This window comes from Nocardia sp. NPDC004568, assembly GCF_040609955.1.
GTDB lineage: Bacteria > Actinomycetota > Actinomycetes > Mycobacteriales > Mycobacteriaceae > Nocardia.
Window position 1 is genome coordinate 1 of sequence record NZ_JBEXLL010000009.1, and the last position, 57671, is coordinate 57671.

Annotated in this window: 42 protein-coding genes (1 of these 42 running past the window's edge); 11 read left to right on the forward strand and 31 right to left on the reverse strand. The window is 68.1% G+C overall.

Annotated features, from left to right (window positions below; all coding sequences use genetic code 11):
* Window positions 1-203: 203 nt before the first annotated feature.
* Window positions 204-443, reverse strand: coding sequence for a type II toxin-antitoxin system VapB family antitoxin (locus tag ABZV91_RS06880; protein WP_355236591.1), 240 nt, complete (start codon window positions 441-443; stop codon window positions 204-206).
* Window positions 444-520: 77 nt separating this feature from the next.
* Window positions 521-3814, reverse strand: coding sequence for an arabinosyltransferase domain-containing protein (locus tag ABZV91_RS06885; RefSeq protein WP_355236881.1), 3294 nt, complete (start codon window positions 3812-3814; stop codon window positions 521-523).
* 217 nt (window positions 3815-4031) lie between these two features.
* Here ABZV91_RS06885 and ABZV91_RS06890 point away from each other — a divergent pair, with 217 nt between their 5' ends.
* A complete protein-coding gene (locus tag ABZV91_RS06890) occupies window positions 4032-4532 on the forward strand; it encodes a peptidylprolyl isomerase (RefSeq protein WP_355236594.1) in 501 nt (166 codons plus the stop codon).
* A 59-nt stretch (window positions 4533-4591) separates the two neighbouring features.
* On the opposite strand, the gene ABZV91_RS06895 is transcribed toward ABZV91_RS06890, so the two are convergent.
* The 19 genes from ABZV91_RS06895 to ABZV91_RS06985 all read right to left on the reverse strand — a co-directional run bounded on the left by ABZV91_RS06895 (window position 4592) and on the right by ABZV91_RS06985 (window position 32353).
* Window positions 4592-6136: an acyl-CoA carboxylase subunit beta gene (locus ABZV91_RS06895; RefSeq protein ID WP_355236597.1), complete on the reverse strand. Its 1545-nt coding sequence runs from the start codon at window positions 6134-6136 to the stop codon at window positions 4592-4594.
* Complete coding sequence (gene pks13, locus ABZV91_RS06900) at window positions 6136-11358, reverse strand: polyketide synthase Pks13 (protein ID WP_355236600.1); 5223 nt, start codon at window positions 11356-11358, stop codon at window positions 6136-6138. The genes ABZV91_RS06895 and pks13 overlap by 1 nt, the downstream gene beginning before the upstream one ends.
* Window positions 11359-11472: 114 nt before the next feature.
* Window positions 11473-13383 (reverse strand): long-chain-fatty-acid--AMP ligase FadD32, encoded by a 1911-nt coding sequence (gene fadD32 / locus ABZV91_RS06905; protein WP_355236603.1) that lies wholly within the window; start codon window positions 13381-13383, stop codon window positions 11473-11475.
* Between the two features lie 187 nt (window positions 13384-13570).
* Window positions 13571-14590, reverse strand: coding sequence for an LLM class F420-dependent oxidoreductase (locus tag ABZV91_RS06910; RefSeq protein WP_355236606.1), 1020 nt, complete (start codon window positions 14588-14590; stop codon window positions 13571-13573).
* A 169-nt stretch (window positions 14591-14759) separates the two neighbouring features.
* Entirely contained in the window at window positions 14760-15752 is a 993-nt protein-coding gene (locus ABZV91_RS06915; protein ID WP_355236608.1) for a cutinase family protein, read from the reverse strand.
* A gap of 6 nt (window positions 15753-15758) precedes the next feature.
* Window positions 15759-16304: a DUF732 domain-containing protein gene (locus ABZV91_RS06920; RefSeq protein ID WP_355236611.1), complete on the reverse strand. Its 546-nt coding sequence runs from the start codon at window positions 16302-16304 to the stop codon at window positions 15759-15761.
* A gap of 508 nt (window positions 16305-16812) precedes the next feature.
* Window positions 16813-18663: an alpha/beta hydrolase-fold protein gene (locus ABZV91_RS06925; protein ID WP_355236614.1), complete on the reverse strand. Its 1851-nt coding sequence runs from the start codon at window positions 18661-18663 to the stop codon at window positions 16813-16815.
* A 182-nt stretch (window positions 18664-18845) separates the two neighbouring features.
* Entirely contained in the window at window positions 18846-19865 is a 1020-nt protein-coding gene (locus tag ABZV91_RS06930; RefSeq protein ID WP_355236617.1) for an alpha/beta hydrolase family protein, read from the reverse strand.
* Window positions 19866-20304: 439 nt separating this feature from the next.
* Window positions 20305-21294: an alpha/beta hydrolase family protein gene (locus ABZV91_RS06935; protein ID WP_355236620.1), complete on the reverse strand. Its 990-nt coding sequence runs from the start codon at window positions 21292-21294 to the stop codon at window positions 20305-20307.
* Between the two features lie 342 nt (window positions 21295-21636).
* Window positions 21637-22725, reverse strand: a complete 1089-nt coding sequence (locus ABZV91_RS06940) for an alpha/beta hydrolase family protein (protein ID WP_355236623.1) — start codon at window positions 22723-22725, stop codon at window positions 21637-21639.
* 169 nt (window positions 22726-22894) lie between these two features.
* On the reverse strand, window positions 22895-24844 hold the full coding sequence (gene zomB / locus ABZV91_RS06945) for a flagellar motor control protein ZomB (RefSeq protein ID WP_355236626.1): 1950 nt from the start codon (window positions 24842-24844) through the stop codon (window positions 22895-22897).
* The gene (locus tag ABZV91_RS06950; protein ID WP_355236884.1) at window positions 24822-25748 is read right to left on the reverse strand and encodes a decaprenyl-phosphate phosphoribosyltransferase; all 927 of its coding nucleotides are present in this window, start codon (window positions 25746-25748) and stop codon (window positions 24822-24824) included. Before ABZV91_RS06950 ends, zomB begins: the two co-directional genes overlap by 23 nt.
* Window positions 25741-26331, reverse strand: coding sequence for a phosphatase PAP2 family protein (locus tag ABZV91_RS06955; RefSeq protein WP_355236887.1), 591 nt, complete (start codon window positions 26329-26331; stop codon window positions 25741-25743). Before ABZV91_RS06955 ends, ABZV91_RS06950 begins: the two co-directional genes overlap by 8 nt.
* Before the next feature lie 5 nt (window positions 26332-26336).
* Window positions 26337-28271: a glycosyltransferase gene (locus ABZV91_RS06960; RefSeq protein WP_355236629.1), complete on the reverse strand. Its 1935-nt coding sequence runs from the start codon at window positions 28269-28271 to the stop codon at window positions 26337-26339.
* Window positions 28268-29497: a UDP-galactopyranose mutase gene (gene glf, locus ABZV91_RS06965; protein WP_355236631.1), complete on the reverse strand. Its 1230-nt coding sequence runs from the start codon at window positions 29495-29497 to the stop codon at window positions 28268-28270. Before glf ends, ABZV91_RS06960 begins: the two co-directional genes overlap by 4 nt.
* A gap of 167 nt (window positions 29498-29664) precedes the next feature.
* Window positions 29665-30345 (reverse strand): hypothetical protein, encoded by a 681-nt coding sequence (locus ABZV91_RS06970; protein WP_355236634.1) that lies wholly within the window; start codon window positions 30343-30345, stop codon window positions 29665-29667.
* Window positions 30342-30788, reverse strand: a complete 447-nt coding sequence (locus tag ABZV91_RS06975) for a TipAS antibiotic-recognition domain-containing protein (RefSeq protein ID WP_355236890.1) — start codon at window positions 30786-30788, stop codon at window positions 30342-30344. The genes ABZV91_RS06970 and ABZV91_RS06975 overlap by 4 nt, the downstream gene beginning before the upstream one ends.
* Window positions 30715-30882, reverse strand: a complete 168-nt coding sequence (locus ABZV91_RS06980; RefSeq protein ID WP_355236892.1) for a MerR family transcriptional regulator — start codon at window positions 30880-30882, stop codon at window positions 30715-30717. Before ABZV91_RS06980 ends, ABZV91_RS06975 begins: the two co-directional genes overlap by 74 nt.
* A 52-nt stretch (window positions 30883-30934) precedes the next feature.
* Entirely contained in the window at window positions 30935-32353 is a 1419-nt protein-coding gene (locus tag ABZV91_RS06985; protein WP_355236637.1) for a SpoIID/LytB domain-containing protein, read from the reverse strand.
* A gap of 409 nt (window positions 32354-32762) precedes the next feature.
* On the opposite strand from ABZV91_RS06985, the gene ABZV91_RS06990 reads away from it, so the two are divergent.
* Window positions 32763-34949, forward strand: coding sequence for an N-acetylmuramoyl-L-alanine amidase (locus ABZV91_RS06990; RefSeq protein ID WP_355236640.1), 2187 nt, complete (start codon window positions 32763-32765; stop codon window positions 34947-34949).
* Between the two features lie 82 nt (window positions 34950-35031).
* On the opposite strand, the gene ABZV91_RS06995 is transcribed toward ABZV91_RS06990, so the two are convergent.
* A complete protein-coding gene (locus ABZV91_RS06995) occupies window positions 35032-35880 on the reverse strand; it encodes an HAD family hydrolase (RefSeq protein WP_355236643.1) in 849 nt (282 codons plus the stop codon).
* Between the two features lie 205 nt (window positions 35881-36085).
* Here ABZV91_RS06995 and ABZV91_RS07000 point away from each other — a divergent pair, with 205 nt between their 5' ends.
* The 5 genes from ABZV91_RS07000 to ABZV91_RS07020 all read left to right on the forward strand — a co-directional run bounded on the left by ABZV91_RS07000 (window position 36086) and on the right by ABZV91_RS07020 (window position 42486).
* Window positions 36086-37063, forward strand: coding sequence for an ABC transporter permease (locus tag ABZV91_RS07000; protein WP_355236646.1), 978 nt, complete (start codon window positions 36086-36088; stop codon window positions 37061-37063).
* A gap of 138 nt (window positions 37064-37201) precedes the next feature.
* The gene (locus ABZV91_RS07005; RefSeq protein ID WP_355236895.1) at window positions 37202-38167 is read left to right on the forward strand and encodes an ABC transporter permease; all 966 of its coding nucleotides are present in this window, start codon (window positions 37202-37204) and stop codon (window positions 38165-38167) included.
* Window positions 38164-40071 (forward strand): ABC transporter ATP-binding protein, encoded by a 1908-nt coding sequence (locus tag ABZV91_RS07010; protein ID WP_355236649.1) that lies wholly within the window; start codon window positions 38164-38166, stop codon window positions 40069-40071. The genes ABZV91_RS07005 and ABZV91_RS07010 overlap by 4 nt, the downstream gene beginning before the upstream one ends.
* A 43-nt stretch (window positions 40072-40114) precedes the next feature.
* Window positions 40115-41791: an ABC transporter family substrate-binding protein gene (locus tag ABZV91_RS07015; protein WP_355236652.1), complete on the forward strand. Its 1677-nt coding sequence runs from the start codon at window positions 40115-40117 to the stop codon at window positions 41789-41791.
* Window positions 41788-42486, forward strand: a complete 699-nt coding sequence (locus ABZV91_RS07020) for a hypothetical protein (RefSeq protein ID WP_355236655.1) — start codon at window positions 41788-41790, stop codon at window positions 42484-42486. The genes ABZV91_RS07015 and ABZV91_RS07020 overlap by 4 nt, the downstream gene beginning before the upstream one ends.
* Before the next feature lie 156 nt (window positions 42487-42642).
* On the opposite strand, the gene hemC is transcribed toward ABZV91_RS07020, so the two are convergent.
* From hemC to ABZV91_RS07045, 5 genes are all read right to left on the reverse strand, one after another.
* Window positions 42643-43569, reverse strand: a complete 927-nt coding sequence (gene hemC / locus ABZV91_RS07025; protein WP_355236658.1) for a hydroxymethylbilane synthase — start codon at window positions 43567-43569, stop codon at window positions 42643-42645.
* A gap of 89 nt (window positions 43570-43658) precedes the next feature.
* Window positions 43659-43913 (reverse strand): Txe/YoeB family addiction module toxin, encoded by a 255-nt coding sequence (locus ABZV91_RS07030; RefSeq protein ID WP_355236661.1) that lies wholly within the window; start codon window positions 43911-43913, stop codon window positions 43659-43661.
* Window positions 43910-44176, reverse strand: a complete 267-nt coding sequence (locus ABZV91_RS07035) for a type II toxin-antitoxin system prevent-host-death family antitoxin (RefSeq protein WP_355236663.1) — start codon at window positions 44174-44176, stop codon at window positions 43910-43912. The genes ABZV91_RS07030 and ABZV91_RS07035 overlap by 4 nt, the downstream gene beginning before the upstream one ends.
* A 537-nt stretch (window positions 44177-44713) precedes the next feature.
* Window positions 44714-46291 carry a Rieske 2Fe-2S domain-containing protein gene (locus ABZV91_RS07040; protein ID WP_355236666.1) on the reverse strand — a complete coding sequence of 526 codons (1578 nt, stop codon included), beginning with the start codon at window positions 46289-46291 and terminating at the stop codon, window positions 44714-44716.
* Window positions 46292-46335: 44 nt separating this feature from the next.
* The gene (locus ABZV91_RS07045) at window positions 46336-47388 is read right to left on the reverse strand and encodes a hypothetical protein (protein WP_355236669.1); all 1053 of its coding nucleotides are present in this window, start codon (window positions 47386-47388) and stop codon (window positions 46336-46338) included.
* 24 nt (window positions 47389-47412) lie between these two features.
* Here ABZV91_RS07045 and ABZV91_RS07050 point away from each other — a divergent pair, with 24 nt between their 5' ends.
* The 4 genes from ABZV91_RS07050 to ABZV91_RS07065 all read left to right on the forward strand — a co-directional run bounded on the left by ABZV91_RS07050 (window position 47413) and on the right by ABZV91_RS07065 (window position 52809).
* Entirely contained in the window at window positions 47413-48186 is a 774-nt protein-coding gene (locus ABZV91_RS07050) for a lysophospholipid acyltransferase family protein (protein ID WP_355236672.1), read from the forward strand.
* Between the two features lie 68 nt (window positions 48187-48254).
* Entirely contained in the window at window positions 48255-48995 is a 741-nt protein-coding gene (locus ABZV91_RS07055) for a lysophospholipid acyltransferase family protein (RefSeq protein WP_355236675.1), read from the forward strand.
* Between the two features lie 570 nt (window positions 48996-49565).
* Complete coding sequence (locus ABZV91_RS07060; RefSeq protein WP_355236678.1) at window positions 49566-50504, forward strand: hypothetical protein; 939 nt, start codon at window positions 49566-49568, stop codon at window positions 50502-50504.
* A 22-nt stretch (window positions 50505-50526) separates the two neighbouring features.
* Entirely contained in the window at window positions 50527-52809 is a 2283-nt protein-coding gene (locus ABZV91_RS07065; RefSeq protein ID WP_355236681.1) for a heavy metal translocating P-type ATPase, read from the forward strand.
* A 57-nt stretch (window positions 52810-52866) separates the two neighbouring features.
* On the opposite strand, the gene ABZV91_RS07070 is transcribed toward ABZV91_RS07065, so the two are convergent.
* The 4 genes from ABZV91_RS07070 to serS all read right to left on the reverse strand — a co-directional run.
* On the reverse strand, window positions 52867-53838 hold the full coding sequence (locus tag ABZV91_RS07070) for a DMT family transporter (protein WP_355236684.1): 972 nt from the start codon (window positions 53836-53838) through the stop codon (window positions 52867-52869).
* 54 nt (window positions 53839-53892) lie between these two features.
* Window positions 53893-55233, reverse strand: a complete 1341-nt coding sequence (locus tag ABZV91_RS07075; RefSeq protein ID WP_355236898.1) for an MFS transporter — start codon at window positions 55231-55233, stop codon at window positions 53893-53895.
* A gap of 161 nt (window positions 55234-55394) precedes the next feature.
* Window positions 55395-57176 (reverse strand): bifunctional diguanylate cyclase/phosphodiesterase, encoded by a 1782-nt coding sequence (locus ABZV91_RS07080; protein ID WP_355236687.1) that lies wholly within the window; start codon window positions 57174-57176, stop codon window positions 55395-55397.
* A gap of 159 nt (window positions 57177-57335) precedes the next feature.
* Window positions 57336-57671: the 3' end of a serine--tRNA ligase gene (serS, locus tag ABZV91_RS07085; protein WP_355236690.1), read on the reverse strand. The gene runs 927 nt beyond the window's last position; the window shows 336 of its 1263 coding nt (coding positions 928-1263); its start codon lies off the right edge, out of view; it ends in the stop codon at window positions 57336-57338.

Below are 57671 nucleotides of genomic sequence, written 5' to 3' on the forward strand. Positions count from 1 at the left end.
GTCAGGAGGGCGTCGAGATCATTGGTCACACACTGGTCATAGACGCCCTCCGCCCATGTCCGGGCATCGACGGGACTTCGGACTTACTCGTCTAGTGCAGGGGCTCCGGAGACGACCGTTCACACGGATCGGACGATCCAGCCGTCGGCTGACAACGGCTGCGCGGCCGCCTTCCGGCGCTCGAAAGACGCCGTAGCCACCGATCATCGCTTGTAGGCGCGCTTCGCCGCGGCGTGTGCGGCCTCGGCTCCCTCGATATCCCAGTCCTTTGCCAATTCGAAGTAGTACCTGAGCGCGGTGGCGCGGTTCAGTCGTTGCTCATCCCGAGCCAGGCGCTGGTTGTACTGACGCAAAGCTTCGGCGACCGCCTCGGTTGCGGTCGAATGCCCACCGAGCGTCCTCGCCGATTCCAAATCCCCTTCATCGATCTCGACGAACACCATCACAACCTCCTGACCGGAAACACGGCGACCGACACCGGAATTGTGCATTCCGATGCCGGTCGCCGTGGTGATTCAGATCAGAAAACCCGCAGCTTGCCCGGGTCCCACAACCCGTTGCGGGTCTCGGTACCCGTCGCCAGCTGCGCCGGTACCGCGTCGTAGTACTGGTCGTAGCGTTCCAGCGTGCCCCAGTCCCGGCCCCAGTCGTTCTTCAGGTAGGTCGGGATGGTGGTCGACTTCGCCAGCATCTGGGAGAACCCGAGCGGCCCACCGAACTCCTGGGCCTGCCAGGTGTTGGTGGAGCTCACCGCGAGCGGGCGGTCCGGCAGGATGCGGAACTTCGGTACCTCGGCGACCCCGTTCACATGCCGGAACGGGCGCTGGCACGGGAACTGCAGGCCGACCGCCCAGTCGAGCAGGATCGGCTGCTGCGAGCCGAGGTAGTCGTTGGCGGATTCCAGTTTCGGCACCCGCGGCGGGGTGAACGCCAGCCACTGGTCGCCGATCAGGATCGGATCGTTGGCGACGACCCGGACCGCGTCGGCCTCGGGAGCGATCTCGTCCAGCGGCACCCGCAGGTTGCGCCAGGACGGGAAGGGGCCGATATCGCGGGGCAGGTAGGTGCCGAGCTGGGTGACCGAACCGTCCGGCTGCCGTTTGCCGTAGTCGACGGTCAGCGACTGGCCGTACTGCATGGCGCCGGTGTCGTCGTAGGACAGGATGCGCCCGGCCGCGGTGATCACCACCAGCGGGTGGTCGGGCGAACGCTCCGGCAGCTCGTACCAGCTCGACGAGACGAACGCGGGCTGCTGCACACCCTCCTGGTAGCTGCCCAGGATCGGGGTGGTGGCCGGATCCAGACCGAAGGGCAGGGCCACGGTACTGCCGTTCACACCCTGCGCGCCCTGGCCGCCGCCGGTGCCGGCGTTCTGGCCCTCGGCGAACGCGGCGCCCACCGATTGATTGGAGGTGTTACCGGTACCCGGTTTCACCTCGACCGCGTCGGCGGACAGATCGTCGGGCACGCCGTTGGGGTCGAAACCGACCGGATCGACACCGGCCAGCGGGTCGTTCGGGTTCGTGGGCGGATGCGCGGGATCGATGATCGGGTTCAGCCGCCCGGCGTTCGCGTTCGATTCGACCAGGACATCGTTGGCCAGCCCGCAGCTCTGCCCGGTCAGCGCGTCGATATTGCCGCGGGCCAGCGAATACCCCGGGTACTGCGAGTAGGCGCCCTTGGCCAGCGAGAGCACCTCGAACAGCACCATGGCCGCAGCCACCAGCGTGAGCGGGATCGCCGCGAACTTGCGGACCCGGCGGCCCCGGGCGGTGCGGGTCGAGTTCGGCGGTTTGGCGTAACCCTCACGCAGGGCGTGCCAGCCGACGAGCAGCAGCGCCCCCGCGAACAGCACCAGCATCAGGGTGTTGGAGGAGAGACCGGCCAGCACCACCCGCTTGTCGAACCAGGGCACCCCGTAACTGGACACGTACCAGTAGCCGTTGATACCGGAGAACGCCAGGGCCAGCGTGAACAGCAACCCGGCCAGGAAGATCGCCCGGTTCTTGCGCGCCCGCAGCGCCGAGGCCGATACCGCGACGGCGGTCACCGCGGCCAGCGAACCCGCGATACCGGCGTAGGCACCGAAGTGGTGGGTCCACTTGGTCGGGTTGAACATCATGAAGAAGATCGTGCCGAACACCACCCCCATCAACCGCCAGGTCGGGGCAGCGGCGATACCCGGCACCCGGCGCCGGCGCAGCAGCACCAGCATGGTGGTGAACAGGCACAGCAGCATGACGAGGAAGGCGAAGCGGCGCGACAGCGACCCGTCGACGGTCTCGACGAAGAGGTAGTAGTACCGCAGGTAGTCCTCGTACCAGGCCAGGTTCGGCCCGGCCAGCTGACGGACCCGGTTCGCCTCCTGGATACCGGCGAAGGTCTGGTCGCCGTAGACCACGGTGAGTACCAGGAACCCGGCCGCGGCCAGCGGCGCCAGCAGCGCGACCGTGCCGTGCTCCCGGTGCCGGCGCACGATGACGCGGGTGATGGGCCGGATACCGGCCAGCAGCGCGGCCACGCACATCAGGCCGGTCGGCGCGGCGGCGAGCGTGAACGCCGCGACCACCACCGCCACCGCGGCCGGCAACAACCGCGAGGTCGCGATGGCACGCTCGATGGAAACCCAGGTGAGAAGGGCGCCCAGAGCGACGATGGGCTCCGACCGCAGGCCGTTGTCGTAGGGCAGCCAGAACGCCAGGAAGACCAGGCCACCGGTCCACAGCGGGACACTGCCGAACCAGGCGCGTCCCCGCGCGCCGCGCAGGCCGTTGCCCAGCCGCGGCACCACCTCGCGGCTGATCACCATCCAGCACAGGATCCCGCACGCCAGCGCGGGCAGGCGCACCCACGGGCTGGCCGTGGAGACCTCGGCGAACAGCTGGATCACGTAGTAGTACCAGCCGAACGGCGCCTCGGGTACGCCGTACCAGCGGAAGTAGTTGGCCATATAGCCCGCGTCCGGCGCCACCCGGACCATGCTCAGGATGTAGCCGTCGTCGGAGGTGTTGGCGCCCAGGAAGTGCCAGATCAGCAGCGTGCCGACGACCCCGCCGTCGGCGAGGGTGGGCTTCAGCCAGTGCGCCGGCAGGAAACGCCGGTGGCCGCGCCCGTCACTGGTGTCCAGTCGCGCCAGCGCCACCAGCGACAGCACCGTGCACAGCACCGCGGCCACGATCGCGGCGAGTTTGATCCAGGTGGGGCTGGAGCTGAACCGGGTGTCGATCGTGGACTCCAGGCTCAGCCCGGCCGGGATACCACCGGTCATATCGGTGAACACACCGACCATCTGCGGACGCAGATCACCGACCAGCCGGCCCGCGTTGGGCTCGCCGGCCTCGGTGGTGAGCCCTACGAAGGCCGCGCTGGTGGCCTCGATATCGGAACGGATGGTGATGGCCGAGCAGTTCGCCATCTCCGCCCGGTCGGCACTCGCCACGACGGCGTTGCGGTCCACCACATCCACCGAGGTTTCCGAAACGCGGACGAACAGCGCCTCGAGTGCCGCGCGGTCACCCTGCGGGGGCGCGGTGGCCAGCAGCATGCCGCCTTGCGGGGGCAGCTGGTTCACCGCCGCGCACGGAATCGTCGCGGTGAGGTCGATCGGCACCTGCGACATGAGCGGCGCCTGCACATTGGCCAGACTGTCCTGCTGCGGCCAGCTCAACGTCGCCGTGGTCTGCGTGACAGGCAGGAAAGGCGTGGCGATCGCGAACAGCGCCCCCAGCACACCGGTGATGATCGCGACGAGGCGCGCGACCCGGAAATCCTTCGACGCGACCTCCGGCTCCGGCTCCGGTGGCGTCTTCGTCAGTACTGCGGTGGCGACTTCTGGCACGCTGGCATGCTACTTGGGCGCGGCGATCGCGGCCCGATGGTGCCCCGGCGCGTACCCGATCGGGAGGAAAACACACCCGGGATCCGGCGCATATAAAGCACTCGAATGGGGTAAAGACCGGCGGCTGGCACAATCGGCCCGGAAGCACCCCCTTGAGCGCGGGGTCCAGCGGCGGTAATGGAAAGGTAGGGGCATGACCAAGGTGAATCTCGAGACGAACTACGGAACCATCGGCCTCCAGCTCGACGAGGCGAAGGCGCCGGACACCGTCCGCAATTTCGTCGAATACGTCAAGTCGGGACATTACGACGGCACGATCTTCCATCGCGTTATCCCGGGTTTCATGATCCAGGGCGGTGGTTTCGACGGCCAGATGCAGCAGAAGCCGACGCAGGCGCCTATCCAGAACGAGGCGGCCAACGGCCTGAAGAACAACAAGTACACGGTCGCCATGGCGCGTACCAATGATCCGCACTCGGCGACCGCGCAGTTCTTCATCAATGTCGCCGACAACGACTTCCTCAACCACACCCAGCCCGCGGGCCAGGGCTGGGGCTATGCCGTTTTCGGCGAGGTCACCGAGGGCGCCGACGTGGTCGACAAGATTGCCGGCGTCTCCACCTCGTCGCAGGGTATGCACCAGGATGTACCGGTGGACAACGTGGTCATCGAATCCGCGGCCGTCACCGGCTGACCACGATCCGTACGCGACGGTTCGGGTTGTTCCGGCGGAACAACCCGAACCGGAACCATTTACAGCGGCAGCAGGTGATGCTTGCGCGGGTTGCGGATCACGGTCTTGTCCCGCAACAGATGGAGCGCCCGGCGTAGTTCCAGCCGGGTCTGCGCCGGTTCGATCACCGCGTCGATGAATCCGCGTTCGGCCGCCACCCACGGCGTCGCCATGGTGGCGTTGTAGAAGTCGATCATCTGCTGGCGCACGGCCGCTTTCTGCTCCTCGGGCGCGGCCGCGATCTGGGCCGCCCCGATGAGGCTCACCGCGCTCTCCGCCCCCATGACCGCGATCCGGGCGGTGGGCCAGGCCAGGTTGATATCGGCGCCCAGTTGCTTGGATCCCATCACCGCGTAGCCGCCGCCGTATGACTTGCGGACCACCACGGTCACCTTGGGCACCGTCGCCTCCACGAAGGCGAACAGGAACCGGCCGCCGCGCTTGATCACGCCGACCTTCTCCTGTTCCACCCCGGGCAGGAAGCCCGGGGTGTCGACCACGAATACCAGCGGGATCTCGTAGGCGTCGCAGAGCCGGACGAAATGCGAGGCCTTGTCCGAGGCCCGGGCGTCGAGGGCGCCCGCGTAGACCATCGGCTGATTTGCCACCACACCGACGCTGCGCCCGTCCACCCGGGCGAATCCGGTGATGATGTTGCGACCGGCTTCGGCGCCGTACTCGTGGAAGTGGCCGTCGTCGAAGATACGCAGCAGCACCTCGTGCATGTCGTATCCGGAATTATCCGAATCCGGCACGATCGCGTTGAGTTCCCGGTCCGAATCGGTGATCTCCGGCTCGAGGCCGGGGTTCACGATCGGCGGCTTCTCCTGGCAGCTGGTCGGCAGGTACGACAGGTACTCCCGGACCCATTCGAAAGCCGCCTGCTCGTCCTTGGCGACATGGTGGATATTGCCGTACTGGGCCTGGCTGTGCGCACCGCCCAGCTCTTCCAGGCTGACGTCCTCACCGGTGACCTCGCGGATGACCTTGGGGCCGGTGACGAACATATAGGCCGCCTCGGTGGCGACCACAACATCGGTATTTATCGGCGCATACACCGCACCACCGGCGCATTTGCCGAGGATCAGCGAAACGGTCGGCACCATCCCCGACAGCATCTCCTGCCGGGTCGCCAGCTCGGCATACCAGGCCAGCGAGGACACCGCCTCCTGCACCCGGGCACCGCCGGAGTCGTTGATACCGACCAGTGGGCAGCCCACCTTGGCCGCGTACTCCATCAGCGCCGCCAGCTTGCGGCCGAACATCTCACCGACCGAACCGCCGTACACGGTCTGATCGTGGGAGAACACCGCGACCGGGCGGCCGTCGACCAGGCCGTGGCCGGTGACCACACCGTCACCGTAGAGCGCGTCCGGATCACCCGGGCGCCGGACCAGAGCGCCGATCTCGATGAACGAACCCGGGTCCAGCAGCATCTTGATCCGGTCGCGGGCGCTGGGGATCCCCTTGCGCGCCCGCTTCGCGACAGCGGCCTCTCCCGCCGGTTCCTGCGCCAGTTCCAGTCGTTTACGCAGATCGGCGAGTTTCTCGGCAGTCGTGCTCACTAGCTCCCTTTCCCGGCCGCGCTCGAGGTGATCCGGTCGAGTTTAGCGGTCAGGTCCGCGCCGATTCGGCCGATCCTCGGTTCGTCGATGATCTGGAGGTGGTCGCCGGGGATGTGCACGATCTCCAGGTTGGGCAGGTACTCGTCCCAGCCGCCGTTGGGCCGGCGTTCGGCGTAGCGGGGTTCGAGTTCGATGGCGCCGTCGTGGTATCGGTCGGCCAGATAGAGCACCACATCGCCCTCGTAGTGCGTGGGCTGGACCCGCTGCAGCGCGCGGTTCTCGATCCACGAGGTCTTCTGGTGTTCGAGCACGCCGCCCGGGATCTTGGCCCCGGTCATCTTGATCAGATCGGTGATCATCTTGAACTGCTCCTCCTCGGAGGAGTCGGCCAGTTCGCGGAGCTGGTCGTCGTCGAGCTCTCCGGCGATATTGAAGGTCTTGCGGGCGAAGACCTGGTAGCGCCGCATGCGCTCCAACCGCTCCTGTGGGCTGTTGTCCTCCGGCTCGGCGGGGATGGCGAGGTCGATCAGGCCGACCAGGCGCACATCGGCGCCCTCGGCACGCAGGATCTGGGCGACCGCCATCGCCAGCACTGCGCCCAGCGACCAGCCGTAGAGCACATAGGGCCCCTCGCCCTGGAGCTTGCGCAGTTCGGGCACGTACTCCCGGGCCCGCTCCTCGATCGCACCGTCGACCCGCTCGAACCCGTACATCGGGGTCCCCTCGGGCAGCCGCTTCAGCAAGGGCTCGTAGACCAGCGTGTTCCCGCCGGCCGGATGGAAGACGAATACCGGTACCGCGTCGGAGTTCTCGCCCCGCGCCCGGATGGGGCGGACGAAGCCGTCGACATCGGCGCCACTGTCCTGCAGGGTGCGGACCACATCGGCGAGCTGCTCGATGGTCTCCGCATCCAGTACATCGTCGACGGTGATCTCCGCACCGACCCGCTCGGTGAGGCGGGCGGCGAGCCTTTCGGCGGTGTCCTCGTCCAGGATCGGCAGGGTGTTGAAGATTCCCCCGGCCGATTCGCCGGTGATGGTGGCCCAGGCCGCGTAGGTGAGGCGTTCGGCAGCGTCACGTGGCGGAACGTTGTCCTCGTCCGACCCCGCGGCCCCGCCCGCTAACAGGGCGGCGCCCGCGGCCGGTTCGGCCTTCGGTGCGGCGGCCGGCTCCGGTGCCGGTTCGCCCACCGCCGGTGTGTCCGCGGCCGCGCCCGTCCCCTGGTGCAGCGCGGCGACCGGGTCCGCTCCGGCCTCCATCGCGGCCTTGGCGGCGTTCACGAAGTCGTCGTCCACGCTCAGCGCGCCCGATTCCCCGCTGGCCTGCTGGTCGGCCATCGCCTGGACCTGGTCGCGGTGCTCGATCGCGTAGCGGAGCACCTTGCCTACCTCGTGCAGGCTGGCATCCCGCACGGCGGAGACCTGCAACTGCGGGATATCGAATTCGTATTCGACGCGGTTCTTGATCCGCATGGCCATCAGGGAATCGAGCCCGAGTTCCATGAGCGGGATCTCCATCGGCAGATCCTCGACCGCGTAACCCATGGATTCGGCGACGATCAGCGCCAGCCGCTCCTCGACGGTCTGGCCGCTGTCCGGATCCCAGCGGTCGCCGAAACCGGCGGTGTCGATGACCGCGTCGACCTCGGGTTCGGTGCGCGCGGGCGCGGCCGGGGCGGGTTCGGCGGGCACCGGCAGGGCGGCGCCGGAGGTGACCACCGCGTCGAACAGCAGCCGGAACTGCGCACCGTCGCGGGCGTGCACCTGGATGGACGCGCCACCCGGATGCGGGGTCAGCGTCGTGACGAGCGTGCCGGTGGCGGGCAGCGGCGCGTGCGCGATACTCGCGCCCGGGTTCACATCCGCGAGTACCTGCGTCGCGGCCGACCGCACCAGCGTGGGCAGATCGCCGACCGATGCGGCCTGGACCTCCCAGACGTGCCGTCCGTCCGGCAGTGCGACCGACGCACCCGGTACCCGGGCGTTCCCACCGGCCGAGAAACCGCTCACCTTGGGCCAGTACGGTTTCCGGACGAACGCGGTGCGGGGGATATCGGCGTACGGTCCGGCGGGCACCAGTGAGCCGAGGTCCACGGGATGGCCGTGCACGTACAGCTGCGCCAGCGCGGCGATGACACCGGCCGATTCGTCTTCCTTGCGCTTGAGCGTCGGAATCAACTGCGCGTCGGGGAGCCCGGCGGCGAAGGTGGTGCCCAGCACCTGCATCAGCGCCACCGAGTTCGGGGCGAGCTCCAGGAAGGTGGTGATCCCGGAATCGACCGCGAGCCGCACCGCGTTGGTGAAGTACACGCTGTGACGCATGTTCTTCACCCAGTAGTCCTCGTTGTGCACCGGGTCGTGGCCCGGCGCGTAGTACTGCTCCTTGTCGACCGTGGAGTACAGGCCGACCTTCGGCTTCGTGGGCTCGATCCCGGCCAGTTCGGCGGCCAGTTCGCCCAGCAGCGGGTCCATCTGCGAGGTGTGCCCGGCGCCCTTGGTCTGCAGGACGCGGGCGAACTTACCGGCTTCCTCCACCCGGGCCACGATCGCCGAGACCTGGTCGACCGGACCACCGATCACCGTATTGGTCGGTGCGGCGTACACCGCGACCTCGACATCGGGAAATTCCGGCAGCAGCGCGGCGACCTCGTCGGCGCTCATCTCGACCAGTGCCATATTGCGCACATCGGCGTCGGAGAGCATCTGCTCGCCCTCGCCCATCAACCGCGACCGCGCGCAGATGACGCGTACCGCGTCCTCCAGCGGCAACCCACCGGAGATGTAGGCGCCGGCCACCTCACCCATGGAGTGCCCGACCACGGCGGCGGGTTCCGCGCCGTGCGCCCGCAGCAGCGCGGCCAGCCCGAGCTGGATGGTGAAGATACCGACCTGGGAGGTACCCACGTCGTAGTCCTGGCCGTCGTCGAGGATCATCTCGCGCACCGAGTACCCGGCCTCGTCCTGGACGAGTTCGTCGACCTCGTCGACGGTGCGCCGGAAGATCGCGTTCTCCTGGTAGAGCTGTTTGCCCATCTTCCGGTGCTGGGCGCCGAACCCGGCCATCACCCACATGGGTCCCTGCGCGGCCGGGGCATCGGCGGTGAAAACGCCCTGGCCCGGCTTACCGGCGGCGACCGCCCGCAGTCCGGCCACCGCCTCGGCGTGATCCTTGGCCAGCACCACACCGCGAGACCGCCAGTGACTGCGCCGGGCCAGTGACCGGGCCACGTCCACGAGCGGAGTCCGCTGTCCCGCTTCGGTTTCCAGCCAGTCGGCCAGGTCCGCGGCGGCACGGCGGCGGCGCGACGGCAGATAGGCGGAGACGGCCAGGATCACCGGCAGCGGCTCGGCACGGTCGGCCGACCACTCGGGCTCGGGAGCGGCGTCGGCGGCGACCGCCTCGGCCTCGGCGACCACATCGGTGCTCGCCACATCCAGCGAGTCGCTGTCGGCGTCCGGTACGAAGGGTTCGGAGACCTCCACCGGCGCGGTGGGCACGTACTCCTGGACCACCAGGTGCGCATTGGTTCCGCCGAAACCGAAGCCGGAGATACCGACCGTGGCGGTACCGCTGTAGCGCGGGAACGGCGTGGGCTCGTCGACCACCTTCAACCGGGCCTGCTCGAACGGGATGTAGGGGTTCGGGCCCGCGTAGTTGATAGTGGCGGGCAGCACATCGTGCTGGAACGCCAGGATGACCTTGGCCAGGCTCGCCGCGCCCGCACCGGATTCCAGATGCCCGAAATTGGTCTTCGCCGAACCCAGCAGTGCCGGGGCGTCGGCCGCGCGCCCGGCGCCGACCACCCGGCCCAGCGCATCGGCCTCGATCGGATCACCGATGAGGGTGCCGGTGCCGTGCGCCTCGATGTAGTCGACGGTGGACGGGACGATGCCGGCGTCGCGGTAGGCGCGGCGCAGCACATCGGCCTGGGCATCGGGGTTGGGGGCGATGAGACCGTTGGAGCGGCCGTCGCTGTTGACCGCCGACCCCTTGACCACGGCGAGGATGTTGTCACCGTCGCGTTCGGCGTCGGCGAGGCGTTTGAGCACCACCAGCCCGGCGCCCTCGGACCGCACCATGCCGTCGGCGTCCGCGGAGAAGGCTTTGATCCGGCCGTCCTTGGAGACCGCGCCGTTCTTGTCGAACCCGAGCGTGGTCATGGGGATGAGCAGCATGTTCACCCCGCCCGCCAGGGCGACGTCGGCGTCACCCGCGCGCAGGGCCTGCACCGCCTGGTGCACCGCCACCAGTGTCGACGAGCAGGCGGTGTCCACCGCGACCGACGGGCCACGGAAATCGTAGAAGTAGGACACGCGGTTGGCGATGATGCTGCTCGCGCTGCCCATGATCTTGTAGGCCTCGGCCGACGCCGGCACGTTCGGGTCGGTCTCGCCCAGGCTCATCGCGGCGATCAACTGGAAATCGTTGGTCGAGGTGCCGATGTAGACACCGACCGACTCCCCGCGCAGATCGCTGGCCGGGATACGGGCGTGCTCGAGCGCCTCCCAGGTCAGCTCCATCACCAAACGCTGCTGCGGGTCGATGCGCTCGACCTCGATCGGCGACATGGCGAAGAACTCGGCATCGAAATCGGTGACGACGTCCTGGTCGAGATAACCGCCGCGGGTATTGCCCTCGGCCACGGCCTGCGCCACCTGCGGTTCGCTCAGGAACTCCGCCCAGCGGCCCTCGGGCAGATCGCGAATCGCGTCCCCGCCGTTGATCAGGAATTCCCAGGTCGACTCCGGGGTGTCGCCCGCCCCGGGCAGCCGGGTGGACAGGCCCACGATGGCGATGTCGTGCGCGTCCCCCGGTGCGTATCCAGCGGTGTAGAACTGGTCGTCGGTGGCCTCGGCGGTGATCTCCGGCGGACCGTTGACGATGACATCGGCCAGCGAGGCGATGGTCGGGTGCTGGTACACCACGGTCGCGTTCAGCACCACACCGGTGAGTTCCTCGATCTCACCGCCCAGCGCGAGCGCGTCCCGCGACGCCAGTCCGAACTCCTCCATCGGACGGTCCACCGTGATCTTGTCGACCGACTGGCCGGTGGCCTCGGCGACCCAGCGCCGCAACCACTCCCGCAGTTCGGCAACCGAGAGTTCGGTGCCCGGCGTACTATGACCGGCCGAGGGCGCGTCGCCGGTCCCGGCGGCGCGATCCTTCTCGGCAGCGGGAAGGTTCTCGGTCGTATCCGGCGACATGCCCTCGTTATCAGCCATCAGTCCTCAAGCTACCTGTCTGTACGCGGTGCCCGGCAACGGCCTGCGCATCGCTGTGGTGGATGGGCGCTTCGCTTCGCTCACTCGAGGCCGCGACCCGGCTCGGTTGTCGGTCTATTCCTCGGGTGCGTCCGGGAAGGCCTGCTGGGTGTAACCGCCCCGCAGGGTGCCCTCGACATAGGCGGCCTTGCAGGCACGCCGGGCGATCTTGCCGCTGGACGTACGCGGAATCGAACCCGCCGGCACCAGGAGCAGGTCCCGCACCGTCACACCGTGACGCTGGGAGATCGAGGCACGGACCGCGTCGGCGATCGGCAGCGGATCCGCCTTACCGGCGCCCGGCCCGCGCTCGGCCACGATCACCAACTGCTCGGAGGCGTCGTCGGCGTCGAACTTCAGACCGGAATGGCTGCCCTGCGCGAACACCTCGGCCGGCAACTGGTTGGCCGGTACCGAGAACGCCGCGACAAACCCGGGCCGCAGCGCACTGCTGGCCTCCTGCGCGGAGAACTCCAGGTCCTGCGGGTAGTGGTTACGTCCGTCGACGATCACCAGGTCCTTGACCCGGCCGGTGATATAGAGCTCGCCGTCGAAGTACACGCCGTAATCGCCGGTCCGCATCCAGTACGCGTCGGGCGTGGTTCCCGCGGCGTGGCTACCCTCGGCCAGCGGGGTGACGATCTTGTTCTGGAAGGTCGCCGCGGTCTCCTCCGCCCGGCCCCAGTACCCGATGCCCATATTGTTTCCGTGCAGCCAGATCTCGCCCACATGGCCGTCGGGCTGCTCCCGGGCGTCACCGTCGACCGATTCCGGATCGACGATCACCGCCCACTGGGACTTCGCCACATAGCCGCAGCTCACCTGTGCGATCGCATTCTCGGAGCCCTGGTCGACCCGCACCATGCGCCCGGCATTGAGCTCGGTGCGGTCCACATAGGTGACCTTGGCCTCGTCCTCGGCCTTGGTCGCCGAGACGAACAGGGTGGCCTCGGCCATGCCGTAGCACGGTTTGATGGCCGTCTTCGGCAGCCCGTACGGCGCGAACGCTTCGTTGAACTTCTTCATCGACGAGGTGGTCACCGGCTCGCTGCCGTTGATCAGGCCGATCACGTTGGACAGGTCCAGCGATTCACCGTTCTTGGGCAGACCGCGCACCGCCGCGTGCTCGAAGGCGAAGTTCGGGGCGGCGGCGAAGGTGCCCGCACCGTCGGAGGCGGCGGCCAGCTCCTTGATCCACCGGTACGGCCGCCGCACGAACGACGCCGGCGACATGATGGTGATGAACTTGCCGCCCACGGCCGGCAGGATCACCGTCAGCAGACCCATATCGTGGAACAGCGGCAGCCAGGTGACGCCGCGGGAGTTCCAGTCGAGGTTGATGGCGTCCACCATCTGCAGCAGGTTGGTGCCCACGGCGCGGTGGGTGATCTCCACACCGGCGGGGGTCCGAGTGGAACCCGAGGTGTACTGCAGGTAGGCGATATCGTCCACCGCGATATCCGGGCGCGCCCAGCTGTCGCCGACGCTGTCGGGAATCGCGTCCACGGCGATGATGCGCGGCCGCTGCGCGGCGGGCAGCCCACGGAAGAACTGACGCACGCCGGCCGCCGCCGAACTTGCGGTGAGAATGGCCGACGGTTTGCAGTCGCCCAGCACCGCGTGCAACCGGTCGGTATGACCCGGTTCGTCCGGATCGAACAGCGGCACCGCGATAGTGCCCGCGTAGATGGCGGCAAAGAATGAGATCACATAGTCGAGTCCCTGTGGCGCGAGGACCGCCACCCGGTCACCGGGAGTGGTGACCTGCTGCAGGCGACCGGCCACCGCGCGCAGCCGGACCCCGAACTGTTGCCACGTCAGCTCGTGTACCTCACCATCGCGCTCGCGCGAGTAGTCGATGTAGCGGTACGCCAAGGTGTTCGCGTCGTTACGGGTGTGCTTCTCGACGTGGTCGACCAGGGTGCGATCATCGGGAATGGTGATGTTCCCGTTCTCGTCCAGGTAGTCGTCGAAAGTCTCGTCCATTCCTTCTCCTCCGAGGCGCACGCGTCAACGGCACGATCGCCGTTATCTACTGTGTGGCCCCGACTCGCTTTCGCCGCGGGTGCTCTCCATTCGAGAACCGACCCTGCGGGTTCTGGGTGCGGTCTGCGCGGTGACCGCTATCGGCTAGATGTTCTCAAACCAGAGACATGTTACAGAGACGAGCTTCTCACTCCTCCCGGAGCAAGGGAATCACCGGCGCGAAGGCGTCCATCTGGGTGGGGAATATCCCCACATAGGACATACCGGTGAGTTGCCGCACACGGCGCATCTGGTCGGCGATCTCCTCGAACGTGCCGATCGCCACATACGGCGAGCTCAGGATCTCCTCGACCGACAGCTTCACGTCGACCTCCAGGTCGGGATGCAACCCGCGCTCGATGGCCGACAGCGCCATCTCGGCGGTCTTCTCCCGGTCGTCGGTGATGACGATCGCCGTGATCGCCCAGTTCAGCTCGATCTGCTCGAACCGGTCCCCGGCGGCCTCCTTGATCAGGTTCACCTTCTCGATGGTCTTCTCGAGCGTGATACCCGAGAGCAGACCTTTGCCGTTCGAGGTGGTGACCGGAACGATGGAGATGATGTCGGCGTGCTTGGCGGCGAGTTCCAGCATCCTGGGACCGCCGCCACCGGTGCACAGCGGCGGCCGCGGGCCCTGCCGCGGGCGTGGGGTCCCCTTGACGCCGTGCACCTGGTAGTACTTGCCTTCGAAGGTGCATTCCTGGCCACGCAGCAGCGTGTCGAGAATGGTCAGCGTTTCGTCGAGCTTGGCCAGCCGGATACCCGGACAGTCGTAGTCCAGCCCGGCGGCCTCGAACTCGTCGGCCTTCCAGCCGGCCCCGATACCGACCTCGAGGCGGCCCTTGGACAGCACATCGATGGTGGCCAGATCCTTGGCCAGCACCACCGGGTGCCTAAACCCGTTGGCGAGCACCGACGTACCCAGCCGAATCCGTTCGGTGGCCTGGGTCAGCGCGCCGAGAGCGGCGATCGGACCGATCTGGTCACCGAGATGATCGGGCACGACGAAGGTGTCGTAGCCGTACTCCTCGGCCTGCTGCGCCGTCTGGATGAACTTACGGGCGCCGCCCTCCTGCTTGTTTCCCTCACCCGCGGCCGCGAAGCGGAACCTACGCAGCGGGGTGCCCAGCGCGCTCAACTCATCCACCGGTGCGGCGGCTTCTGTCATGAACTCATGCTCCTGGATATCGGAAGTCTGCGCATCCCGTGCCGGCGCAGGGCCCGGGATGCGCGATCACCAGCGCACTTTACAGCCTGCCAGGCAGCGGGGAACACGCTGACTGCGGTGAATTGTCACAAGACGGCCGCCACGGCGCCGTCTCCGCCGGATCCGCGGATCACGAGTGCGGTGGAGACGGCGCGCTGTCGACCAGACCGATCGCCCAGTCGGCCGCCCACTGGGTGGCGGTTGTGCCGTTCGGGTCCACCACGAAGTTGTGGTAAAGGCTGTGTACCGGGTTGCCCACCGCCTGCGCGAGGGTCCCGATACTGCCGAAGATATTGGACGGGCTCAGCGCATTGCGAGGCGCGTCGCAGATCAGGTCACCGGGCGCGCAGATGGTGTACACCCGGTCGGCCAGCTCACCGAATCCCTCTTTGCGGACGCCGGTCATGGTGATCCCCGGAACGGTCAACCCGGCCAGCGCCACTTCCGCGCCGATACCGGGCGGCGGAGTGCCCACCTGGATCGGCTGCCCGTCACCGGTCTCGCCGGACCGCCGCCCGTCGGCGATCAAGGTGACCCCGAGCACCCGGTCCGCCGGTACCGGACCGTTGCCCTTGCCGATCTGTTCCGCGATATCACCGGCGATCACCGCACCCTGCGAGAACCCGGCCAGCACATAGGTGGTGAGCGGGCACTCCTGGTGACGCTGGGTCAGGAAATCGAAGGTCCGCCGACTGCCCTCGGTGCGGCTGGCATTGTAGGAGGCCTGACCGTCCGGTGGAATGGCGATCGGATTCGAGAACTGCGCGATGTAGGGGACGGTGTAGACGTCGACCCGGCCCGCCGGGAAGTGGTCCCGGACCGGATTGCTGACATTGAGCATGAGCGAGGCCGGGTTGGCCGTCGGGTTGTACGGATCGTCGGTGCTGTTGGACTCCCATGTGCCCGGCACCGAGATCATCTGCACATCCGGGCAGCTCGCGGGCTGGCTGGTCGGTTCCCCGGGCCCCGGCTCGGGGCCGGGGCCCGGACCGGGCTCCCGCAGGCAACCGGCCAGCAGATACCAGAGCAAGATCACGATGACGAGCCCGACGACTCCCACCGCGAGCAATGTCAGACAACCCTTCGGCCGGGATCGACGGGACCCGGTACGTCCTCTACTCATCGGCTGTCACTGGCAGTAGTGCGCTTTGGCGGTGCTGATGTAGATCTGACCGGCCTGCTCCACCGGCATCTTCGCGGGGTCGAACGACGGGTCCGAACCCGCCATCGCGTTCACGAACGTCGACATATCGGCATCGGAGGTCCCCGCGGCCACACCCTGGCAGACGTAGTTACCGATACTCAGCGCGATATCGGGGGACGACGGAGTCACACCCTGCTTCGCCAGTTCGTCGACGAAGGTCTGCTCCTTGGCACCGAGATTCCCGGTGTCGCTCTCCTGCGGCGGCACCGGGGCGGGACGCTCCGGCTCCTCGGCCGGCGCCTCGGGTTCGGCCGGCTGCTCGGGCGCGGGGGCTTCGCCCTCCGGCGCCGGCGCGGGGGCCGGGCTCTCGCTCGAGGGCGCGGGGGCCGCACTCGCGGACGTGGTGCCGGCCGAAGTCGACAGCGTCGGGGTGCTGGTCGCGGTCGAGTCGTCGCTGCCGCAGCCGGCGAGCAATCCGGCGGCCGCCACCGCCGCCACCGCTCCGAGCAGTGTGCCTCGGGTCCGATACATACATTCCATCCTGTGTTCCGGCGCACGGATGCGCGGGTTCACGGCCGCTCGAGTCGGGGCCGCCGAACCACTGGGTTGACGGTCGGGGTGCGTCCCGGCCCGGCGGGTTGCCCCGGGCCGCGACCCCGAGGGTAGTACTAGACCCGGAATCACCGCTGGACTGCCCGGCGAGCAGGCTCGGATCGACCCGCTTCGGCCGGGTAGATCGTGCGGCGAGCGGGCCTTGTGTCTCGCCGTTTCGGCCTCGAGACTCGCGCCTGCGGCGCATGCGATGTGCGGTTGGCCGTCCATAGAGCGCGACCGTTGAGCACCTTCGGCCAAGGGGCGAGACGGGCCTCAACCCTTTCAGGTGTCTCGCAAAACTCGACGCACAGGGTCGGGTCGGCATTCGATGTCCAGGTCGGCATGCTGACCCACGCGAAGAGCAGACCGCTGTGCCGCCCTCGCGGCCATCGGGTCGGGTCGGGCTGTGCTGCATCGAGTGATCGACATCACTCGTGAGGGCTGATCAACCGTGCACTTCGGTCCGGTCGTCCCGGACAGTGACGAAGCCCCGCTGGAAGTTCTGCTGGATTCCGCCCGGGATCGCGAACTCGTCGCTGATGGGAAAACCGATCCGGCCGGCCTCGTATCCCGCGTCACGCCAGGCGTCCATGATGGGTCCGTCGCGGACCGCCCATGCGCCGGACAGGGGGCTCCAGTAGATGCTGCCGCCTTCGAACCGGGCGAACTGGCCGAGGTCCTTCAGGGGAACCTGGGCGGTGGCCGGGAAGCCGAGCCGACTGTTCTCGAAACCGAGTTCGGCATATTTGGCCAGGATCGGGCCTTCGACGCGATGGGCGCCGGTGGCGGGGCCGAAGTAGAAGGGGCCGCCTTCGAAGGGCTGGACCGCGCCGTCGCGATTCGGCGTTTTCACCTCGGGGCCGACGGGGTAGCGCGCGGGCCCGCCCTCGAAACCCTGCCTGCCCCATTCCTCGAGGATCGCTCCGCGCACCACCTGCGCGCCGGTTTCCGGGGTCCAATAGAGCGAGCCGTGCTGGAACGGCTGGAATCGGCCGCGGCCGTCCGGTAGCGGCTGTTCGGCGCCGGTCGGCAGACCGAGCACGCCGCGCGGCCCGGCTGCCGCCTGGTATCCCCCGCCGATCCGGCCCGCCACCGGATGCGCGCCGCCGTCCGCGGAGTAGAAGACGCGGCCGTGACGGAAATCCTGGGCCAGCCCGCCGGGCACCTGGTATTCGCCGGTGAGGCAGTCGCCGAGCCAGTCGTTGCCACTGGCGACCGCGCCGATGGCGCCCGCGACCACGCATTCGGGCTTTCCGGCGGGGACCCCGAGCGCGCCGGCGGCCTGCGACCACGACTGCCGCATTTCGAAATCCCAGTACGGCCAGGTGTGGGTGCCCGCGGCCCGGTACTTCACGGTCGCGGGGATTCTCAGTTCGCCGAGTTTGTCCACGAAGTTCTGTGAGGTCAGCAGGGCCAGTGTCTCCAGACCCATGCCGAACATATTCGTGCTCACCCCCGGAATTTCGCTGCCCTCGTCGTGTTTCCCGGAGACGCCGGTACCGCTGGAGATGTAGAGGGATTTACCTTTCAGTCGATCGGCGAGCAGCAGTGGATCGTGTTCTTCCCACTGCGTGCTTCCGGGAGGTCCCCACATGGCGCCGGAGTCGAAGCCGCCCGCGTCGGCCATTGCCAGCCGAATAGCCTGCGGCATACCGAGGCTGGTGGTGGTGAGAAAACCCGAATAGGAGGCGGCGTATTTCACGAACTCGGGATTGCGCGCGGCCAGGAACATTGCGGCCGTTCCGCCCATGGACAGTCCGGCGATTCCCCTGGTCGAGGTGGCGCGCCACTGGCTCTCCAGCAGCGGGGGGAGTTCCTCGGTGAGAAAGGTCTCCCATTTGTAGTTCTTGCCGTTGTCCGGTTGCAGCCAGTCGGAGTAGAAACTCGATTGTCCGCCGACCGGCAGCACCACGGTCGTGTTCTTGTCGGCATAGAAATCCACCGCCCCGGCGTCCTTTATCCAGCCGTTCTCGTCCTCGGTGGCGCGCAGGCCGTCGAGCATGTACAGCACCGGGAACTTCGCGTCCGGCTGGGTGTTCCAGTCCCGGGCGAGCAGCAGCCGCACCTGGATGGGGACACCCATGGCGGGTGAGTCGACCCAGACCGCCACATCGCGGTCTGTGTGCCAGACCACATTCCGGATCGTGGCGGGGGCCGCCGCGGCGGCGGTCGGCTGGGCGAGAGCGGGGGTCTGCGCCGCGGCGAAGGGAAGCACCAGGGCGGCGGCCCAGGCCGTCAGCTGTCGCCGGGCGCGTCCGCGGGACCGGCCGGTCGTCCCCCCGTATACGCGTGTCATCCCTGCCACCCACTGTTTGTACCGCCGTGGCATGCGGATACCCGGTAGGACGCGCGGGCAGCAAACCAGTTCGCAACCGCCGTGTGGACCTACGACAACGGCGCCACCTGCTTCGATACGAAGCGGGTGGCGCCGTTGGGGAGAACTATCGGTTCAGCGGCAACCGAATGGCGAGCCTTCGGTCACCAGCCGTTGGTGGAATCCAGGAACATCTTGCGCGAGGCGAAGAGCTGGCCCTCCCAGTACTTCCACGAGTGGGTGCCCACGTTCGGGAAGTCGAAGTGGGCGTTGATGCCCAGCGTCTTCAGGCGCGCCTGGAAGGCACGGGTGTTCACCAGCGACAGCGCTTCCAGCGCCATGGCGTTACCGGTGTTGAACGCACCGACCGCACCGGCCGGCTTGTCGTACGGACCGGGCAGGCCGCTGGCCGCCGAGATGTACATGGGCAGGCCACGCAGCTGCGGGGCGAACACGAACGGGTCCATCCGCAGCCACTGCGGGCTCCACGGCGCGGCCATCGAGTCGACGTTGTAGCGGCCCGCGTCCAGCATGGCGACACGGATGGCTTCACGCATACCCGGCGCCGAGATGTTCAGGTAGCCGGAGTAGGCGGCGGCCGAGCGGAACTGGTCGCGGTGGTAGGCGGCCAGGGCCAGGGCGGCGCTACCACCCATGGACAGGCCGGCGATCGCGTTGTTGGTGCGGGAGACGCCGTGGCCCTCGAGGAAGGCGGGGAGCTCCTGAGTCAGGAAGGTCTCCCACTTGTAGGTGAACTTCTGCCCGTTGGTGTTGCTGGGCGAGTACCAGTCGGCGTAGAAGCTCGACTGGCCACCGACCGGCATGATCAGGGAGATGTTGTCGTTGCCGAACTGCTGGAGCGCGTTGGTCTCGAACGACCAGGCGTTGCGGTCGTCGCGGGCGCGCAGGCCGTCGAGCAGGTAGAGACCGGCGTTGCCGCCGCGCGCCGCCCACTGGACCTGCACCTTGATCGGCCCCATGCTGGAGGGAACCATCAGTTCTTCGAAGGCGCCGCGCTTGACCGGTGCCGCGGGCGAAGCCATGGCGGTCGGGGCCGCGATACCTGCCGCGACGGGTAGCGCGAGCACTGCCGCACCGATAGCCAGAATCCGGTTACGCCAACCGCGGGGTGCCCGCGACCGCCCGGTACTTCTCTTCGGGCCGGCTGCCCTGCCGAAACGCATGAATTCTGCTCTCTTTCTGCTGTTGTGGCGTTGTCGCTACCGCTGTGCGGACAACACCCCGTTTCTCCTCGGCGGCGCCGGCGGCCGGGTCCCGACCTACCACTGGGCCGACAGCGCTACAACGATCTGGTCACAGATGTGCTCGCTGGACTTTATTCGACCTCGCCGAGCCGAGCAAGGCCGTGCTGATCGGTTGGCCGAAATCCGCCGCAAGAACCGCTGTGATCGCCCCGTGACGATACCTTGCCGGAGCGTTGATGTCGCGGCGGCCCGGGATATTCGGCTGTTATCGAAATCGCGCTCCGACCTGGCTTGTGTAACGGAATACGAACCGAGGACGAATTCCTATCGACAGCAGTGTGCCCGCCCCGACCGTTTCCTTCCGGGCGGGCACATCGTGCTGTGTGCGGAGCCCTGCGAACGGGACCCCGAACTGGCGTTATCCGATATTCGCCGACAAATCGGGGAGCATCCGATGCACCTCGGCCTCCCAGTAGGTCCAGGAGTGAATACCGGTCGCCGGGAACGAGTAGGTGACATTGTTCGCGCCCAGCGTCATCATCCGCACCTGGAACGCCCGGGTGTTGGCCAACGCGAGCGCCTCGAGCCCCATACCGTTGATCGTGTTGCCGTTGAGCCCGTCGGCGGGCCCGGGCAGCGCGCTGCCGGCCGAGATCCACAACCGGGTGTTGTGGTCGCGCAGCAGCGGCGCGAAGACGAACGGGTCCATCCGCAGCCACTGCGGGCCCCAGGGCGGGGCCATGGAATCCACGTTGTAGCCACCGGCGTCGATCATGGCGGCCCGAAGGGCCTCGCGCATACCGGGCGCGGAGACATTGAGGTAGCCGGAGTAGGACCCGGCGAAACTGAACTGATCGGGGTGGTAGGCGGCCAGGGCCAGGGCGCCGCTGCCGCCCATCGACAATCCGAAGACACCGTTGCGGTTCGGGTTGAAGCCGAGCCGGTCGCGCAGGGCCCACCGCAGATGCTGATTGATGAAGGTCTCCCAGGCGTAGCGGTAGCTCTTGCCCGGACCCTCGGAAATGACATTCAGGGCTCCGGAACCGGACGTCGATCCCGTCGGCGGAAGGCCGAAGAAGGAACTCGGCGCGTTCCAGTCCGCGTAGAAGCTGGACATGCCACCGATCGGCATGACGACGTTGATGTTCCAGTCGGTCAGCGCGTTGGCGACATCGGTGTCGTTCTCCCAGCCGCTGTGCGTTTCGGGGGCCCGCATGCCGTCGAGGGCGTAGACCACCCGGTTGGTGTTGCCGTCCTTGGCGCGGAAGACCCGCGACCTGATGGGACCCATCTCCGGCGAGTCGACCCAGAAATCGAAGCCGGCCGGGTTGGGAGCCGCCTCGACCCGGGGAGCGATATCGGAGAGAGCCACCGCGAGGGGAGCGAGCAGCGCCACCGCCATCCCCATCGCCCAACGCTGTACCCACCGCCGGATACGCACCGATCCGGGCCTGCGCGCACTTCGCATTCGACTAGACCTTTCGCCTGGACAGCCGGATAGCAAGTACCTAGCTACGTTACCGGCCCCATCTCGGATACATAGACCACAGCCCCATCGGGAGACGGAAGCCGTTATCTGGATACATGTTCCTGGTACATCACGCGGCTATACCCGCGTTCATGTTGCGTAAATAGTGTCATAGGTCACAGCCGGCCGGAGGCCGGTGTACCCGTTCGTTGCCGGACCCGCCGGCAACTCCCCTTGGCAACGATTGCGCAAAGAGGCCGGCCGGGGTCGTCCGGTGCGCGGTCAGCCGATGTTCGCCGACATATCCGGGATCATCCGATAGACCTCGGTCGCCCAGTACTGCCAGTTGTGCACGCCGACCGCCGGGAAGTCGTAGGTGGCGTTGGTCGCGCCCAGCGACATCATCCGCACCTGGAACGCCCGGGTGTTGGCCAGCGCCAGCGCCTCCAGACCCATCGCGTTGACCGTGTCGAAGCTCAGTCCGTCGGTAGCGGCCGGGAGGCCGCTGCCGGCGGAAATCCACAGACGAGTGTTGTGCTGGCGCAGCTGCGGCGCGAACACGAACGGATCCATCCGCAGCCACTGCGGGCTCCACGGCGGCGCCATGGCGTCGATATTGAAGCCGCCGGCGTCGAGCATGGCCACCCGCAGCGCCTCCCGCATACCGGGCGCGGACACATTGAGATAGCCGGAATAGGAACCCGCGTAGCGGAACTGATCGGGATGGTAGGCCGCCAGTGCCAGGGCCGCGCTGCCACCCATCGACAGCCCGAACACGCCGTTGCCGTTCGGGTTGAACCCGAGCCGATCACGCAGCGCCCAGCGCAGGTCGCGGGTCAGGAAGGTCTCCCACTTGTAGGTGGTGGTCCGCCCGACTCCGGCCGCCGAACCCGAGGCCAGGCCCGAACCCGAATCGGCCGCCGAGCCGGTGGCACCGCCGGCGCTACCCGAGCTGCCCAGTCCGAAGAAATCGCTCGGGGCGTTCCAGTCCGCGTAGAAGCTCGACCGGCCGCCCACCGGCATGACCACGTTGATATTCCACTTGGTCAGTTCCCGGGCGACATCGGTATCGATCTCCCAGCCGCTGAGATCGTCGCGGGCACGCATCCCGTCCAGGGCGTAGACGACCCGGCCGGTATTGCCGTCGGCGGCGCGGAACACGCGCGACTTGATCGGTCCCATCTCCGAATCGACCCAGAAATCGATACCGCTGGGGTCGAACTGCGCCGACGCCGGAGCCGCGGGCCCGGCCACCGAGGCGCCGACCGGGAGCAGGGCCGCCAGGGACAGCAGCACCGTGCGCTTGAGCCGACCGCCCCACCGCCGCCCCGGACGTGCGCTCCGGACATCACGGCCGATAACCCCTTGCATATTTCCCGCCCTCCGTCGTGCGACCCACGGCCGCGCAGTACGACTACCGGTCCCCGGCCCGGACGAGCCGGGGCCGGACGCGAGCACTTTAACCCGGCCGCAGTTCACACGCCTACCAGGAATGCGAAGACGCGGCGAACAGCCGAACTACCGTCGGAGAAACAGCAGTTCAGCGCACCGGTGGTATCGGATCGACGAGACCACAGCGTTGAATTTCATATTTCGGCACCCGGTCTATGCGATACGACGCGAAATCGAAAGCGTGCAGCAGATTGTGCTTGAACCGCTCGACTGTCAGCGGGCCCTTGTAGGAGAGCTCCAGCGCGTAGGTGTCGGGGCACGACGTCGCCACCCGAGCCTGTTTCACCCAGTCCTCATCCATGTACCACGGCAGCCAGGGCTTGATGTCGACCATGCCGGTCTCTACGATCACCCAGTCCGCATACAGGCTCTTGTCGTGCCCGATCCGCCCGTCGGTGAGCCGATCGGTGTGCGCGGCCAGGGGGAAGGCCAGGCCCATCGGATCGATGACCCGGACGTCCAACGGGACATTCATGCTGGTCATGCCCAGGTTGAGGAAGTAGACCGTATGCCCGTACCCGCCCGGCGGGATGGGCAGCGGTGGCGGGGCGATGTACCACATCATGAACGACGGGGAATTGAGCAGCAGACCACCGTCGGGAGTGTTCTCGATCGCCTCCACCATCGGGCGCATGCGCGCGTAGTCCAGGTAGTCCTCGGCGCGGATGGGGTGATCGTGACCGGTGTTGAGAACGTAGTAGATCCGCTCGTCCACGATCCCGGACTTGTTGATGTGGGTACCGGTCTTGATGGCGGTGGTACCCGACGCCAGCAGCGCCCACGCCACCGTGCCCACCAGCGCGACGACCAGCACCGCGAACGTGGGGGCCTCGCGGCGGGTCATCGACCGCAGACCGCCCTCGGGCAACCGGACCGGAAGGACCGCGACCGGCAGCAGGAACAGGAACAGCTGGGGCAGCAGCATCCGCCCGTGCATGAAATCGCCGCCGACGCGCAGCGCGTAGACCGTCAGCAGCACCGCCGCGCCGAGCACCAGCGCCACCACCGCCGAGGGTGAGCGCAGCCGCTCCCGGAACTGCCGGAACCGACCGGCCGCCGGGTCCACGACGGTACCGGTATCCGGGCGCACATAATGTGCTCGCGCGGCCACCAGCCCCGCGAGCAGCAGGACGACCAGCGGTACATAGAGGTAGTAGGGTCCGGCCAGATCCCACAGGTAGGTGAAACCCTGGCCCCATTTCGCCCCGCCCGCGTCCTTGGCGACCGCGGTGTTGGGGTAGGGCAGGCCGTAATAGCCCATCCGCCAGACCTGGTAGAGCAGCGGAACCGCGCCGGCGACCGCCACCACCAGGCCCCGCAGCAGCCACGGCCGCAGCCGCGACCGCGGCATGGGCGCGAAGAAGATGAGCAGCAGGGCCAGGCCGCCCACCACGGTCATCTCGGGCCGGATCAACGGTGCCAGACCGGCCAGGAAGGCCAGGCCCAAGAGCCCGGGCACGGTCGGCCGGTCGGCTCTGCTCCACCGCACCAGCAGCAGCCACAGCAGGGCGATCCAGCAGATGACCAGGCAGTTCTCCAGGCCGGAGGTCACATAGTCGCGGGCGGGCGGCACGGAGATGTAGGCCAGTGCTCCGGCGGGCAGTAGCAGCGTCGACGAGGCCGGGCCCCAGAGTTTGCCGGTGCCCAGCATCGCGAACAGCACCGCCAGCAGCGACAGCGTCAGCGCCACACCGAGCACCACGTATTCCAGCCGGCCCTGGGTGAGCCAGCTGAAGAACCAGACGACATAGGTCCATGCCGTACTGGTGTTGGTCTCCACCCGTTCACCCGCGTTGAAGACCGGGCCGTTGCCGGCCAGCAGGTTGCGCACGGTACGCAACACGATCAGTCCGTCGTCGGCGATCCAGCGACGTTCCCAGCCACCGAACGCGAAGAGGGCGACGGTCACCAGAATGCCGCCGGCGAACACCCCCCGCGAGACCGAACCCGGCGAGCGCCGCCGCCGGGTGGCGGCGCGCTCGTCGGGCTGTTCTGTTTCGGCTACCGCAATCTCGTCAGAAGAGATAGACAGCGACACCTACCGCTCCGATCCAGGCGATGGCGAGCAACTGCAGGACGCGATCGCCGAACGCGATCTCCTCGGGTTCACCGGCCTCGCCACCGTCGACATCCACGGCGTAGCGCAGGATCGCGACGGTGAACGGGATCATCGAGAGGGCGAACCATTCGGTGTCCTTGGCCGCGCCCTGTTCGAAGGCCCACAGACCGTAGAAGACCACCACCGCGGTCGCGGCCAGGCTCCAGATGAACCGTAGGTAGGTCGGGGTGTAGTACTCCAGCGATTTACGGATCTTCGCACCGGTGGACAGCGCCAGTTGTAGCTCGGCGTAGCGCTTACCGGCCGCCATGAACAGCGAGCCGAACGCCATGATGAGCAGGAACCACTGGGACAGCGGGATCCCCGCCGCCACACCGCCGGCGATCGCCCGCAACAGGAAGCCCGAGGACACGATGCAGATGTCCAGGACCGCCTGGTGTTTGAGACCGAAGCAGTAGGCCAGCTGCACCCCGATGTACACCGCCATCGTGACGGCCAGCTGCCAGGACGCCAGGAACGACAGCGCCAGCGAACCGAGCAGCAGCACCGCCGACAGCGCGAAGGCGAGATTCACCGGGACCACACCGGCGGCGATCGGACGGAACCGCTTGGTGGGGTGGGCCCGGTCGGCCTCGACATCCATCGCGTCGTTGGTCAGGTAGACACCGGACGCGGCCATGCAGAAGACGACGAAGGCGATGGCCACATTGGCGAGCACATCGAGATCGGTCACCGAACCCGCCGCCATCGGCGCGGCCAGCACGAGGACGTTCTTCACCCACTGGCGCGGACGAGCTGCCTTGACCAGGCCACCGACCAGCGTTTTGGGAGGCCCTTTGACTTCGGCTTCGGCCAGATCAGCGCCGGTGGGCTCTTCACTCATGGCGGGCAGTGCCTTTTCTTCTCGGGCCTTTTCGTCTTGTGCGGTCACTGTCGAGTCTCTTTTCGGCGGCGAGCAGGGCGGCGGCGGACGCGGCACCGAGCGCGGAACCGGCGAGCACATCGGAGGGGTAATGCACCCCGAGCACGACTCTGGACAGCAACATCGGCGGTACGAGCACCGCAGGCAAGGGTAGCCCGGTCAATTTTCCGAGTAGCACCGCCGCCGCGGTTGTCGAGGTCGCGTGCGAGGAGGGGAAGCTCAGCTTGCTCGGTGTCGATACGTTGACCTGGACCGATGGCGCGTGCGGGCGGGGCCGGCGGACGATCCGCTTGATCACGATGGAGGCCGCGTGCGCACCCACGGCGCCGACCGCCACCCCGGCCCACTGGCGGCGCCGTGGTTTGTCGGCCAGCGCGCCGACCGCGGCGATACCGACCCAGCCGAGCGCGTGCTCCCCGAAATGCGACATACCGCGCGCCGCCGAGATCACCGGCGGGGTCGCGATGGCGCCCTGGACCGCCTCGAGGATCCTGACTTCCGCCGGTGACCGGCCGGTACCCGAATCCTGCAGGCTCGGGTTCATGGCGTTCACCGCTGGCTCTCCTCGCTGCTGTCGATCCCGAAAACCTTCTCCCACGCGGCCGTACCGGTGAGTTCCGCATGCGCGGCACGGTAGCGCTGCCGCATCTCCGGCAGTCGCGCGGCGAGTTCCTTACGCAATCGCAGCGCTTCCCGGAGCAGGCCGTAGGCCTGGCGCGGGTCACGCTTGCGGTACACCACACCGCGTCCGTCCGCGGTGGTGACGGTGACCCCGTCGACCTGCGAGAGCAGGAACCAGCGCGCATCCAGCGTGGGCACGTTCAGCTGAGGCCGGTCGTGGTGCTGCTCGTGCGCCGGACGCAGATTGTGCAGCAGCCCCTTGCCCAGCCGCACGAGCTTGGCGATCGGGTTGGCGGGCTCCCCCACCGCGCCGACCCCGTTACCGCTGGCCAGCGGTAGTTCGGTGGACGAGGGCAGGATCACCGCGTCCGGATACTGTTTGCGCAGTTCGTGGACCGCGCCGAGCGCGCTCGGCAGCAGTTCGAACAGACGCTGGGGGCCGGCCAGGAAATCCCGGATCGCGAGATTCTGGATGGCGACCGTCGAATACTCGAGGCAGAGCAGGTGTTTGAGGGTCGCCTTGACCGTGTTGACGATCATGGCCCGCCCGTTACCCGGCTGGTGCAGCGCGGCGACGACCAGGCGATTGCGCAGGTGGAAATACGCCTGCCAGTCGATCGCGTCGTCCTTGTCGCTCCACGCCATATGCCAGACCGCGGCGCCGGGCAGGGTGACCGTCGGATATCCGGCCTCCCGGGCGCGCAATCCGTATTCGGCGTCGTCCCATTTCAGGAACAGCGGCAGCGGCTGCCCGAGTTGTTCGGCCACCTGACGCGGGATCACGCAGGTCCACCAGCCGTTGAAATCCACATCGATACGCCGGTGCAGCAGTTTCGAATTGTCGCGGTCACGCAACGGGTATTTGGCGAAATCGTGGTCGTATTCGACATTCGGCGCCGCCGACCACATGAAGATGTTGCGGTCGACGACCTCGCCCATCACGTGCAGATGGGAGCGCTCCTGCAGGTTGAGCATCTGGCCACCCACCAGCACCGGCGATTTCGCGAAACGGGCGAACGCCAGCGCGCGCAGGATCGAATCCGGTTCGATCTCGATATCGTCGTCCATGTAGACGATGAATTCGGCGCTGGTGGTTTTCAGCGCCTCGTACATCACCCGGCTGTACCCGCCGGACCCGCCGAGATTGGGCTGGTCGTGAATGGCGAGCCGGTCGCCGAGAACGGCGGCGGCTTCGTCGAAACCGGGTTCGTCGACGACCTTACGGGTGCCCTGATCGGGAATGATCACCGCGTCGATCTGCGCCAGCACCAGCGGATCGGCCCCGAGCGCCTTCAGCGTGGTCACGGCATCGGTGGGGCGGTTGAAGGTCGGCATACCGACCGCGATCCGGCCCTCCCCCGGTGCCTCGACCGGCGCGTACCAACCTCCGGACACCAGAGTGACCGCGGTGTCGGTGGTGATATCGAACCAGAGCCAGCCGCCGTCCTCGAAGGGGCCGAAATCGGCCTCCATCTCCACCGGCACCGTCTCCGCGCCGGAGGCCACCGCGAACTCACAGCCCTGGACGTGGATACGGGAGCCGTCGGCCTTGGACCGGTACAGGTCGACGCGGCCGTGTCCGGCCAGCTCCAGCCGCAGCACCACCGAGTCGAGCATGCTCCAGCGCCGCCAGTAGCTGGCCGGCAACGCGTTGAAATAGGTGCAGAACGAGACCTCGGACTCCGCGCCGATCGACAGCGAGGTCCGGGTGGTGGCATGCGCCCGCCGCGCGTTGGTCGCCGACTCCTCCAGGTAGAGGGTGCGCACATCCAGCGGCTCGCCCGGGCGCGGCAGGATCACCCGTTGCAGCAGCGATTTCGCTCGGGTCGCGGACGCCCGGTGCGCCAGTGATGCAGAGGTCATACGTCGTTGTTCTCCTCGGCCAGCGGCGCACCCGTCTCCAGATGCGGACGCAGCACATTGTCGAACATGTTCAGCGCGCTCGCGATGGCCATGTGCATGTCCAGGTACTGATAGGTACCGAGGCGGCCACCGAACAGGACCTTCGCATCCGCGGTCTCCTTCTTGGCCAGGTCGCGATACGCGGTCAGTTTGGCCCGGTCCTCGGGAGTGTTGATCGGATAGTACGGTTCGTCGCCGGTCTTGGCGAAACGCGAGTACTCGCGCATGATGACCGTCTTGTCCGTCGGGTAGTCCCGCTCCGGATGGAAATGCCGCGGCTCGATGATCCGGGTGTAGGGCGGATCGGCGTCGTTGTAGTTCATGACCGATGTGCCCTGGAAGTCGCCGGTGGGCAGCACCTCGGTCTCGAAGTCGATGGTGCGCCAGCCCAGCTCGCCCTCGGCGTAGTCGAAGTAGCGGTCCAGCGGGCCGGTGTACACCACCGGGGCGTCCGGATTCTGCGCGCGCAGCTCGTCACGCACATCGAACCAGTCGGTGTCCACCCGGACCTCGATCAGGTCACTGGCGGCCATGTTCTCCAGCCACTTCGTGTACCCCTCCTTGGGCAGGCCCTCGTAGGTGTCGTTGAAGTAGCGGTTGTCGAACGTGTAGCGGACCGGGAGCCGGGTGATATTGCCGGCGGGCAGTTCCTTGGGGTCGGTCTGCCACTGTTTGGCGGTGTAGTCGCGGACGAACGCCTCGTACAGCGGACGGCCGATCAGCGAGATGGCCTTTTCCTCGAGGTTCTGCGCATCCTTGGTCTCGATCTCGGCGGCCTGTTCGGCGATCAGCGCGCGCGCCTCGTCCGGGGTGAAATACTTGCCGAAGAATTGCGACACCAGGCCGAGCCCCATGGGGAACTGGTACGCCTGCCCTTTGTGCAGGGCGAAAACGCGGTGCTGGTAGCCGGTGAACTCGGTGAACTGCGTGACATAGTCCCAGACCCGTTTGTTCGAGGTGTGGAACAGATGCGCGCCATATTTGTGGATCTCGATACCGGTTTCCGGTTCGGGTTCCGAATAGGCATTACCGCCGATATGCGGGCGGCGATCCAGTACGAGGACTCTCTTGCCCAGTAAGTTCGCGCTGCGCTCGGCGACGGTCAGCCCGAAGAAGCCGGAGCCGACCACGATCAAGTCGAACTGTGCGGTGTTATCTGAGTTACCCGGAGACGATGCGGCGGTCACGGGAGCCCAGCGTATCGGAAGCGTTTCCCGGCGCCAGTCGGAGTCGGAAGGTCAGCGGTATTACCAGGTGAGCGGCTTTCCATGCCGGGTGCCGGGAAATTACGCGCCGGGGCCGGGGCCGGGGCGGTCCGGCCCCGGCGCGGGGAAAGTGCTGTTCACCGGCGCTGTCAGCGGTAGCCGTAGGGGGCGACCCCGTAGGCGCCGGCCGGAACGGGGAGCCGGGCGGCCTCGATCCACCGCTTGGTGGGAGCGACGGCGGCCAGTACCAGGGTGAGGATCGCGAAGAGCGGAGCACCGAGAACGCTGATACCGCCCCCGACGGCGACCACACCGACCACGACGACGGTCAGCACGATCGAGAGCACGCATCCGAGGATGACCATCACTCGCCCGGTATTGCTGCGCCGCAGCAGCAGGATGCCGCCGATCAGGAGCAAAAGGGCAAGAACGCTGTAGGCGACGCCCAGCACCACACCGGTGCCCGCGAGGTCGAAATCGAAATCGATATCGGGACCGCTGGAACTCGAACTGCTGGTGCGGCGGCGGGCGCCGGTGGCCAGAACGGCGCCGTTGGTCAGTGAACTCTCCGAGGTGGCCGAGGCGAGCACGAACATCCCGACAGCGGACAACGCGCTGGCGACCCCGCCGAGCAGGGCGAGGATCCCGGCGGTGATACCGGTGCCACCGCTGGGCGGCGCCTGATATCCGTAACTGCCGGCGTACTGCGGCCCGGGCGCGTAACCCATCTGGTGGGCGGGCGGGGCCGGATAGGCGGGCGGCGGCGAATACGGCGCGGACGGAAACGGCGGGCCGGGCTGCTGCGGCGGCTGACCATACGGATAACTCACGGGACCTCCCCCTTTGTCACGGTTTCGGGGCACTGTACCGCGCAGCGCCGACGATCGCCGGTGGGCCGATTCCCGAAAAATGTGAAACATGGGCACCCGCGCGCGTATTCGTGCGCGGGTGCCCGGACGCCGCCGCTATTCGAGATTGTTCTCGGCGTAGACGCGCATCGCGCGTCCCGGATCAGTTCCACCGTGCCTGCCGCGTGCACGTCGTAGTTCGCGCCGAAACGTTCACCGGCGACATACATTTCGCCCAGCCCGGTAAATGCCTGCGCGTCGGGGCGACAGCCCTGCCGGCCGCCGGTGACCCATTCGTAGTGCCGCGCGGTGATCTCCTGGACCTCGGGGCTGTCCGGCGCGAGCCCGGCCTTACGCGCCCGCCCGAAGGCCGCGGCGATATCGAGCCGGGCCTGCTGGAACGCCTGTCTCTCGGCGGCGCTCAGCGAACGCCACCAGCGAGCGCTCGTCGTAGTAGCGGTATCCGTTCACGCCGATCCGGCTGGGCGGCAACAACCCCAGCTGCCCGTAGTGGCGCAGGGTGCGGCTGGTGGTTCCGGCCGCCGTCGCCGGACAAGCCGTCGGTCGGCGGCTAGAACACCTCGGTGGTCTCCATTCTGGTCGGGATGCGCTGGGCCCCGGGTACGGGCGCGGGCCGGTCGCCGTCGACCGTGCCCGACCCGGCCGGCCGGGTCTCGGGCTCCGGTGGGCTGTCCGGCGCGGCGCGTCCGGCCGGCATCCGGCCGGGGATCGTCGCCGCCTCGGAATCGGCCGCCCCGGAACTACCGGATCCGGGGTCGGCGGGCGCCGCGCCGTCGGTGATACCGGGTACCAACTGCATCAGGGTGTCGAAGTCGACGACCTGCGCGCCCAGCTCGGCGGTGTAGACGATGACGCCGTTCTCGTACAGCCGGTACTTGCCCGCGTCCTCGGGTAGGGGCAGTTCCGGAGTGACGGGCAGACCCAGCGCCCCCTGCATACCGCCCATTTCCTCGTAGGCGGTATCGATCGGCGACGGGGCCGCACCGGGCGTACCACCCGGGGACACCGGAAGCGAACCCTCCGGGGTACGTGGCACCGGCGCGCCCGATTTCATACCTTCGGGCGAAGTCTCGTTCCACGGTTCGGTGGCGCCCGGAGCGGCGCCTTCCGGCGATCCGGCGGGCGGGGTCACCGGGGGCGGCAGGGGCGCCGGTGTGGTGACCGCGAGTTCGGCGGGTGTCGGACCCACCTCGAAGGTCTGGATATCGGCGGGCGAGCCGCCGTCGGGCGCGGCGGAGTACTCGGCACGCAGGATCCGCCCGTCGCGCAGCAGTACCCGGCCGGCCGTGGCCGCCACCGCGGCGGTGGTGCGCGGATCTTCCTGGGCGGTGCCGCTGTAGACCTGGCAGTCGGTGGTATCGCAGGTCTGCGCGTAGGGCCAGCGGGTTTCGGCGAGCGCGTAGGACCGGGCGGCGACCGCTTGGGCTTCCAGGGCGGCGGGCGCCCAGTCCGGCGGCATCTCCGCCGGGACCACGCCGAGCAGATAGTCCTGGATTTCCACCCGGTTGACGGTGCGGGTCTCGCCGTTCTCGGCGGCCACGCCCAACGACCCACGGTAGGCACCGCCGTCGCACAGCGTCAGATGCTCCGCGGCCGGGCGGTTCGGGTTCGGGTCGAGCGGATAGACCCACGGGTCCTGGATCGGATTCTCCCACAGGACCGGTCCGTCGCAGCCCTGCGTGACGACCGCGTGCGCGCCGCCGTCGGGCAGCGGCGTGAGCCGGACGGCCGTACCACCCTGCAGTTCCTGTCCGGCGAGCCGCATTCCGGCGGCGGAGGTGACGGCCAGGTCTGCGCCGTCCTGTTCCTGCAGCCGGACCGATACCGACGCCGGGCCGATGGTGCCGAACTCGGCGCCCGGATAGTAGTGGGCGAGGATCTGATCGACGTTCTGCCCGTTGTCGGCGTTCTGCAGCGCACCGTGCTGACTCAGGCCGCGACCGTGCCCCGGACCGGCCTCGGCAAGCATCCGGTATACCTCGGCGCCGCCGGGCAGGAGCAGCGCCCCGCCGATGGCCAGAGCCGTCGCGCCGCAGGCGAGTAATGGGCCTGGACGAATTCGCCGACCTCTCATCGACTGTGGCATAACCGCGACTACCAGCGGGTTATTCAGACGCCCTGAGGCTTTCGGTCGAGTCGTGTTGTTTCGATATGACATACGAGCACTCCCATCGTCAGCCCGGACGCTTTCGACTCGGCACGACGTCGGCATGTCGTTTCGACCGGCCACGCTCCGGGAGCTACATTCGAGCGAACAGGAAAGCCTCAACCTCAGGTTTAGATTTGTGACGAATGTGGCTAGTGTGATCCGTGGGACTGAAGTTCGCAAGCATGACTTGCTCACCGATCACTGGTTGCAACCCTGATTGGAGAAGCTCGTGCCCTACCGCAAACCGAAGCGTTCCTGTGTACTGCCGGTTGTCGCGCTAGTAGCGGTAGCGGGCCCGATCCTGCTGCCCACGGTCACCGACCTGGGCGGATCGACCGACCAGATCGAACTCACCGCGGTGCCGCCCCAACTCTCCGAACTCGCCCTGCGCGATGCCCCCGACACCGTGCTGCCGCTGGGTGAGCTGACCGGCCTGAACCTGCCCGATCTGCGCCTGGCCGATCTGCAGGCACTGGGCGTGCCCGGCGTCACCCCGAACGGCACGACCACGCCCACCGATCCGGGCCGCCGGCTCCCGGGCCGACAGCCCGGTCTGGGTTTCGTGACCGAGGGCGGGACCCCGGCCGCGGACACCCCCGCGCTCACCCCCGGGGTCATTCCACCGGAATTCATGGACGCGGTCGGCGCGCAGGTCAAGGAACTGAACCGGGAACAGCCCTTCAGCATGGTCGCGCTGACCGCTCCGGACCTGGCGAACACCACCGTCATGATCCGAGCCGAACAGCCCGACGGCGGCTGGGGTCAGTGGTACGAGGCCAACCCGATCGACGGCGCCGACGGCGTGGCGGCCGGCGGGTCCACCGGCACCGACCCCATCTACGTCGGCAACACCACCTCGGTGCAGGTGCTCGTCACCCGCAAACCGCAGCAGTACGAGGGCGATCCGCTCGGGCGGACACCCGCCGCGGCGGGTGGGCAGCAGCAGCCTCCCGATCTCACCGCCGTCTTGATCGATCCCGGTCGCGGCGCGGTCGACGATCAACTCCAGGACATCGCCGCCGCCCTGCCCGGCGGCGGCCCCCGGGTCATCACCCGCGACCAGTGGGGCGCCGACGAATCGATCCGCTGCCAGGAGCCCACCTACGACGACGGGCTGGGTGGGATCACCGTGCACCACACGGCCGGCCGCAACGACTACAGCAAATCCGAATCGGCCGGGATCGTCCGCGCCATCTACGCGTACCACTCCCAAACCCTGGGCTGGTGCGATATGGGATACAACGCGCTGGTCGACAAGTACGGGCAGATCTTCGAGGGCCGGTACGGCGGCCTGGACAAACCGGTGCAGGGCGCGCACGCGGGCGGTTTCAACGAGAACACCTCGGGGGTCGCGATCATGGGCGACTACCAGGTCGAACAGCCCACCGACGCCTCGATCGAAGCCACCGGCAAGTTCATCGGCTGGCGCGCCCGGATCGCCGGCCTCGATCCCGAGGGCCAGACCACCATGTACTCGGAGGGCACCGAGTTCACCCCGTACGCGCAGGGTGAGGAGGTGCATCTGCCGGTGGTCTTCGCGCATCGCGACGTGGGCAACACCAGCTGCCCCGGCGATGCCGCCTACGCGCAGATGGACCGGATCCGCACGATAGCCGCCGGTGAAGCGGGGGCGACCCGGTCGTCCACACCGCGCAGCCAGGCCTCCCGCTCGGATCTGGCCGCACTGGCCGATCTCACCGCCAAGCTGCTGACCATGGTGAACGACAATGTGATCGCGAAGTACTGGGTGTCCAAAGGTGGTCCGGACGGGCCGCTCGGCCAGGCCGCTTCCGAACCGTTGCCCGCCGCCGAGGGCCAGCAGTACGCGAAATTCGTGAACGGATACGTCTACACCACGCCGGACGGCCAGGTGCACGAGGTCGTCGGCAAGGTGCTGGATCGGTTCCTGGAACTCGGCGCCGACGCCGGGGTGCTCGGCCTGCCGCTCAGTGACGCCTACCAGGTGCCCGAGGGGCTGCGCACGGACTTCCAGAACGGCTCGCTGATCCTGGACCGGGCGGCCGATATCGTCACCACCGTCTGGAAGACCTACAACGACACCTACCAGCAGCAGTTGCAGGGGCAGGGCGCACAGCCCGGCACGGCCCAACCGCATGCGGGACAGCCGGGCGCCGCCCCGCGGGCGGTGCCCGGCGCGGGCCCGGCCCCGCAGGTCGTCGGACCGGTGCCCCCGGTCGCGGGCCCGGGTCCCGAGATCGCGGGCCAGGTTCCCGGGGCCGCAGACCCCGGCACGGAAGTCGGGGGCCCGAACCCTCGGTTCACGGGCCGGGCCCCGGAAGTCGCGGAGCCGCCCGCAACCGCCGCCCCGGCAGAGGAGCAGCCACTGGTACCGCAGTACGCACCGGCACCCGCCGCCCAGGCCGGCCCGGCGCCGCCGCCCTCACCCGCCGCCTGACGCCACGCACCCACCGCGCCGAAACGTGCCTCGCACGGTTCGGCGCGGTCGTCTTTCCCATGGGCGATCCGCGGCCGCCCGGTTACTCCGCTGGAGGCCACCAGCGTTCCAGCACCTGCGCGACCCCGTCCTCGCTGTTGGTCCCGGTGATCTCGTCGGCGGCCGCGAGCGCCTCCGGATGCGCGTGCCCCATCGCGACCCCCAGCCCGACCATGCGCAGCATCGGTATGTCATTGGGCATATCGCCGAACGCGACCATATCCGCGCGATCGACCCCGAGCCGCTCACCGAGGATCCGCAGCCCCGACGCCTTGGTGACGCCGGGTGCGGAGATCTCGATCAGGCCGTGCTCGGTGGAGTAAGTGATATCCACGCGGTCGCCGGTATGGGCGGTCAGGGTCGCCGCCATATCGCCGCTGCGGGCGCCGGGTAGCCGGATCAGCATCTTGATCGCGGGGGTGTCGATCACCTCGTCACGGGCCACGGCGGTGTCGTCGGGATTCAGCCAGGCGTGCTCGTACTGCGGTGAGCTGACGAATTGCGGGGTGGCCGCATCGTGCGCGCTGGCGCCGATGCGTTCGGCCGCCAGCCCGCACCCGGGCAGCACTTTCTCCGCGAGATCGGCGACCCAGGCGAGGGTTTCCACATCCAGCACCGAAGCCCCGAGTATCTGGTCGGTCCCGGCGTCGTAGAGCACGGCGCCGTTTCCGCATACGCACAGCGGCGCGAAACCGAGCCCGGCCACCACCGGGGCGATCCAGCGCGGCGGCCGCCCGGTGGCCAGTACGAACGGCACTCCGTCGGCGACCAGTGCCCCCACCACGGCGCGGGTGCGCGCCGAGACCCGCTCGTAGGGATCGATCAGCGTGCCGTCCACATCGGAGGCCACCAGTTCCGGTCGGGTCTGCCGCGTTGCGCTCACCCGTTCCATTCTGCTGGGTCGGCCGCGGCGCCTCGGCGGGCGTACCCGTTCGCGGGGCGAACACGCAGCAGGCATGCCTTCTGTGCATGAGCGAGGGCCCTGCGTGGTCACGCTCCGCTGCCGCCTCCGGGCCTGACTCGCTCATGCTGCCTGTCGCGCATCCCGTGGGATCGCTCCCTATGATCAGGGGCTACACCTGATATCGAGGGGAACGATGGCCGGCTTTCTGCTACGACGGGCGCTCAATTACGTCGTGCTGCTGCTCTTGGCGTCCTTTCTCACCTTCAGCCTCGCTTCGCTGACCTTCCGGCCGCTGGACAGCCTGGAGCAGCGCAATCCGCGACCGCCGCAGTCGGCGATCGACGCCAAGGCCGAGGAACTCCATCTGAACGAGCCGATTCCGCAGCGCTACGTCACCTGGATGACCGGTGTGGTGCACGGCGATTTCGGCGAGACGCTGGGCGGGCAGCCGGTGAGCGAGGAACTGGGCAGGCGGGTCGGTGTCAGTCTCCGGCTGCTGGTACTCGGTTCGATCATCGGCACCGTGCTGGGCGTGTTGATCGGCGCGGCGGGCGCGATCCGCCAGTACAGATTCAGTGACTATTTCACGACCGTCGTCTCACTGCTCATTCTGTCGACGCCGGTGTTCCTGCTCGCGACGCTGCTGAAATTCGGCGCGCTCGAGATCAACTCGGCCACCGGCACGCAGATCTTCCTCTATACCGGCGAGACATCGGCGACCAGTGTCGAGGGGTTCGGCGCCCAGCTGGTCGACCGCCTACAGCATCTGGTGCTGCCCACGCTGACCCTGGCCCTGGGCGGGATGGCCGGATACAGCCGCTACCAGCGCAATGCCATGCTCGATGTCCTGCAGAGCGATTTCATCCGGACCGCCCGGGCCAAAGGCCTCACGCGTAACCGAGCCCTCTACAAACACGGTCTGCGGACCGCCCTCATCCCGATGGCCACGCTGTTCGCCTACAGCCTCGGCGGACTGATCACCGGCGCCACCTTCACCGAGAAGATCTTCGGCTGGCACGGCGTCGGGGAATGGCTGGTGGATTCCATCAACGCCCAGGATATCTACGTGGTCGCTACGGTGACCGCGTTCGCCGGCCTGGTGGTCCTGGTGTCGGGCCTGCTCTCCGATATCGTCTACGCGATCCTCGACCCCCGGGTGCGTGTGGGATGAGCGGTGTGGCAGCGAAACGTGACGACGTAGGGCTCCCGATCATGCCCGAGGACGCCGCATGATCGGGACGAGCCCGGAGGCGGCAGCGGAGCGTCACCACGTAGGGCTCCCGATCATGCCCGAGGACACAGCGTGAGTATCAACGAAACCGAGATCCTGGTCCAGGGGGCGCCCGAGCCGGCCGCCTCCGGCCGGCGCAAACTCATCCTGCGCCGGTTCCTGCGCAACAAACCCGCGCTGGTCGGCGCCGCGGTGCTGATCCTGATGTTCGTGGCCAGTTTCGTACTGCCGTCGCTGCTGCCCTACGACTATCAGGACATCGACTACACCGCGCTGCTGCAACCGCCGAGCCCCCAACATCCCTTCGGGACGACCGAGATCGGGCAGGACGTGCTCGCCCAGACCCTGCGCGGGCTACAGAAGTCGCTGATCATCGGATTGTGCGTGGCCGTGTTCTCCACCACCATCGCCGCCGTCACCGGCGCGGTGGCCGGACTGCTCGGCGGCTGGACCGACCGGACCCTCATGTGGGTGGTCGACCTGCTGCTGGTGGTACCGAGTTTCATCATCGTGGCCCTGTTCGCGCCACGGACCAAGGGCAGCGGCTCGATCGTGCTGCTGATCATCCTGCTCAGCGTGTTCGGCTGGATGATCAGCGCGCGAATCGTGCGCGGGCTGACCATGAGCCTGCGCGAACGCGAATTCGTCCGGGCCGCCCGCTATATGGGCGCACCGACCCGGACGATCATCCTCACCCATATCGTGCCGAATATCGCCTCGATTCTGATCATCGACACCACGCTCACCGTCGGCGCCTCGATCATGGCCGAAACCGGGCTCAGCTTCCTCGGCTTCGGGGTGCAACCGCCGGATGTCTCGCTGGGCACGCTCATCGCCAACGGCACCAGTTCCGCCATGACCTATCCCTGGCTGTTCCTCTTCGCGGGCGGTCTGCTGATCATCACCGTGCTCTGCGCGAATCTGGTCGGCGACGGCCTGCGCGACGCCTTCGATCCCGGCGCGAAACGCGCCCGGTCCCGGCCGTCGCGCAAGGCGCGCAAGGCAGCGGAGAAGTCCCGGCAGGCGGAGGAAGCGCGGACATGACCGGAGAGACCACGACGGTGCAATCGGCGGCGGACCGGGCGGTACCCGGTGGGTCCGGTTCCGGCCAGGGCCGCGCGCCCCTGCTGGAGGTATCGGATCTGCGCGTCTCGTTCCCCAGCGAAGAAGGCCGCGTCGACGCGGTCCGCGGGGTGGACTACACCGTTGCCGACGGTGAGGTGCTGGCGATCGTCGGCGAATCGGGATCCGGGAAATCGGTGTCCTCCCTCGCCGTGATGGGGCTGCTGCCCGAACAGGCCCGGGTCACCGGCTCGATCCGGCTGCGCGGGCGAGAACTGCTCGGCCTCGGCGACCGGGAACTGTCGAAACTGCGCGGTAGCGCGGTGAGCATGGTGTTCCAGGATCCGCTCTCGGCGCTGACTCCGGTGTACCGGGTGGGCGATCAGGTGGCCGAAGCGTTGCTCGCGCACGGGAATACGAGCAGGGCCGACGCGGCGAAACGCGCGGTAGAACTGCTCGACCTCGTCGGTATCCCCGATCCGGAACTGCGCGCGAAGGCATTCCCGCACGAATTCTCCGGCGGTATGCGCCAGCGGGTGGTCATCGCCATGGCGATCGCCAACGATCCGGCGCTCATCATCTGCGACGAACCCACCACGGCACTCGATGTGACGGTCCAGAAGCAGATCCTGAACCTGCTGCGTAAAGCGCGCGATATCACCGGCGCGGGCGTCGTCATGATCACGCACGACATGGGTATCGCGGCCACCCTCGCCGATCGCGTGGCCGTGATGTACGCGGGCCGGATCGTGGAAACCGCGACCACCGCGCAGATCTTCCGAACCCCCCGGATGCCGTACACGGTGGGCCTGCTCGGCTCGATCCCGCGAATGGACGGTCCGCCGCGCGCACCGCTGATCCCCATCGTCGGCGCGCCCCCGGCCATGCACGCTCTGCCGCGGGGATGTTCGTTCGCGCCGCGCTGCCCGGTCGCGATCGAGGACTGCCGGGCCGCGGAACCGGCGCTGGCCGAGACCGTTCCGGGCCACCGCGCCGCGTGCATCCGCACCGGCGAGATCGACTCGGCGGCCCTGTTCGACGCCTACCGCCGCGAGATCGGCGAACCGGCGCAGCCCCCCGCGACGGATCCGCGGCCGGTGCTGAAAGTGACGGATCTGGTCAAAACCTTCCCCATCACCTCCGGGGTCATCCTGCGCCGCCGCAAGGGCGAGGTCCGCGCGGTGGACGGGATCAGTTTCGAGGTCCGCGCCGGCCGCACACTGGCCCTGGTAGGTGAATCCGGGTCGGGTAAATCCACCACGCTCACCCAGATCCTGGACATGGTGAAACCGCAGGCCGGGGCCATCGAGATCATGGGGCACGACACCGCGTCCCTCAGCGCCGCGCAGCGCCGGGAACTGCGCCGCAAACTGCAGATCGTCTTCCAGGACCCCACGGCCTCACTCGATCCGCGGCTACCGGTATCCGATATCGTCTCCCAGCCGATGCGGATCGCGAAGCGGCCGAAATCCGAGATCGCGCAACGCGTGCCGGACCTGCTGCGGCAGGTGGGCCTGCGCCCGGAACACGCCGACCGCTATCCCGGCGATTTCTCCGGCGGCCAGAAGCAGCGCATCTCCATCGCGCGGGCACTGGCACTGGACCCCGAACTGCTGGTGCTCGACGAACCGGTGTCGTCACTGGATGTGTCGATCCAGGCGGGCGTGCTGAATCTGCTGCGCGACCTGCAGGCCGAACGCGGACTCTCCTACCTCTTCGTCTCCCACGATCTGTCGGTGGTGCGCAATCTGGCCCACGATATCGCGGTGATGTACCGGGGCAAGATCGTCGAAGCGGGACCGGCGGAACAGATCTTCGGCGATCCGGGCCACGAATACACACGATCGCTGATCGATGCCGTGCCCGTACCCGTGGTAGAGGGTTGACGGACGGTTCTCCGGACCCACCGGCAGGAAGGATGTATCGGCCATGAGGATTCGATCACTGGGGGCACGGCTGGCGGTGCCGCTGTGCGCCGTCGCGCTGCTCGCCGCCGGGTGCGGCGCGAACGACTCGGGGGCACCCGAGGGCGCGGTCGCCGAACTGGGCACAGTCAACGACATCAACCCGCACGATGTGAGCGAACTGCGCGACGGTGGCAATCTGCGACTGGCCACGACATCCTTCCCGGAGCACTGGAACCCGATGCAGATCGACTCCGACGGTGAGTCGGCGGGCATCATGCGCCCGATGCTGCCCCGCGCGTTCGCCACCGACGCGGCCGGCAATATCTCGGTCAATACCGATTTCTTCACCAGTGTCGAGCTCACGAACACCGAACCGCAGCAGGTGACCTACACCATCAACCCGAAGGCGGTGTGGTCCGACGGCTCCCCCATCACCTGGGAGGACATCTCATCGCAGGCCAACGCCCTGAGCGGGAAGGACCCGCGATTCCTGATCGGGAACACCAATGGCTTCGACCGGATCGAGAAGGTCGAACGCGGCGCCGACGACCGCCAAGCGGTCATCACCTTCAAGAGCCACTACGCCGACTGGGCCGGTCAGTTCTCCGGTAACTCCATGCTGCTGCCGAAGGAGGCCACCGCGACGCCGGAGGCGTTCAACGAGGCCTGGCGCAACGCGCCCGGCAAGACCTCGGGCCCCTTCGTCATCCAGTCCACCGACCGCGGCCAGGGCCGGATCGTGCTGGGCCGCAATCCGAAATGGTGGGGCGCGACGCCGAAACTCGACACCATCACCTTCAGTGTACTGTCGAGCGAAGCGATGGTGCCGGCGCTGGCCAACAACGAGATCGACGCCATCGGCCTGGCCACCCGCGACGATATGCAGACCGCCCGCAATACACCGGGTGTGGCGATCCGGCGCGCTCCCGGTAACAGCTGGTCGCATCTGACCTTCAACGGCGCCCCGGGCTCGCTGCTGGAGGACCCGAAACTGCGGGTCGCCATCATCAAGGCGATCGACCGCGCCGGTATCGCCAAGGCCATGCAGAACGGCCTGGTGAACGACCCGCAGCCGCTGAACAACCACATCTTCATCCAGGGCCAGAAGGGCTATCAGGACAACAGCCTGCCCTTCGATCCCGAGGCCGCGAAGCAGGAACTCGACGCCCTGGGCTGGACGCTGAACGGGGACGTCCGGGAGAAGGACGGCCGCAAACTGGTGATCCGCGATGTCATGTACAACGACAAGACCTGGGTGCAGGTCGCGCAGATCATCCAGCAGAATCTGCGGCAGGTAGGGATCGAGCTGGTCATCGAGACCAAACCCGGCAGTGGCTTCTTTACCGACAACATCCAGCCCGGCAATTTCGATGTGGGCCAGTGGGTGTGGATTGGTGACGCGTTCCCGCTGAGCAGCATCCCGCAGATCTGGGGCTACTACCCCGATAATCTGCAGGGCAATTACGGCCGTATCGGGTCGCCCGAGCTGAACGATCTGATCGAGAAGACGCTGACCGAGCTGGATCCGCAGAAGGCCGTCGAACTGGCCAATCAGGTCGACCAGGCGGTCTGGGCCGAGGGGCATTCGATCCCGCTGGTGCAGTCGGCCGGCAATGTCGGTGTCCGCGACAATCTCGCCAACTACGGTGCCGCCGGACTGGCGTCCCTGGACTACACGAAAATCGGTTTCCTGAAGTGAGCTCCCGGATAGGCCATCCGCTGGCCTATCCGCTGTGCGTGACCGTCGGCGCCCTCGCGGTACTCACCGCGTGGGCGCCGTTCGCCGATCCGGACCAGCTCAGCGCGCTGGCGGTGGTCGGCGCGGGCATCATGGGATACAGCGGATACCGGGTCGCCGTGGCGCTGGGGGTGGTCGGCTACCGAGCCGAAAGCGCCACGACAGTGACGGCGCGGCGGGTGAGACAGGAGTATCAGCTGGTCAGCCGTTCCTGGCTGGAGTTGCGTGACGGCGGTGACGAACGCTGGCTGCCGGTGTACTTCACACCGGAGCTGATCGGCTTCACCGGTGGCACGGCTTTGCTGAGCGAGCGGCAGATCGTGCTGCGGCCCGAGTCCGGCGGCACCGAGCTGCCCAGTGGACCACGCGAGTTCCGGGTACTCCCGGCCGGCCGGGCCCGGGAGACCGAACCGCCCGGCCGTCTGGTCGACAATCCGACGCGCGTGGCCCCGGACGCGGAGGCCCGGGTGGCCACTACCACGAAGATCACCCGCCGCTTGCTACTGGACGCTCAGCCGGCGGTCGCCGCCCCATTCGTCGCCCTGTTGTGGCTGTATGTGATGGGTGGCGGGACCGGGGCGTTCGTTGCCGCCATGTGTGTGGCGGCCGCGACCGGCACCTGGCTCGGCGCCATCCGCGGGTCGGACCCGAGCTGAACGGCCGTGCACGAGATACCGCCGATCGAACACCCGCGAACGCTCTACCTGCTGTATTGAAGAAGCCCGCGGCGAATGTCGGCGCCGAGCGTTACTACGTCGCCGACTGCGCCGGTCGCCACCTCATCGGTGGCCGACTGTCCACGACAGGCGAACTCAGTGCGGGATGGAGTCGATGATCGCCCGGGCGCCCTGGCGCAGCAAATCGGAGCCGACGAAGAAACCGAGGGCCTGCGGATCCTCCGGTACGCCCCAGTGCTGCGAATCCAGCCACCGGGTGCCCTCGAGATCGAACACCTTACCGCGCAACGACAGCCGACCGGTGGGTTCGATCACGCAGACCCCGGCGATCGGGGAATTGCAGTGCCCTTGCAGGGCGTGCAGCATGGCGCGTTCGGCATCGGCGACGCGGCGGGTCTCGGCATGATCGAGGTGCCCGGCGAGTTCGCGGACCTCGTCGTCGTCGGCACGACAGGCGAGCGTGAGCACGCCCGCGCCGATCGGCGGGCACATGACCTCGAGCGGCAGTATTTCGGTGATCCGGTCCTGGCGGCCGATGCGATACATCCCGGCGACGGCGGCGATCAGCACATCGCAGTAGCCGTCCTCCAACCGCTCCAGCCGGGTGTTCATGTTCCCGCGCAGCGGTTTCATCACCAGCCCCGGATAGTGCAGGCGCAACTGCGCCGCCCGGCGCACCGAACTGGTCCCGACCACCGTCCCCGGTGGCTGCTCGGCCAAGGGCCGGCCGTCCTTGGTGATGATCGCGTCGCGCACATCGTCGCGCTCCGGGAAACCGGCGAACGCGATACCTTCCGGGATCGGGATATCGCCGGGAATATCCTTCAGGCAATGTACGGCGAGATCGGCCCGGTCCTCCAGGAGCGCGTCGTCGATCTCCTTGACGAAAGCCCCCTTGCCGCCGAGCTTCGCCAGATCACCCATCCAGCGGTCGCCGGCGGAGGTCACTTTCACCAGTTCGGTTTCGACACCGAACTCGGACAGACCGGCCGCGACCTGCTCGGCTTGGGCTACTGCCATAGGACTGGCCCGGGTCGCGACCCGGATAATGCGCGAGGCCATGGCGTGACTCTACCGTTGCCGTAATTCACCCCGGAGGGCGGTGGAACGCGCTTCGGGCCGGAGTGACCCTGGTTACAGCCGGATGAAGGTCAGTAGTGGTAGCGAGCCTGGGCGATAAGGATGTTGTCGCCGGAGACGGCATAGACCAGGCGGTGCTCGTCGTTGATCCGGCGAGACCAGTACCCGGACTTATCGCCCTTCAACGGCTCGGGTTTGCCCAGCCCGGTGAACGGGTCACGATCGATATCGTCGATCGAACGCATGACCCGCAACGCCATTTTTCGATCAGTGGAAATCCAGTGGCCGAGGTCTTCGAATGCGACCTTCGCGAAGGTGACCTTCATTCGAGCTCTGCGGCGAGCTTCGCCAAGTCCACTTCAACAGAATCACCGGCCTCCAACTGGGCGATACCCTGCGCAAGGCGCGCGGCATTCGCGGGCGAACGCATCAGGTAGAGGGTCTCGCGAAGGGAGTTGTACTCGTCCTCGGAGATCAGGACGGCGTTGCCTTTGCGGCTGGTGATATGCACGGCGACGGCGTCGTCGTTCACCTGTTCGATGAGCGGGTACAGGTTGGCCCGCGCCTCGCTGGCGGACATGCTGGTCATCGGCCGGCTCCCTTCCCTGTGTCGCCACTGAATGGTACCGGTTTATGGTACAGGTCGTCGAGCAATCCAGGTAGGCGCAACCCTGCCGGCCACAGACCGCAGGCAGGTATGCCACCTACCACGTGACAAACGGCAGCCCAGGAATCCGTCGACAGGTAATGGAGGATGGTGAGCGATCATCGACGACGGGTTGTCGACGAGGAGCCGGACCGCGGCTGTGATCACCACCGGAAGTTACGCCTACCGCAGGCCCGACGGCGTTGCGGTATACCGGCCGCGCTGCTCGGACCGTAGCCACCACCGACTCCAGGCACTGCTGCCGAATAATTCGGATCCCGGCCCAACGACCGCCGATCGTTACGACATCCCTGCTGGGTCGGTGGCCCGGTAAGAGAGTGCGGTGGTATCCGAGTCAGCCCCGGGCGACGGCAGCGAGAAAGGGCCCCCACGCCGCCGAATCGACCACCAGGGCCGGGCCGGCGGGATTCTCCTAAAGTCCTCGGGCGTTCTGGACCGAGTTCTATGGGCCGCACCGTGCTACCCCGCCGCTTCGGAAACCTTCCGGGAGCGCAGCTCGTGTCCCTTGGAGGTCTTACAGCGACCCGACTCCAGATCCCACTGCCAGCCGTGCAGGTTGCAGGTCAGCGTATTGCCGTCCACCACACCGAATTTCGACAGATCCGCCTTCAGGTGCGGGCAGCGGCGCTGGATCTCCCAGCCGACCACCTCCACCGAGGCCGAATCGTCGTGCGCCTCGGAGAACCAGCCGTCCGCGTAGGCGATCCGCTCGTCGGTGAGACATTTGAAGAAGGTGTACAGATATTCGTTGTAGCCGCCGATCCGCCACGCATGGAAGCGGGTGGACAGGAAAATGGTGTTCACCCAGTCGGGTTCGTTGTCGCGCAGCACGGTGCGCACCAGTTCGGGCGCGATCCGGAAGCCGTAACGGTATTTGCCCTCGCCCTCGAGCGGCGCGCGCACGGTGCGCTTCGGGAAGTCCAGGACCACGGTCTCCTCGCCGATCACGAGCCCGACCGGGTAGCCGATGCCGTCGCAGATCAGGTCGCTCTGGGCCATGATCGGCTCGAACAGCGCTTGCAGCGGTTCCAGAATCGGTTCGCCCTCGGCGGGCGCCCAGGTCTTCTTCTCCGCCACCAGCACCGGCGCCAGCCGCTGCGCCATCTTCTCGATGTAGGCGGCCTTGTCGTTCCAGATGGTGTCGGGATCGTAGGGGTGATCCAGTTCGAGTTCGGCGCCGCGCACATCGACCACCGAACCCGGCACCATCAGCACGCCGCGGTCGTGCCCGTGCTCACGCATCTGCTCGAGGAAGATCATCTGATCGGGGAAGATATTCCCCTCGTCACCGTGGTCGTCGTTGAGATAGCGCAGTTCGTCGTCGAGGAAAACCGGCGGTCCGGCGGAGGGAACCACCCAGGTGGCGCCGACCTGTTCGATATAGCTGCGAGCCCGGTCCATTCCGCGCTGGCGCTTCTGCTTCCCGAAATTCGATTTCGTCCGAGCCGGGATGTCGTAGACCATCGGGTACCAGATGGCGCCGGAGTACTGCAGCAGGTGGATATCGATGGTGCCGAACGCCTCGTGCAGCACGTCCATATCGACCGGCCGCGCATCGTTCATATTGAAACAGGTGGTTTCACCATCGGAGACGATCAGCCCGGAATCACCGATCGGGCCGTCCGCGGGCGCGCGCAGCGCGACGATCATGATATCCAGTTCGGCAGCCGGATCACCGCCGCCGATACCCATCGACCCGTTGATCTTGTGTTTGACCGAATCCTCGGTCTCGAAGAATTTGTGGAAACCCAGTTTTTCCAGCTCACGGCGCAGATCCGGGACCGGGTAGTCGGGCAGCAGAACGGTCGCGTCCTTGTTCACGTACTCGGCCAGATGCGCGGCGTCGAAATGATCGCGGTGCAGATGCGACACGTAGAGGAAATCGCAGTTACCGAGTTCCTCCCAGTCGAGCTGGGTGTTGTCCGGGAACGGGAACCAGGACCCGAAGTACGCGGGGTTCACCCAGGGATCGCATAGGATCGAACCGGCCGCGGTCCGGATATGGAATCCCGCATGTCCGACGCTGGTGATCTGCACGAGCTCGCTCCTCCTGACCGTTTACGGCCCTCCAGGGTAGTGCGTCAGGACGAGATATCCCCGATGCAGTAGCCGCCATCACCCTGTTCGAGTAGAAATGTCCGGTTCTGCGTGATTCCGGACGCATTCGTCACCGGCACCGCGACGGCCATATATCCGGCCGTGAGCGGCTGAGAACTGATCTGCTGATCGGTGAACCCGGTGATCGTGCCGAGCGTACCGGGATTCTCGGCGAGCGGCGCGGCCACGGGCGCGCCGGTGCCCTCCGGATCCCAGGTGGCCGGAGCCGCCGCGCAGACCAGCGGATACTGCTCCTCCAGGTCGGCGGGGTCCAGCGGCTGCCCGGCCGAGCGGGCCAGATAGCGGCGCACGGTGTGCCGGGCGTCGGCGGCGTCGTAAACCGGTTCCACACCCACCGGGGACACCCGGCCGCAGGCATATCCGGCGGCCACCCGGTGCTCGTCCACGGTCACCGTGGTGATCCCGTCGGTCCAGGTGAGCGTGCCGTCCACTGCGGTACCCGGCTGGGCGAGCGCGTTCAGCACGGCGTCGCGGTCGGTGTACATGGTCTGCACGGTGAGCGGCGGAATGGTCCAGCAGGTGTTCTGCAGGGTCGCGATATCCGCCGACCGCAGGTCGGCGGCGAACCGCTGCAAGGCGGGAGCGGCATCGGGAACTCCGGGGACCGCACCGACCGCGGGAGCGTCGGCGGGGACCGGCGGCAATGCGGGCGCCGACGGCGGAGCGCCGGCGGAGGTGGCCCGCTGCTCGGTACCCGGCGCGTCGCCGTCGGACGCCTGCACCGATGGGCTCCCGGCGTCGTCGCCCGGGATTCCGGATACCGAGTCGCATCCGGTGCCCAGCAGCACTCCGGATACCGCGAGCCCCACGGCGAGCCCTCGAACGCTGGCGCGTCGCGCGGTCTCACGGCCGATTCGGCGCAACGGTACGGGACGGGCGCGTTCCACTTCGACGATCACCTTTCTTGCGGTACACAGCGGTTCGGTCGAGAGACCGGGATCCGGCCGGACCACGCCGGGCCCGGGATCCGGCGGGCCGCGGCGCGCGCGGGCGGGCCGGACGCTGCCGGTCATCATGGCAGCGACTACGCTAGCGGACTTGTGGAACCCGTCTACCGGACGATCATCGGCCTGGCCCGGACCGTCTTCTTTCTCGAAGGCCTGAAGTTCACCGTCACCGGCGATGAGAACATTCCCGCCTCCGGGGGCGCCGTGCTCGCCGTCAACCACACCGGGTACATGGATTTCACCTATGCCGGCCTGCCGGTGCGCACCCCCAAACGCTATATCCGGTTCATGGCCAAGAGCGAGGTCTTCGACAACAAGATCTCCGGGCCGATCATGCGAGCCCTCAAACACATTCCGGTGGATCGGGCCGCGGGCGCCGACTCGTACAAGGCCGCCGTGGACTATCTGCGGCGCGGCGAACTGGTCGGCGTATATCCCGAAGCCACCATCAGCCGCAGTTTCGAGATCAAGGATCTGAAATCAGGCGCCGCCCGGATGGCGATCGAGGCCGGTGTCCCCATCATCCCGATCACCATCTGGGGCGCCCAGCGGGTCTGGACGAAGGGTCGTCCGAAACGGCTGGGCCGCACCAACACCCCCATCTCCATCGCCGTCGGCGCACCGATCCAGCCCTACGAACCGGCAGCCGAACTCACCGCCGAACTGAAGGCAACCATGCAGGAGCTACTGCGCGGCCTGCAGGAGAACTACACCCACGAACCCGGCGCGTACTGGGTTCCGGCCCGGCTCGGGGGTGGTGCGCCTACCCTGGAAGAAGCCGATGCGATGGACGCCGCCGAAGCCGCGGAACGAGCGGCCGCCCGCAAACGGGCCGGTCTCGCCGACCAGGACGACGCCGGCGCATAGCGTCGATCCACCGCCGGCGGGTAGGTGCCGAGCAGCGGGAGACCCGCAGGTAGTGAGCAGGAGTTGCGATGGCGCGGGAGCCGGTTTTCGATGTCCTGGCGGGGCTGGTGCACACGGTCTTCTTCGCGCAGGGCGTGCGCCTCGATATCCGCGGCCAGGAGAACATCCCGCGCACCGGGGGCGCGGTGCTGGCCGTGAACCACACCTCCTATCTGGATTTCATGGAGGTCGGGGTCGTCGGACGCCGGTCGGGCCGCAATGTGCGATACATGATGAAAGCCGAGCTCGAGCACGGGATCGTCGGATTTCTCATGAAGCACTGCAAAGCGATCGGTGTCGACCGGACCGCCGGCGCGGAATCGTTCGGCCGGGCGGTCGCCGCCCTGCGCGACGGTGAACTGGTCGTGGTCTACCCGGAGGCCACCATCAGCCGCAGTTTCGAGTTGAAAGAATTCAAATCCGGCGCCGCGCGCATGGCACTGGATTCGGGGGCCCCGATCATCCCGCTCACCATTTGGGGAGCACACCGCATCTGGACCAAGGGGTTCCCGAAACAATTGGGCCGGCACAATTTCCCGGTTCACATCCGCATCGGTGCACCGCTGGTCGCCTCGGGTTCGGTGGACGAGGTGACCACCGCGCTACGCGGCCGGATGAACGAACTGCTGGCGGCGGCCCAAGAGGGCTACCCGATGCCCGCCGGGCAGCCGTGGGTCCCGGCCCGGTTGGGTGGCAGCGCTCCGACGCTGGAGCAAGCGGCGGTCCTGGAAGCCGAAGAGTACGCCCGGCGGCGGATTCAGCGCCCGTAGGTTCCGGCGCCTGCGAGTTCGGGCGCGCTTCCCGGACGGGGCCGGGCCGGTCGGGTACCCGGCCCCGTAGGCGGATGTGGGCCCGCCCACCAAGATCACGGCGCGCTCCGCTCACCAAGGCCGAGTAGTGGGCCCGCCCGCAAAACCCGACACGCGAACCCGCCCGCGAAGGTGCTGTGTTTTCGGCGCCTGCGGCGTCGCGGGGTCGAGGCCCCTTGGTCTCGCCGTTTCGGCCTCGGGACTCGCGCCTCCGGCGCATGCGATGTGCGGTGGGCCGTCCATGGACGGAGACCATCGAGCACCTTCGGCCAAGGAACGAGACGGGCCTCGCCCCTTGGAGGTGTCTCGCAGAACTCCACGCACAGGGTCGCGCCGGCATTCGATGTCCGGGTCGGGATGGGGGCTCGCGAGGGGGCATGGATCGGTCGCGGGGGCGGTTTGTCGGGGGTGGTCACCTTCGGGACCAGCTCCCACCTGCCGTGTTGACAAAATACCCTAGGGGGGTACCGTAGCAACTGGAGAGCGGGAGGGCGGAGAGCCGCCGGAGCCTCCACGGAAACGGAGCATCGAATGAATACGCCGACAAAGTTCGCCGGGTTCGCGCTCGGACTCGTCGCGTTGTTCGGGGTCGCGCTGGGCGTCGGTGCCCTGGCCGGTCCCGGGGACAGCGAGCCGGAAACCCACGACACCGCGGCCGGTGAACCCGCCGCGGAAACGACCCCCGGTGGGCTGACCAGCAGCGAAGGTGGGTACACCCTGGTCCTGGCCGATCCGGTCACCACGGCCGCCCGCGCGGCGACCCTGCGGTTCCGAATCGAGGACAGCGCGGGGCGGGCGGTGACTCGGTACACCCCGAACCACGAGAAGGATCTGCATCTGATTCTGGTGCGCCGCGATACCGCCGGCTACCAGCATCTGCACCCGACGCTCGGACCGGACGGCACCTGGAGCACCCCGGTCGATCTCACCCGCGCCGGCGACCATCGCGTCTTCGCCGATTTCGTCACCGCCGACGGGCAACCCTTCACACTGGGAGCCGACCTGCGGGTCGCCGGACAGTACACGCCGCGCCCACTGCCGAACCCGAACACCACCGTCACCGTGGACGGCTATACCGTCGCCCTCAACGGCACCGTCGCTCCCGGGCGCGCCACCGAGGTCACCTTCAGCGTCACCCGCGATGGCGAGCCGGTGACGGACCTTCAGCCCTATCTGGGGGCGTACGGTCATCTCGTGGCGCTGCGGACCGCCGACCTCGGCTATCTCCACGTCCATCCGGCCGGTCGCCCGGGTGACGGGACCACCCCGGCCGGTCCGGGCGTAACCTTCGCGGTGACAGCGCCCGGCACGGGCGACTACCGGCTGTTCTTCGAGTTCCGCCACGGCGGGGCCGTGCACCGCGCCGAGTACACCGTGCCCGTCGCGGAAACCGCCGGAGACTCCGGCGGGCCCGCCCCGACCGACGCGCAGACCGCCCCCGAACCCCCCGGACACGGCCATGGGCACTGACCCGCGGCCAACGGAGCCAACGATGAGCACACAGACTGCACCGGACACCGCGCAGACCGATATCCCGACCGCGGAGGTCGAGTTGGTCATCGGCGGGATGACCTGCGCCTCCTGCGCCAATCGCATCGAGAAGAAACTGAACAGACTCGACGGCGTGACCGCGACGGTCAACTACGCCACCGAGAAGGCCCGGGTGCACTACCCGGACACCGTGGCACCGTCCGACCTGGTGGCGGTGGTGGAACAAGCCGGCTACACCGCGAGCCTGCCGCAGCCACCCGCCGCGCAACCGGACACCACCACCGAGCCGGCCGATCCCGCCGACCGGCTGCGCACCCGGCTGCTGATCTCACTGGTGCTGACCGTGCCGGTGATCGCCATGGCGATGATCCCGGCGTTGCAGTTCACCAACTGGCAGTGGCTGTCGCTGACGCTGGCCGCGCCGGTCGTGGTGTGGGGCGCGCTGCCCTTCCACCGAGCGGCCTGGACCAACCTGCGGCATGCCACCGCGACCATGGACACCCTGGTCTCGCTCGGCACCCTGGCCGCGTTCGGCTGGTCGATCTACGCGCTGTTCTGGGGCACCGCCGGTACACCGGGGATGACGCACCCCTTCGAACTCACGATCGCCCGGATGGACGGCACCGGCAGCATCTACCTGGAGGCCGCGGCCGGGGTCACCACCTTCATCCTGGCCGGGCGGTACTTCGAGGCCCGGTCCAAGCGGCGGGCCGGCGCGGCGCTGCGGGCCCTGCTCGAACTCGGCGCCAAAGAGGTCTCGGTCCTGCGCCGGACCGGTCAGGACGAGTGGACCGAACAGCGGATACCTGTCGAAGAACTGTCCGTCGGTGACCGGTTCGTGGTGCGGCCGGGCGAGAAGATCGCGACCGACGGCGTGATCACTGACGGCGCCTCGGCGGTCGATGTCTCCATGCTGACCGGCGAATCGGTGCCGCTGGAGGTGGGGCCCGAGGACACGGTCACCGGCGCCACCGTGAACGTGGGCGGCCGGATCACCGTGCGAGCCACCCGGGTCGGCTCGGACACCCAGCTCGCGCAGATGGCGAAACTGGTCGAGGACGCGCAGACCGGGAAGGCGCAGGCCCAGCGGCTGGCCGACCGCATCTCCGGCGTCTTCGTGCCGATCGTCATCGCGCTCGCGGTCGCCACGCTCGGGTTCTGGCTCGGGACCGGCGGTTCGGTGGCGGCGGCGTTCACGGCGGCGGTGGCCGTACTCATCATCGCCTGCCCGTGCGCCCTGGGCCTGGCCACACCGACCGCGCTGATGGTCGGTACCGGGCGCGGCGCCCAGCTCGGCATCCTCATCAAGGGGCCTGAGGTGCTGGAATCCACCCGCCAGGTGGATACGGTCGTCCTGGACAAGACCGGCACCGTGACCACCGGCCGGATGTCGCTGGTCGATGTGGTGGCCGCCGCCGGCGAAGACGCCGACGTGGTGTTGCGGCTGGCCGGATCGCTGGAGGACTCCTCCGAGCATCCGATCGCCCGTGCCATCGCCGACGGTGCCCGGGAACGGACAACCGGGCTGTCCCCGGTCGAAAGCTTCCGCAACAATGCCGGACTGGGTGTGGAGGGCGTGGTGGACGGCCACGCCGTGATCGTCGGCCGGCCGGGTCTGCTCGCCGACTACGCACTGCACCTCGACGAGGCGCTGCGGGAGTCTCTGCGGGAAGCCGAGAGCCAGGGCCGTACCGCGGTGGCGGTCGGCTGGGACGGCCGCGCACGGGGGGTGCTCGTGGTCGCCGATACGGTGAAACCGACCTCCGCCGAAGCGGTTTCCCGGCTGCGGGCGCTGGGCCTGACCCCGATCATGCTCACCGGGGACAATGCCACCGCGGCGGCCGCCATCGCCCGGCAGGTCGGTATCGACGAAGTGATCGCGGAGGTGCTGCCGCAGGACAAGGTCGCGGTGATCGAACGCCTGCAAGGTGAGGGCAAACGCGTCGCCATGGTCGGTGACGGCGTGAACGATGCCGCCGCCCTGGCCCGGGCCGACCTGGGCCTGGCCATCGGCACCGGCACCGATATCGCCATCGAGGCCGCCGACCTCACCCTGGTCCGGGGCGACCTCACCGCCGCCCCCGACGCCATCCGCCTCGCCCGCCGCACCCTGGGCACGATCAAGGGCAACCTGTTCTGGGCCTTCGGTTACAACGTCGCGATGATCCCGCTGGCCATGGCCGGCCTGCTCAATCCGATGCTGGCCGGCGCCGCCATGGCGTTCTCCTCGGTATTCGTGGTCAGCAATAGTCTGCGGCTGCGGAACTTCCGCCCCACCCACTGACCGAATACGACCCCGCCGGGCCCCGGATATATCCCATAACCGGGGCCCGGCGCATGGTCAGCCCACCGCCTCGCGCTCCCCCGGAACCGGCGCTCTGGCCGCGACGACCACCGCGGTCAGGGTCAGCACACACCCGAGAACTTTCACCGGCGACAGCTCCGCACCCGTGGGCAACGCCCAGTCGAGGACGAGCGATGCCGTCAGCTGGCCCGCCACCGTGCTCAGCCCCATCAGCAGCACCCCCACCCAGCGCACCACCAGCACCCCGGCGGCGATGAACAGCACCCCGATCACACCGCCCAGGTACAACCACGGTTCGCGCGGGAATCCGGCCGGCCCACCGGTCCCGGCCACCACCAGGGCTTCCACGATCAGCAGGCCCAGCAGGCCGACGGCGAAGTTGATCACCGTGGCGGCGAAGGGGCTACCGGTCGTCCCGATCCGGCCGTTCCACGCCTGCTGCCAGGCCAGCCCGATGCCGGCCGCCGCGGGCAGGAGCAGCAGCAGCGGTCCCGGGACGCCTGCCAGCCACGACGATGTGCGCAGTGAATCCGGCGCCGGGCCGCCGGAGCCGGCCAGCAGTACCGCCCCCACCGCCAGCACCGCCCCGCCGAGTCGCGCCGCGGTGACCGGGGTGCGGCCACCCGGGCCCACCCCGAGCCGGTCCACGAGCAGACTGCTCAGCAGCTGACCGGAGACCGCCGCGACGGTGAACGCGGTGACTCCGAGCGCGGCGACGGTCAGCGACTGGCTCGCCACGAACAAGCCGCCGAACAACCCGCCCAGCAGTTGCCAGGGCCGCAGTTCGCCGGCGGCGACCGAGCGACGAACCGTACGCAGGCCCGCCCGGAGCCGGGAACTGAACAGCACCGCCACCGCGAGCACCAGGAACCCGCTGCCGAAGCTCACCACCGCCGCCGCGACGCCGTCCTGCAACCGCGCCCCCAGCTCACCGTTGATCCGCCCCTGGACCGCGACTCCGGCTCCGATCAACAGCCCCGAACCCAGACCCCACCGCCGCGAATCCATGACCGCACCCTACCGACGCGGCCGGCCGCCACACCGCGGCCGGCCACCGGCGGCTCACGTCTCCGCGGCGCTGTCCGGTGCCGGCCGCGGCGGCAGCCAGTACGGCGTCAGTACACCCAGGGCCAGGATGGCGACACCCAGCAGCGCGATGGTCGAGGAGACCGACAACCACAGTGTGGCCAGCGCGACGAACCCGAAAACCGCCAGCGACACCAGTTCCTCCAGCAGCCCGGACACCGACATCACCGTGGCCCGCGCGGGCCCGGTGATGGCGTCCTGGAGCCGGGCCTCGGCGACGATCGCGGCGTTGTACACGACCCCGTAGGCAGCGGCGATCGCCGCGAAACCCAGTCCGGTGCACGCATAGACCGCGTGCCAGCGCGCCGCGAGCCCGGCCACCACCGCGCCCACTCCGAACAGCGCACCGGCCACCCCCAGCGCCCACGCCAGGGTGCGCGCGGGAAGTGCTTCGGTCCGACCGGCCAGCAGCGACCCGAGCAGTGACCCGACCACCGTCACACCCACCAGGACAGGAACGAACGCGGTAGCCGCGCCCGCTTCCCCGGCGACCAGCCCGAAGTACTCGTCGAACGCGGTGATCCCGTAGAGCAGTGCCCCGAGCACCACCCCGTGCCGCACCGTCCGGACCCGGATCGCCTCGGCGACACCGGTACGCAGCATCAGCAGATACCGACTGAGCATTCCCGGTGCGGACGGGTCCGGGCCGCCGGGCCGGGCGCCCGGTCCCGCGGCCACCGGCCGGGGCCCGGGGGCGACGACCGCGGTGGCCGCGCTCTCGGCGCCCGTCTCCTCCAACTCGCCCACATCGGCGGCCGAGACGGACCGCGGCGCCGCGGGCAGGCTCGCGGCCAGGGCGGTGTGCAGGACGGCGCAGCCCACACTCACCCAACCCACCAGCTCGTATCCACCCCACAAATACAGCGGGGTGGCCGCGAGGATGGCGAGTACCGCACTCGATTCGCTCGCCGTACGGGTGTAACCGATCATCCGGGCATAGGACCGGGCCGCTCCGCGGGCGGCGAGTTCGTCGTAGAGCAGTGCCTCGAAAGTTCCCGAGCGCAGCGACCCGGCCACGCCCCACAGTACGAACCCGAGCGCGAATCCCACATAGGAAGGCGCCACCGTCCATACCGCGAAACCGGCCGCCATCAGCAAGCCGTTCAGAATCAGCAGCCCACGCCGGGACACCGTATCCGCCCAGGCGCCCGAGGGGACCTCGAACAAGAAGGCTGTCACCGACCAGCAGGCGAGCAACAGCGAGATCTGCCCAGGGCCGAAGCCGTGGTCGGCGAAGAGAAGCGCGTACAGCGCGTAGTAGGGAACCAGGTCCCCGGTCCCAGCGAACAGCGTCGCTCGCAGGGCGAGCGCGCGCAGTCCAGTCCTACGGCCGGAATCCGTGGAACCGGCTCAACGGTGGTAGAAGACCAGTCGCATAGCGATCAGCATCCGCGACGCGTGCACACAGGTCAAGCGGTTTTCTCCGGCGCGCACCGCAGACGTCGCGCGGGCGGGTCGCTACCGGCCGGAGCTCGGGCTCACAGTGGTACCCAGCCGTTCTCGTCGGCCGCGGTATCGCCCAGCGCGCGGGCGTTCGAACCGCCGAGACGGCCGCTGTTCATATCGCCGATCAGTTCGGCCACCGGATGCGAATCGCTGTAGTGGTAGCCCTGCGCCAACGCGAAACCCAATTCGGTCAGCACGGCGGCCTGATGCTCGGTCTCCACGCCCTCGGCGATGACCTGCAGATCCAGCGATTTGCTCAGCGCCGCGATCACGCCGAGCAGCGGCGGGGCCGGCGAATCGGAGCGGATGGCGGCCACGAACGACTGGTCGACCTTGATGATGTCGCTGGGCAGGGTCGCCAGCCGGCTCAGCGAGGAGTACCCGGTGCCGAAATCGTCGATGGCGATCCGCACCCCCCGGTCGCGCAGTGTGTGCAGGTTCGCGATGGCCGTATCGGATTCCGCGGCCAGTTCGGTCTCGGTCACCTCGAGCACCAGTTGCTCCGCGGGCCACCCGGTGGACTCGAGGATCGCGGCCACCTTGTCCGCGTATCCCGACTCCGCCAGTTCCAGACCGCTCACATTGACATTCAGCGTCAGCTCCAGCGCGGCGAAGGTCTCCTGCAACTGCGCGGCGTCGGCGCAGGCCCGGCGCAGCACCAGTTCATCCAGGTCGGCAATGAGGTCGTATTCCTCGGCGACCCGGATCAGTCCTTCGGTGGTGACATCGGGCTGCGCGCTGGACGACCAGCGCAACAGCGCTTCCACGCCCACCGCCTTCTCACCACCGTCGCCGAGGCTGACGATCGGCTGGTAGTGCACATCCAGACTGCCGTTGTCGATGGCTTCGCGCAGTTCCACGGCCAGCGGCGTGCGATGCCCCGATTCGAGCACCGTACGGTTGCGCCCCGCCTGCTTGGCCCGGTACAGGCCCACATCGGCCCGGCTCACCAGCAACGACGCCGATTCGCCCGGCTGCCAGGAGGTGACCCCCGCCGAGCACCCGGTGCTGACCGCGGCACGCAGCTCCTCGGTGAGGAGGATGGCGGCCTGCTCGGTGGTGCCCGGCAACAGCGCCGCGAACACGTCACCGCCGTAGCGGGCGAGCCGCTGTCCGGGCCCGAGCAGGGCGGCCCAGGTATCGGCGACCTTCTGCAGCACCGCGTCACCGGCGCGGTGGCCCAGGTGATCGTTGACCTTCTGGAAGCGGTCCAGATCCACCAGGACCAGCGCGAGCGCCTGGCCGGAACGATCGGCCTGTTCCAGAGCGGTGTTGAGGGCCCGGTCGAAACCCCGGCGGTTCAGCAACCCGGTGAGGGTGTCGATATCGGCCTCCGACGCCATTCTGGTCAGGATGCCGACCACCACTCCGACACCGAAGGTGATACCCGCCGGGATCAGCCCGGACCACCACGGTAGGCCGGCGCGGGTCGGTAACACCCACAGGCACAGCGCCATACACAGCGCGATATGGGCCGCGGCCTGTGTCCAGGCGAAGAACAGCGCGGCGTCGCAGGCCACGAAGACATAGAACGAGGCGAGCGTGATCGCCGCGACGGTATTGGGGAACGAGTGCACGGCGATGGTCACCAGGACCGTCGCCAGCACGACGTAGACGTGGTGCAGCCAGTGCGGCATCCGAGGACCCCACCCGAGCAGGCTGATCCCCAGCAACAGGGCGACCGCCGCGGCCGAACCGACCAGCGGTCGGTTGCCCTCGTCGCCCGGGTGCATCACCTGGGTGGGCGCGAGAGCGGTCACCAGCAGCCCCAGGACCCCGCCCATGACATAGAAGGCCCCGGTGGTCCGGGACATGACCATGGCCGTTGCCACACCAGACGCGGCCCGTACCCGCGTTCGGGTATCGCCGCGAGACCCGCTTCCTCGCACGATGAACAGCCTAAACAACTGATCAGCTCACCGGCGACCCAACCGGGGATATGAGGTACCCCGATTTCTCGCCGCGCAACCACATCAGTTCGGCGGAGCGAGCAGGTCGGTTCCGACAAAAGGCACCAGAGCTGCGGGAACCCGCACCGAACCGTCGGCCTGCTGATGGTTCTCCAGCAGCGCGACCAGCCACCGGGTGGTGGCGAGCGTGCCGTTGAGCGTCGCGGCGATCTGCGGCTTGCCGTTCTCGTCGCGGTAACGGACCGATAGCCGGCGTGCCTGGAAGGTCGTGCAGTTCGACGTCGAGGTCAGCTCGCGGTAGGTGCCCTGGCTGGGCACCCAGGCCTCGCAGTCGAACTTCCGCGCGGCCGAACTGCCCAGGTCACCGGCGGCGACATCGATGATCCGATAGGGCACGTC

Bases quoted from the DNA above. Each gene is read 5' to 3' on its own strand.
- ABZV91_RS06920 (WP_355236611.1), bottom strand. From the start codon at position 16,304: ATGTATCGGACCCGAGGCACACTGCTCGGAGCGGTGGCGGCGGTGGCG.
- ABZV91_RS06890 (WP_355236594.1), top strand. From the start codon at position 4,032: ATGACCAAGGTGAATCTCGAGACGAACTACGGAACCATCGGCCTCCAG.
- pks13 (WP_355236600.1), bottom strand. From the start codon at position 11,358: ATGGCTGATAACGAGGGCATGTCGCCGGATACGACCGAGAACCTTCCC.
- ABZV91_RS06935 (WP_355236620.1), bottom strand. From the start codon at position 21,294: ATGGGGATGGCGGTGGCGCTGCTCGCTCCCCTCGCGGTGGCTCTCTCC.
- ABZV91_RS06995 (WP_355236643.1), bottom strand. From the start codon at position 35,880: ATGGAACGGGTGAGCGCAACGCGGCAGACCCGACCGGAACTGGTGGCC.
- ABZV91_RS06910 (WP_355236606.1), bottom strand. From the start codon at position 14,590: ATGACAGAAGCCGCCGCACCGGTGGATGAGTTGAGCGCGCTGGGCACC.
- ABZV91_RS06955 (WP_355236887.1), bottom strand. From the start codon at position 26,331: ATGAACCCGAGCCTGCAGGATTCGGGTACCGGCCGGTCACCGGCGGAA.
- ABZV91_RS06950 (WP_355236884.1), bottom strand. From the start codon at position 25,748: ATGAGTGAAGAGCCCACCGGCGCTGATCTGGCCGAAGCCGAAGTCAAA.
- ABZV91_RS07010 (WP_355236649.1), top strand. From the start codon at position 38,164: ATGACCGGAGAGACCACGACGGTGCAATCGGCGGCGGACCGGGCGGTA.
- ABZV91_RS07055 (WP_355236675.1), top strand. From the start codon at position 48,255: ATGGCGCGGGAGCCGGTTTTCGATGTCCTGGCGGGGCTGGTGCACACG.
- ABZV91_RS07030 (WP_355236661.1), bottom strand. From the start codon at position 43,913: ATGAAGGTCACCTTCGCGAAGGTCGCATTCGAAGACCTCGGCCACTGG.
- fadD32 (WP_355236603.1), bottom strand. From the start codon at position 13,383: ATGGACGAGACTTTCGACGACTACCTGGACGAGAACGGGAACATCACC.
- ABZV91_RS06915 (WP_355236608.1), bottom strand. From the start codon at position 15,752: ATGAGTAGAGGACGTACCGGGTCCCGTCGATCCCGGCCGAAGGGTTGT.
- ABZV91_RS07065 (WP_355236681.1), top strand. From the start codon at position 50,527: ATGAGCACACAGACTGCACCGGACACCGCGCAGACCGATATCCCGACC.
- hemC (WP_355236658.1), bottom strand. From the start codon at position 43,569: ATGGCCTCGCGCATTATCCGGGTCGCGACCCGGGCCAGTCCTATGGCA.
- ABZV91_RS07000 (WP_355236646.1), top strand. From the start codon at position 36,086: ATGGCCGGCTTTCTGCTACGACGGGCGCTCAATTACGTCGTGCTGCTG.
- ABZV91_RS06930 (WP_355236617.1), bottom strand. From the start codon at position 19,865: ATGCGTTTCGGCAGGGCAGCCGGCCCGAAGAGAAGTACCGGGCGGTCG.
- ABZV91_RS07080 (WP_355236687.1), bottom strand. From the start codon at position 57,176: ATGTCCCGGACCACCGGGGCCTTCTATGTCATGGGCGGGGTCCTGGGG.
- ABZV91_RS07070 (WP_355236684.1), bottom strand. From the start codon at position 53,838: ATGGATTCGCGGCGGTGGGGTCTGGGTTCGGGGCTGTTGATCGGAGCC.
- ABZV91_RS07035 (WP_355236663.1), bottom strand. From the start codon at position 44,176: ATGACCAGCATGTCCGCCAGCGAGGCGCGGGCCAACCTGTACCCGCTC.
- ABZV91_RS07045 (WP_355236669.1), bottom strand. From the start codon at position 47,388: ATGATGACCGGCAGCGTCCGGCCCGCCCGCGCGCGCCGCGGCCCGCCG.
- ABZV91_RS06985 (WP_355236637.1), bottom strand. From the start codon at position 32,353: ATGCTTGCCGAGGCCGGTCCGGGGCACGGTCGCGGCCTGAGTCAGCAC.
- ABZV91_RS06940 (WP_355236623.1), bottom strand. From the start codon at position 22,725: ATGCAAGGGGTTATCGGCCGTGATGTCCGGAGCGCACGTCCGGGGCGG.
- ABZV91_RS06880 (WP_355236591.1), bottom strand. From the start codon at position 443: ATGGTGTTCGTCGAGATCGATGAAGGGGATTTGGAATCGGCGAGGACG.
- ABZV91_RS06925 (WP_355236614.1), bottom strand. From the start codon at position 18,663: ATGACACGCGTATACGGGGGGACGACCGGCCGGTCCCGCGGACGCGCC.
- ABZV91_RS07015 (WP_355236652.1), top strand. From the start codon at position 40,115: ATGAGGATTCGATCACTGGGGGCACGGCTGGCGGTGCCGCTGTGCGCC.
- ABZV91_RS07060 (WP_355236678.1), top strand. From the start codon at position 49,566: ATGAATACGCCGACAAAGTTCGCCGGGTTCGCGCTCGGACTCGTCGCG.
- ABZV91_RS06960 (WP_355236629.1), bottom strand. From the start codon at position 28,271: ATGACCTCTGCATCACTGGCGCACCGGGCGTCCGCGACCCGAGCGAAA.